Annotated in this window: 48 protein-coding genes and 1 pseudogene (2 of these 49 only partly in view); 16 read left to right on the forward strand and 33 right to left on the reverse strand. The window is 59.1% G+C overall.

Annotated features, from left to right (window positions below; genetic code table 11):
- Positions 1–200 carry the 5' portion of a DUF6376 family protein gene (locus GYN08_RS15260; RefSeq protein ID WP_166275763.1) on the reverse strand. It extends 247 nt beyond the left edge of the window, so only the first 200 of its 447 coding nucleotides appear in the window; it begins with the start codon at positions 198–200; its stop codon lies beyond the left edge, outside the window.
- Between the two features lie 158 nt (positions 201–358).
- Positions 359–1,354 carry an AraC family transcriptional regulator gene (locus GYN08_RS15265; RefSeq protein WP_166275765.1) on the reverse strand — a complete coding sequence of 332 codons (996 nt, stop codon included), beginning with the start codon at positions 1,352–1,354 and terminating at the stop codon, positions 359–361.
- Between the two features lie 823 nt (positions 1,355–2,177).
- On the opposite strand from GYN08_RS15265, the gene GYN08_RS15270 reads away from it, so the two are divergent.
- From GYN08_RS15270 to GYN08_RS15305, 8 genes and pseudogenes are all read left to right on the forward strand, one after another.
- Positions 2,178–3,155 (forward strand): GNAT family N-acetyltransferase, encoded by a 978-nt coding sequence (locus GYN08_RS15270; protein WP_166275767.1) that lies wholly within the window; start codon positions 2,178–2,180, stop codon positions 3,153–3,155.
- 33 nt (positions 3,156–3,188) lie between these two features.
- Positions 3,189–4,868, forward strand: coding sequence for a GNAT family N-acetyltransferase (locus GYN08_RS15275; RefSeq protein ID WP_166275769.1), 1,680 nt, complete (start codon positions 3,189–3,191; stop codon positions 4,866–4,868).
- A gap of 39 nt (positions 4,869–4,907) precedes the next feature.
- Entirely contained in the window at positions 4,908–5,741 is an 834-nt protein-coding gene (locus tag GYN08_RS15280) for a GNAT family N-acetyltransferase (RefSeq protein ID WP_166275771.1), read from the forward strand.
- Positions 5,742–5,748: 7 nt separating this feature from the next.
- Entirely contained in the window at positions 5,749–6,225 is a 477-nt protein-coding gene (locus tag GYN08_RS15285) for a GNAT family N-acetyltransferase (RefSeq protein WP_328802959.1), read from the forward strand.
- Between the two features lie 86 nt (positions 6,226–6,311).
- The gene (locus GYN08_RS15290) at positions 6,312–6,803 is read left to right on the forward strand and encodes a serine hydrolase domain-containing protein (RefSeq protein ID WP_166275773.1); all 492 of its coding nucleotides are present in this window, start codon (positions 6,312–6,314) and stop codon (positions 6,801–6,803) included.
- A gap of 6 nt (positions 6,804–6,809) precedes the next feature.
- Entirely contained in the window at positions 6,810–7,724 is a 915-nt protein-coding gene (locus GYN08_RS15295; protein ID WP_166275775.1) for a phosphotransferase, read from the forward strand.
- Positions 7,690–8,295, forward strand: a complete 606-nt coding sequence (locus GYN08_RS15300) for a GNAT family N-acetyltransferase (protein ID WP_166275777.1) — start codon at positions 7,690–7,692, stop codon at positions 8,293–8,295. The genes GYN08_RS15295 and GYN08_RS15300 overlap by 35 nt, the downstream gene beginning before the upstream one ends.
- Positions 8,296–8,318: 23 nt before the next feature.
- Positions 8,319–8,585, forward strand: a pseudogene (locus GYN08_RS15305) (phosphotransferase); the annotation flags it as partial.
- A gap of 60 nt (positions 8,586–8,645) precedes the next feature.
- Here the strand turns inward: GYN08_RS15305 and GYN08_RS15310 are convergent.
- On the reverse strand, positions 8,646–9,434 hold the full coding sequence (locus GYN08_RS15310) for a hypothetical protein (RefSeq protein ID WP_328802960.1): 789 nt from the start codon (positions 9,432–9,434) through the stop codon (positions 8,646–8,648).
- Positions 9,435–9,729: 295 nt separating this feature from the next.
- Here GYN08_RS15310 and GYN08_RS15315 point away from each other — a divergent pair, with 295 nt between their 5' ends.
- Positions 9,730–11,757, forward strand: a complete 2,028-nt coding sequence (locus tag GYN08_RS15315) for a S9 family peptidase (RefSeq protein ID WP_166275781.1) — start codon at positions 9,730–9,732, stop codon at positions 11,755–11,757.
- A 487-nt stretch (positions 11,758–12,244) separates the two neighbouring features.
- On the opposite strand, the gene GYN08_RS15320 is transcribed toward GYN08_RS15315, so the two are convergent.
- Positions 12,245–14,287 (reverse strand): Na+/H+ antiporter, encoded by a 2,043-nt coding sequence (locus tag GYN08_RS15320; protein WP_166275783.1) that lies wholly within the window; start codon positions 14,285–14,287, stop codon positions 12,245–12,247.
- A gap of 20 nt (positions 14,288–14,307) precedes the next feature.
- A complete protein-coding gene (locus tag GYN08_RS15325) occupies positions 14,308–15,675 on the reverse strand; it encodes an aminotransferase-like domain-containing protein (protein ID WP_166275785.1) in 1,368 nt (455 codons plus the stop codon).
- Positions 15,676–15,807: 132 nt separating this feature from the next.
- Between GYN08_RS15325 and GYN08_RS15330 the strand changes: the two genes are divergently transcribed.
- Positions 15,808–16,836, forward strand: coding sequence for a DMT family transporter (locus GYN08_RS15330; RefSeq protein WP_166275787.1), 1,029 nt, complete (start codon positions 15,808–15,810; stop codon positions 16,834–16,836).
- A gap of 189 nt (positions 16,837–17,025) precedes the next feature.
- Here GYN08_RS15330 and GYN08_RS15335 read toward each other — a convergent pair whose 3' ends face one another.
- Complete coding sequence (locus tag GYN08_RS15335) at positions 17,026–17,985, reverse strand: cation diffusion facilitator family transporter (RefSeq protein ID WP_166275789.1); 960 nt, start codon at positions 17,983–17,985, stop codon at positions 17,026–17,028.
- Between the two features lie 195 nt (positions 17,986–18,180).
- On the opposite strand from GYN08_RS15335, the gene GYN08_RS15340 reads away from it, so the two are divergent.
- From GYN08_RS15340 to GYN08_RS15350, 3 genes are all read left to right on the forward strand, one after another.
- Positions 18,181–18,789 carry a lipoprotein BA_5634 family protein gene (locus tag GYN08_RS15340; RefSeq protein ID WP_166275791.1) on the forward strand — a complete coding sequence of 203 codons (609 nt, stop codon included), beginning with the start codon at positions 18,181–18,183 and terminating at the stop codon, positions 18,787–18,789.
- A gap of 220 nt (positions 18,790–19,009) precedes the next feature.
- Positions 19,010–19,708, forward strand: a complete 699-nt coding sequence (locus GYN08_RS15345) for a FadR/GntR family transcriptional regulator (protein WP_166275793.1) — start codon at positions 19,010–19,012, stop codon at positions 19,706–19,708.
- A gap of 114 nt (positions 19,709–19,822) precedes the next feature.
- Entirely contained in the window at positions 19,823–21,034 is a 1,212-nt protein-coding gene (locus tag GYN08_RS15350) for a CynX/NimT family MFS transporter (RefSeq protein ID WP_166275795.1), read from the forward strand.
- An 85-nt stretch (positions 21,035–21,119) separates the two neighbouring features.
- On the opposite strand, the gene GYN08_RS15355 is transcribed toward GYN08_RS15350, so the two are convergent.
- Positions 21,120–21,536 carry a GNAT family N-acetyltransferase gene (locus tag GYN08_RS15355; protein ID WP_206023782.1) on the reverse strand — a complete coding sequence of 139 codons (417 nt, stop codon included), beginning with the start codon at positions 21,534–21,536 and terminating at the stop codon, positions 21,120–21,122.
- A gap of 399 nt (positions 21,537–21,935) precedes the next feature.
- Between GYN08_RS15355 and GYN08_RS15360 the strand changes: the two genes are divergently transcribed.
- Positions 21,936–22,367 (forward strand): Rrf2 family transcriptional regulator, encoded by a 432-nt coding sequence (locus GYN08_RS15360; protein WP_166275797.1) that lies wholly within the window; start codon positions 21,936–21,938, stop codon positions 22,365–22,367.
- A gap of 191 nt (positions 22,368–22,558) precedes the next feature.
- On the opposite strand, the gene GYN08_RS15365 is transcribed toward GYN08_RS15360, so the two are convergent.
- The 23 genes from GYN08_RS15365 to GYN08_RS15475 form a co-directional block, all read right to left on the reverse strand.
- Positions 22,559–24,427, reverse strand: a complete 1,869-nt coding sequence (locus tag GYN08_RS15365) for a GNAT family N-acetyltransferase (RefSeq protein ID WP_166275799.1) — start codon at positions 24,425–24,427, stop codon at positions 22,559–22,561.
- 187 nt (positions 24,428–24,614) lie between these two features.
- The gene (locus GYN08_RS15370) at positions 24,615–26,378 is read right to left on the reverse strand and encodes an amidase family protein (RefSeq protein ID WP_166275801.1); all 1,764 of its coding nucleotides are present in this window, start codon (positions 26,376–26,378) and stop codon (positions 24,615–24,617) included.
- Between the two features lie 286 nt (positions 26,379–26,664).
- Complete coding sequence (locus GYN08_RS15375; protein ID WP_166275803.1) at positions 26,665–29,067, reverse strand: helix-turn-helix domain-containing protein; 2,403 nt, start codon at positions 29,065–29,067, stop codon at positions 26,665–26,667.
- A 184-nt stretch (positions 29,068–29,251) separates the two neighbouring features.
- Positions 29,252–30,769 (reverse strand): extracellular solute-binding protein, encoded by a 1,518-nt coding sequence (locus tag GYN08_RS15380; protein ID WP_166275805.1) that lies wholly within the window; start codon positions 30,767–30,769, stop codon positions 29,252–29,254.
- Positions 30,770–30,814: 45 nt separating this feature from the next.
- Positions 30,815–31,693: a carbohydrate ABC transporter permease gene (locus tag GYN08_RS15385; protein WP_166275807.1), complete on the reverse strand. Its 879-nt coding sequence runs from the start codon at positions 31,691–31,693 to the stop codon at positions 30,815–30,817.
- Between the two features lie 38 nt (positions 31,694–31,731).
- Complete coding sequence (locus GYN08_RS15390) at positions 31,732–32,712, reverse strand: ABC transporter permease (RefSeq protein WP_166275809.1); 981 nt, start codon at positions 32,710–32,712, stop codon at positions 31,732–31,734.
- Between the two features lie 257 nt (positions 32,713–32,969).
- Positions 32,970–33,983, reverse strand: coding sequence for a hypothetical protein (locus GYN08_RS15395; protein WP_166275811.1), 1,014 nt, complete (start codon positions 33,981–33,983; stop codon positions 32,970–32,972).
- A 114-nt stretch (positions 33,984–34,097) separates the two neighbouring features.
- Positions 34,098–35,621 (reverse strand): erythromycin esterase family protein, encoded by a 1,524-nt coding sequence (locus tag GYN08_RS15400; RefSeq protein ID WP_166275813.1) that lies wholly within the window; start codon positions 35,619–35,621, stop codon positions 34,098–34,100.
- 96 nt (positions 35,622–35,717) lie between these two features.
- The gene (locus GYN08_RS15405) at positions 35,718–37,145 is read right to left on the reverse strand and encodes an erythromycin esterase family protein (protein WP_166275815.1); all 1,428 of its coding nucleotides are present in this window, start codon (positions 37,143–37,145) and stop codon (positions 35,718–35,720) included.
- Positions 37,146–37,267: 122 nt separating this feature from the next.
- The gene (locus GYN08_RS15410) at positions 37,268–39,208 is read right to left on the reverse strand and encodes an FtsX-like permease family protein (RefSeq protein ID WP_166275817.1); all 1,941 of its coding nucleotides are present in this window, start codon (positions 39,206–39,208) and stop codon (positions 37,268–37,270) included.
- Positions 39,183–39,953 carry an ABC transporter ATP-binding protein gene (locus GYN08_RS15415; protein ID WP_166275819.1) on the reverse strand — a complete coding sequence of 257 codons (771 nt, stop codon included), beginning with the start codon at positions 39,951–39,953 and terminating at the stop codon, positions 39,183–39,185. The genes GYN08_RS15410 and GYN08_RS15415 overlap by 26 nt, the downstream gene beginning before the upstream one ends.
- A 69-nt stretch (positions 39,954–40,022) precedes the next feature.
- The gene (locus GYN08_RS15420) at positions 40,023–41,060 is read right to left on the reverse strand and encodes a sensor histidine kinase (RefSeq protein WP_166275821.1); all 1,038 of its coding nucleotides are present in this window, start codon (positions 41,058–41,060) and stop codon (positions 40,023–40,025) included.
- Entirely contained in the window at positions 41,057–41,821 is a 765-nt protein-coding gene (locus GYN08_RS15425) for a response regulator transcription factor (protein WP_166275823.1), read from the reverse strand. The genes GYN08_RS15420 and GYN08_RS15425 overlap by 4 nt, the downstream gene beginning before the upstream one ends.
- Before the next feature lie 179 nt (positions 41,822–42,000).
- Entirely contained in the window at positions 42,001–43,521 is a 1,521-nt protein-coding gene (locus tag GYN08_RS15430; RefSeq protein ID WP_166275825.1) for a beta-N-acetylhexosaminidase, read from the reverse strand.
- A 151-nt stretch (positions 43,522–43,672) separates the two neighbouring features.
- On the reverse strand, positions 43,673–45,409 hold the full coding sequence (locus GYN08_RS15435; RefSeq protein WP_166275827.1) for a glycoside hydrolase family 13 protein: 1,737 nt from the start codon (positions 45,407–45,409) through the stop codon (positions 43,673–43,675).
- Between the two features lie 272 nt (positions 45,410–45,681).
- Positions 45,682–46,680, reverse strand: a complete 999-nt coding sequence (locus GYN08_RS15440) for an SMI1/KNR4 family protein (RefSeq protein ID WP_166275829.1) — start codon at positions 46,678–46,680, stop codon at positions 45,682–45,684.
- Between the two features lie 149 nt (positions 46,681–46,829).
- Complete coding sequence (locus GYN08_RS15445; RefSeq protein WP_166276158.1) at positions 46,830–48,563, reverse strand: SulP family inorganic anion transporter; 1,734 nt, start codon at positions 48,561–48,563, stop codon at positions 46,830–46,832.
- A 168-nt stretch (positions 48,564–48,731) separates the two neighbouring features.
- Positions 48,732–49,439, reverse strand: coding sequence for a Type 1 glutamine amidotransferase-like domain-containing protein (locus GYN08_RS15450; RefSeq protein WP_328802962.1), 708 nt, complete (start codon positions 49,437–49,439; stop codon positions 48,732–48,734).
- A complete protein-coding gene (locus GYN08_RS15455) occupies positions 49,436–50,407 on the reverse strand; it encodes an oxidoreductase (RefSeq protein ID WP_166275831.1) in 972 nt (323 codons plus the stop codon). Before GYN08_RS15455 ends, GYN08_RS15450 begins: the two co-directional genes overlap by 4 nt.
- 252 nt (positions 50,408–50,659) lie before the next feature.
- The gene (locus GYN08_RS15460; protein WP_166275833.1) at positions 50,660–50,866 is read right to left on the reverse strand and encodes a hypothetical protein; all 207 of its coding nucleotides are present in this window, start codon (positions 50,864–50,866) and stop codon (positions 50,660–50,662) included.
- A gap of 126 nt (positions 50,867–50,992) precedes the next feature.
- Entirely contained in the window at positions 50,993–51,286 is a 294-nt protein-coding gene (locus GYN08_RS15465; protein WP_166275835.1) for a hypothetical protein, read from the reverse strand.
- A 60-nt stretch (positions 51,287–51,346) separates the two neighbouring features.
- Positions 51,347–51,871 carry a hypothetical protein gene (locus tag GYN08_RS15470; protein ID WP_166275837.1) on the reverse strand — a complete coding sequence of 175 codons (525 nt, stop codon included), beginning with the start codon at positions 51,869–51,871 and terminating at the stop codon, positions 51,347–51,349.
- A 2-nt stretch (positions 51,872–51,873) separates the two neighbouring features.
- Complete coding sequence (locus GYN08_RS15475) at positions 51,874–52,146, reverse strand: hypothetical protein (protein ID WP_166275839.1); 273 nt, start codon at positions 52,144–52,146, stop codon at positions 51,874–51,876.
- 278 nt (positions 52,147–52,424) lie between these two features.
- Here GYN08_RS15475 and GYN08_RS15480 point away from each other — a divergent pair, with 278 nt between their 5' ends.
- A complete protein-coding gene (locus tag GYN08_RS15480) occupies positions 52,425–54,041 on the forward strand; it encodes a serine hydrolase domain-containing protein (RefSeq protein WP_166275841.1) in 1,617 nt (538 codons plus the stop codon).
- 462 nt (positions 54,042–54,503) lie between these two features.
- Positions 54,504–54,776, forward strand: coding sequence for a hypothetical protein (locus tag GYN08_RS15485; protein ID WP_166275843.1), 273 nt, complete (start codon positions 54,504–54,506; stop codon positions 54,774–54,776).
- A 423-nt stretch (positions 54,777–55,199) separates the two neighbouring features.
- On the opposite strand, the gene GYN08_RS15490 is transcribed toward GYN08_RS15485, so the two are convergent.
- From GYN08_RS15490 to GYN08_RS15500, 3 genes are all read right to left on the reverse strand, one after another.
- Positions 55,200–55,691 carry a copper amine oxidase N-terminal domain-containing protein gene (locus tag GYN08_RS15490; protein ID WP_166275845.1) on the reverse strand — a complete coding sequence of 164 codons (492 nt, stop codon included), beginning with the start codon at positions 55,689–55,691 and terminating at the stop codon, positions 55,200–55,202.
- Positions 55,692–55,824: 133 nt separating this feature from the next.
- Entirely contained in the window at positions 55,825–57,204 is a 1,380-nt protein-coding gene (locus GYN08_RS15495) for a hypothetical protein (RefSeq protein ID WP_166275847.1), read from the reverse strand.
- A 96-nt stretch (positions 57,205–57,300) separates the two neighbouring features.
- Positions 57,301–57,671: the 3' end of a LacI family DNA-binding transcriptional regulator gene (locus GYN08_RS15500; protein WP_166275849.1), read on the reverse strand. Its footprint extends 703 nt past the window's final position; the window shows 371 of its 1,074 coding nt (coding positions 704–1,074); its start codon lies off the right edge, out of view; the stop codon is at positions 57,301–57,303.

Consider the following 57,671-nt stretch of genomic DNA (forward strand, 5'->3'; position numbering starts at 1 on the left):
TCCAACTGCTCCTGCGCCTGCGGATCGTTCGCCGCGTTCTGCGCCATCTGCGGCAGATCCTGCGCCCACTGCGAAGCGTCGTTGATATAATCGACCGCGTCGCCGGTATAGCTCACCGAGCGGTTCACTTCCTCCACCGCCGAACATCCTGTCAGCGCGGCGGCGAACAAAACCAAGGCCAATACGAATTTTCTTTTCATCGATGCACTCTCCTCGCAGCGCGAGCCGATCCGCCGCATCTTTCGCGGACGATCGGCATCATGCGCCTGGTTATGCGTTACATACCCCGACCGGCACGTTATGGTTTCACAAATCCGCATTAGAAATCGATGAGAAAAATTCCGGTTCCCTCGGCGGCTCAAGCTTCCCGAATCGGCAGATACAGATCCGCTTCGCAGTAATCGTCCCGCGTGCTCGCGATGTCGATGTATTCGAAATGGTGCGGATGAGACTGCACGTAAGGCGACCGCGCCAACCATTCGTCCATGTAATTCCAGATCTCGTTCAGGTCGTGGATATTCAGATTTTCCGCATGGAAATTCCCGATGTATTTGAACACCGCGTATTTGCAGCCCGGAATGACGGCCGTATCCCACTCGCCTTCCAGCCCGTCCAACGACGAGACCTCGGCCGAAGTCAAGTAATCCGTCGCGTGCGGCAGATGTTCCGGCGTATAGAGCGTCAGCCCGATGTACACGCCGGGGTTCAGCTTGTTCGGAATGTTCGGATACTCCTCGTAGAAAAAAGAAGCTCCGTGCAGATTCGCCGTAAAGTTTTGCAAATTGTCCGCGACGTCGATCGTCGCCTTCCGTCCGGCGTACAAACTTTGCGGCTTCATGACGAACGTCGGCTCGAACACGACGCCGCGCCGAATCTCCTTGAGCGCCGACGTGTCGTAACGCTCCACCAGCATGATCTCCCGGCGGCCCCGGCGGAACTGCGCCGGCGTCACGCCGAACTGCCGCTTGAACGAGCGGATGTAAGACTGCTCGTGGTCGAAGCCGTAAGCCAGCGCGACATCCAGCACCGTGCCTCCGCTTCCCGCGCCCAGCAGATCCCTAGCGCTGGCCGACAGCCTGCGGGCACGGATGTACTCCATGAGCGGCAGTCCCGTCGCGGCCCGAATCAGGCGATGCAGATGGAACTTCGACAGATGCACATGCTCCGCCAATTCATCGAGCACGATTTTCTCCGTGATCCGCCGTTCCACCTCTTGAAGCACCCGCTCGATCGTTTCGATCGCCCCGTGTTCCCCGGAAAAATCCGCTCCCCGCCGCCTGTCCGGTTCCTTGTTCGTTTCTTTGCTCGTATTTTCGCTTGATTCCGTATGAATGCGCTGCGCTTTTTCGTTCATCCTTGTTCCCCCGCCCGGCTTCCCTGCGGTCCTTTCCCGTGTCCGAACTTTTCTCTTATCCTAACAAAAAAAGCCGGAAGCGTCAGCTTCGGCGTCAAAGTCGGCGTTTGGCCGAACCGCTTGAGCGGAAGAGGCGAACAGACACGGCGTACGACAGAACGAACCGAAAAAAAGAAAAACGGCGTCGGCGCAAAGAGGAGGGGATATCGCGCATCGCTTCGCGCCGTAAAATGAAAAGGAAGCGATCGACATCCATCCGCTAACGGATCGAGATGACGCTTAGCGGACGTTTTGCGGCAGTTGAAATTTCTAACGGAACCAAGCGACGCTTAGAGCCGAAATCGAGCGTTTTGAAGCGGAAAACAGCAAATATCAAGCTTCTAACGGACATACGATCCGTTAGTATCCAAAACCCGTCATATTCGTCTCTTTAACGGACATACGATCCGTTAGCCGATCGGCAGCGGCGCGCCGAACCGCGCCTCGATCTCGGCGGCGGTGCGGGCCATAAGCGCGTCTTCGCTTCTTCCTCCTTCTTCCCGGTTCCCCCGTCGAATCTCCAAGCCTACGGATTTGACGGTCTTCTTTTTCGCCGATTCCGCCCGTACGCTGAACGACGGCCGGGCTGCTATCCTTTCCTCTCCATCCGCTCCCCTCTATTTCAGCCCATCTGTTTCTATCCATCTCCGCAAGAACGGTTCATTTCTCCGCGCCGATCGGGGGCATACTGGAAGCAGGCGGGCTGCCCGCCGGAAAGGAGGATTCCATTTCCATGCAATCCCATTCTGCGAATTCCGATGTTCCTAAGGAGGACTTGATTTCCATGCAACCTGCGACTGCCGCTTATTCGATCCGACATTTCCGCGAAAGCGACTTCCCGGCACTCGGTGCCTTTTACAATCAAACGGCCGAAGGACGGCGCGTCACCTTCTGGTGGGTCGGCGAGCCGGAGAATTGGCCGAACGTCTACTGCGCGTTCGAAGGCGACAAGATGATCGCCAAAGGCCAAGTCGACGTGTTCAGCATCATGCCGGCCGCCGCTGATGCGTCGAATAAGCACCGCATTTTCTTCAATTTGAAAACGCTGCCCGAACGCGAAAACGATGCCGAGCTGATGAACGCGATGTACGAGACGCTGAAAGCTCGCGCGCTGGAAATCCGAAATAATCTGCCGGATACGCACGGCACGCTGCTCTGTTTCGGCAATTACGTCGAAGAAGCGGCCAATACCGACTACTTCGCCGCGCGTCCCGAGTTCTCGCCGCTGAAGCGGCAGTATCGGATGTGCCATGAATTCGCGGACAGACGCTCGCCGAACGCCGCCGAACCAGCCGAAGCAAACGGTTCTTCAAAAGCAGACGCTTTCCCCCTTCCCCAAGGCTACACCTGGCGAGAATTCGACGCCTTGAACAGCGAACAGGCAGACGAATATTTGGCGCTCGATATGGAGATCTGGCCGGTAACGCCGATCGGCGCGGAGCGTCTGGCCGAGATCGTATCGCGTCCCGCTTGGCGGATGCTTCAGATCTGTGACGGGGACGGCAGCCCGGCGGCAAGCCTGATGTATTGGGTCTCCGACGGCGAGACGGGCGAGATCGAAGAAGTGCTGACCCGCGCGGTTCATCGCAGACGCGGCCTGGCTTCGGCTCTGCTGAACCGGGCGCTGCACGAGATCCGGAATCTGGGCTGCGCCGACGCGGAACTCGACGTCGAAGTCCGCAACGAAGACGCTTTGAAGGTCTATCGCGCCGCCGGCTTCGAGGTCGTGACCGAAGAACATCGTTACGGTGCGGAATTGTAGTGTTGACTCCAGCCCGCGCGAAAGGACTTTAAGATGAACAACTCTTCGATTTACGGCTCGATTCCCGGCGAATCCGCGCCGTTTACGCTGGAAAGCCGGGACATCCTGCTGCGCGAATTCGTGCCGGAAGATCTGAACGATTTCTGCGCCGTGACTGCCGAGCCGCATATCCGCGAATTTCTGCCCGACTGGCATGTCGACAAGGAGACGCGGAGAGTATGGCTGCGCGACTACGAGATTCCCGGCAGTCGCGAATTCCTTGAGGCGGCGGCGCGGGGCGCTCAAGTCGAAGACCGGATGCTGCGGCTCGCGGTGATCGAACGTTCGAGCGGACGTTTCGTCGGCTGGTGCTGCACCGGCATCAAGGACGAGCTTCCCCGGCCTAACCGCGAGATCGTCTACGGCCTGTCCGCCGCCTGCCGCGGCCGAGGATATATGACGCAGGCCGTCACGCTGCTTGCCGATTGGCTGTTCGCGCATACGGACCTTCGCCTGATCAACGGTCTTGCCCGCCCGAATAACGTCGCTTCGAACCGCGTGCTGCAAAAGTGCGGGTTCGAACGTCTCGGCGAACTTATGCTGGAAGACGGCCTTTTTCTGCATTACGCGCTGGAACGTCCAACGGACGGAACCCATGATCGCAAACGGATGCCGGACGAAAGTACCCCTGCGAAAATCGCAAACGAAAGCAAATCCGCGCAGCTCTCCCTCGGGAAGGAGCTCTGCCTGCAAACGGCGGCCGCAGGCGACGCGGAAGATCTGCGCGCGCTGATGATCGAGATCGAAGCGGACGAAACGCGCAGATGGTACGAAGGCGGCGAGCGCCCTTATATTCCCGGATTCGATTCGCTGTCCATGCAGATCTATCAGATGCGGGATGGACTGTACGATAAAATCATGCTCGGAGACCGGCTTGTCGGCGTCGTGCTCGTCTCGACGACGGGACGCGAACACGGACGGATCGACCGGCTGTACCTCTCGCCTTTCGCGCAGAATGCCGGCATCGGTTCGCGGGTGCTGGACCTGATCGAACGCAAGCATGCTTCCGTTACGGAGTGGTCGCTCGACACGATCGTCCGCAGCCCGCGCAACCTGCATTTTTACGAAAAAAACGGCTATGTGCATACCGGCGAAGACGAGGAATACGCGTATTACGTCAAAAAGATCGGCGTATCCGGAGCTAACCGGGCAGCCGGGCCATCTTTTTCGCCGCACGGGACAGACGCCAACGAAACCGCCGATGCACCGGATGGGGAACATGACTCGGCGGCCCGCGACGATGCCCACATCGTCAGAACAGACGAAACAGGCACGTCCGCGTCCGCGGACGAAGCTTGTTTCCCTCCGGCTCCGCGCTTCGAAAACCGCTCGTTCGCCCGCGCCGATTTCCGGCACTGCGATCTGAGCGAGGCCGACTTCATGGGCGGCGATCTGTCGCGTTCGGCTTACTCCCATCTGAATATGGCGCAGGCTTCTTTCAACAACTGCAATCTTAGGGAGCTGCGGCTCGCCAACGCCAATCTCCGCGGCTCGCGGATCGGAGACTCCTCGATGGACGGTTCGGAGATTCTGCACGTCTCGCTGACGGGGACGTCGATCCGGAACTGCGATCTCTCGAACGTACGCCTTGCGGACTGCAGGTACGCCGGCATGACGATCGACGGCATTCCGGTCGACGATCTGCTGACGGCTTATCGGAGATCGGCCGAATGACCGGGTCGCCGCCAAACTTTCTTTTGAAGGAGATGCCTTATGATTACCGAATTGGATCGGCAGCATTTTCATAAAGTGTTCCTGCTGCTGGAATCCTGCCGAAATATCGAAGCCCGCGCTGTCGCCTGCGGAACGAATCCCGGCGCCGTTTATGCGGATCATCCGGAATCGCCGACCGCCGCTCTCGTCTGGATGCAGGGTCTGCAGGGATTTCAGCTGATCGGCGATCCGCGCAGCGCGTCTTTGTCGGCAGGCTTGGACGCCTGCATGCGCGCGCATATCGAACCCCGGCTCGCCGGGCAGCGGCTCGGCACTGTAGAGATCGGAGTCGACTCCGCCGTTTCGGATCAAGTTCTGTCCTCCCTTTTTCCCGTCCGCCGTGTGCAGGTCGATCGGCAGCATGTGTTTGCTTTGAAGCCGGATCACACCCCGGTTCCCGCGCAAGCATCCGAAGTTCGGACACTGCCGCCCCGGACCGCAATCCGCAGCATGGACCTGGCTCTGCTGAAGTCCCGGGAGTTTGCCGATTTTTCTTTTTTGAAACAAAAAATCTTGGCATGCTGGGATTCGTTCGACGCTTTTGCGGAGCATGGCTTCGGCTGTTTGGCGGAGCAGGACGGGCGGATCGTCAGTCTGTGCTTTTCCGCCTTCGTGCACGGCAGCACGCATGCTGTGGATATCGAGACCGCGGAAGAGTACCGCAACAGCGGATGCGGAACCGCGGTCGCCCGACATTACGTGCAGGAATGCATCCGGCGCGGACTGCGTCCTTACTGGGACTGCACGCCGGAGAACGCCGGATCGATCCGCATCGCGGAAAATACCGGGCTGTCGCCGGATTTCGATTACCGCGTTTTTTGGTACGAACTCTAATAATGAGGTGAACTTTATCCAACTTATCCAACCATCGATTACTCTTCGCCCGCTCACCCGGGAAAACTGGGAAGAATGCGCGGCGCTGAGCGTCAAGCCTAAGCAGCGGCATCTTATCGCGCCCAACGTCCACTCGATCGCCGAAGCGCAGTTTCTGCCGGGCTTTTCGAGTCTGGCGATCTACCGGGGAGATACGATGATCGGCTATACGCTGTTCGGACCGGACCCTGACGATCATGGCATGTACTGGATTCACCGGCTGATGATTGATGCCCGTTATCAGCAGGCCGGAGCCGGATTCCAAGCGGTTCTTCGCGTTATCGAAGAGATCGGGGAACGACCGGATCGGAGCGAGCTTGTACGTCTCGGCTATCATCCCGCCAACGAGGCGGCCCGCAAGTTGTATGCGAAAGTCGGCTTTGCCGAAGAAGGCGTCGCGCCCTGGGGCGAGATGATCGCGGCATATGCTTATTCACAGCGATAAAAATTATAAGCAGGTAAGGGAACGCCGAAGTCCGGGACGAATTCGAACGAGCGGTCAAAAAGGTCAAGATCAAAAGCTGTCTCGTCATGAAAGACGACCGTCTGGTGTTCGAATATTACAAGAACCGAAAAATCGAACGCGGTCCGCAAAAAATCAACTCGTGCACAAAAAGCATTTTGTCGATCCTGATCGGCAGCCTCGACGCCCCCCGCAAGCGGGACATCACGATCGAAGATCTGCTGACCATGTCGGCGGGATTCGACTGGCCGGAATTCGGCGAGTGGAACTTTTTCGCTCCGATGGTGTTCAGTCCGAACATCGTGAAATTCGTGTTCGATAGAGAGCTTAGGCATGACCCGGGCGAAAAAATGAATTACAATTCCGGCTGTTCGCAAGTATTGACGGCGATCCTTCAGAAAGCGACCGGCATGAAAGCCGTCGATTTTGCCAACCTTCATCTGTTCCAACCTCTTGGCATTATGAATGCGCGCTGGTACGAGGACACGCTGAAGCCGCTGAAGCTATTCGAAGAATTCGTTATTCGTTTTGCATATGAAAAACAGCGAGAAGGAGTTTGACCCGCGATGTTCGAACCTACCCTGCATAACGTGAACGACCTGTTCCGACGGCACGGCGTTCGCGAAGAAATCGTACGTATCGAGAAATTATCCGGCACGACCGCGGGGCTTGTGCTGAAGCTGGAATCCCGGCAGGAAAACGCCTATGTTTTAAAGTTCGATCATCCCGATTCCGTTCGTCCCGTCCGGCGGCTGCTCGAAGCCTACGCAAGTTCCCCGCTGCTTCCACAAGTGCTGCTGACGGCGGAAGACGACTCTTACTTTGCGTACGCGTTCATGGAAGGCACGACCCATTTCAACCGCGGGGCCAAAAAAGATTGGATGAAGGCGCTGACCGTCGGACTGCTCAACCGGTACGAGCCCTGCGAAGACGCCGATTATTGGGGCCGAACGGAATACCCGAGGGCAAGCTGGCGCGAGTTCAACGAGATCGGCATCGAAGAAGCCCGGATCAATCTTGGAAACGTGCTGACGGAAGACGATTACCGATACGTCAAACAAACGGCCGATAAATTGTTCGATTCCGAAGCGGAACAGGGGGCGAAATATGGGCTGCACGGCGACACGGGCGTTCATAATTTCGTTTACCGCGATTCGGCGCTGATCGGCGTCATCGACCCGTCGCCCATGGCGGGGCCTATCCTGTACGATTTTCTGTACGCGTTCTGCTCGTCTCCGGACGACCTGAACATCGAGACGCTGCTCGCCGCGCTCGACGATCTCGAACACGTCCAAATCCGACGCCCGAGGCTGATCGAAGAAACGCTGATTCAGCTGTACTGCCGAACCGGGCTCAGCGTCAAGCATCACCCGCACGATCTGCCCGGTTATCTTGAGGCCTGGAGCTATTGGACGGCATTGTGCCGACGACAAGAGGAGGATGACCATGCAAAATCCGCAGACGCAAAGTCCCCCTATTGAAATCCGGGAGCTGGCTCCCGAAGATGCGGCCGCTCTTGCGCAGATCGACCGCTCCGAACAGATCGAATCGATCTGCCGCATCGAGAACGGCCGCGAAGTCTGGACGGCAACCGGGCACGAATGCCCGTCCTGGAACGAAGAGCAGCTGGCCGAGCTTCAGAGCCGCTTCCGGCGCGAACTTGAAGCCGGCGGCGCCGCGTTCGGCGCTTACGACGGCGAACGGCTGGCCGGCTTCGGCGTGCTCGGGCATCGCTGGATCGGGCCGAGAGCCGACACGCTGCAGGTCGATCTGATGTACGTGAGCCGCCCTTACCGCAGAATCGGCATCGGTTCGCGGCTGATGGGCGTCCTGAGCGAAGAAGCGGCCGCGCGAGGCGCGGCGGCGCTCTACATCTCGTCGACCGAAACGAGTTCGGCCGTAGGCTTCTACCGCAGCTTCGGCAGCGTCAATACGGACCGGCCGGACCCCGAGCTGTTCGCGCTGGAACCGCTGGACATTCATATGGTGCGGCCGCTGAAACCGCACTCCCCTTTAAAGGGATCAGCAAGGAACGTTCGACATGAGCCTTAGAGAAAAAAACGACTTTGCCCGGCGAAGAAAACCACGGCCTGATCCACGGCGATCTGCATACGGGAAATTTCGTTTTCCGAGGCTACGATCCGTTTCCGATCGACTTCGGGCGATGCGGCTTCGATATGATCGCGATCATGATCGAAAATTATGCCCATCATTCTTCCGATCCGAACGAAACGGCGAATCTGCGGAGCGAACAGCCCTACGCCCTGGCTTATATCCGGGCTTACCTGGAAGAAAAACCGTTTCTGTTCGAACGGCTCGGAGCAGCGAAAAAAGGACGGTAACGCGGCTTTGCGCCGCGTCCCGTCCTTCTTTTTTTCCGCCGAACCGATGGCTTCCCTGCCTCACGCCATTCCTTCCTCCGCATACACATCCAGCGCGATCCGCACGACGCTCTCGTCGATGCCCGACCGCCTCGATATGCGTCCTGCCCATGTCTCTTCGCCGTTCGGCTCGCTCTCGCGGAACAATCCTCGATCGCTGCTGACCCGCGCTTGTCCGTTCTCGTATTCCCAGTGGACCGTCCGTCCGTCGGTACCGGTGCACAGCCGAATCCGCTTCTCCACCAGCGGCCGCGACAGCAGGCCCTGCGAATAAGCCGCGGCCTCCTTGAACTCCGCTTCGCTCGTCGGCTCGAGGTCGAACGAGGCTCGGCTCTCCTTGCCTCCGGGGCGCATATAGCGAATGTTCGCCGCTTGACCGTCGGAAGACACCGCGATGCGGGCGCCCGGGAAAAAGCCGGACAGCGGCGCCTCGGTATAACCCTCTCGATCCGGTTCCACCAGCACGGGCTGAATCCATTGGTCGCCCAGGTCGCACAAATACCGCTCCCCTTCGTGCCCGAGCGCGATGACCGCCGCATGCGCGTCGTCGGTTCCCAGATGCTCGCCGACCGGATAGCAGGCTATGCCTTCGTTTCGCAGCTCGTCGAGCAGCCACAGCGCCAGGTCGAAACAATTGCCGGACGTGCCGTATTTCCCCCGGTCTTCGCGCATCCGCTCCACGCTTCTCGGGCCGAACTTTTCGCCGTTCGCGTGCAGCCAGGCTTTGGTCAGGGTCTCCATCGGAAAATCGTCAAACCGCCGCCACACCCGCAAAATTTCTTCCGTCGCCTTCATTCCGCATTGATTCACCTTTCTTTTTCCGGCAAAACAGCCTGTGCGGCCGAGTTCCTCGAAATACAGCTTTCAGTGTCTTCAATCGCTTATTAAAATAAATTCTACGGTATTTTTACCCAATCGCCAATGAATCGCAGGTCGCATAATGCTTGCTTTCGGCAAAAACCGACAGCTTTTATTTTGCCTGCAGGCCGAACCGATCCCGTTTTTTCGCCGTTTCTTCCGCGTCATGTCCGGTTTGCCGATTTTTCCCACATCCCGTATCATGAAAGTTAGCGTAACTGCAGCATATACATAGGAGGCGTAAGCAATGAGCGAAAAGCGCGGATTGACCGCGGAAGATTTGTACCGCTTCGTCTGGGTGGGCGCGCCCGACGTATCGAAAGCGGACGGACGCATCGTCTACACGGAACGGACCGTCAACGAAAACCGGGACGGCTATCTCACCAAAATTCGCGTCATGGACGCGAACGGCGAAAGCGACTTTGCGTTTACTTCGGGAGAGCAGGATTCCTCCCCTTCCTGGTCGCCGGACGGCGGCAAGCTTGCCTTCATCCGCAAGCGGGACGACAAGCGGCAGATCTGGCTGATTCCCGCGAACGGCGGCGAAGCCCGCGTGCTGACCGACCTGCCGAACGGCGCGGGATCGTTCAAATGGTCGCCGGACGGGCTGCAGCTGCTCGTCTCTTCGGAAGTCGATGCGGCAGGCGAAGAAGCCGCGGGAGAACAACAAAGCGGGGACGGCAAGGAGAAAGAGCTTAGAGAAACGGTCATCGACCGCATCCGCTACAAAAGCGACGGCGGCGGCTTGTGGAACGGCAAGCGGAACCATCTGTTCGTCGTCGACGCTTCGACCGGCGAGGCGCAGGCCGTGACGTCGGGCGGCTACGACGCGGGAAGCTTCGCCTGGTCGCCGGACGGTTCGCGGTTTGCTTTCAGCGCCTATATTCCGGAAGAAGGCGAAGAGAACGATCCGGATTTCCTGCTTGTAAGCGACCTGTACGTCGCGGACGCGGACGGCGGCAATCTCCGCAAATTGACGGGCTCCGATTGGGGCATCGGCCAGATGGCCTGGTCGCCGGACGGCTCGAAAATCGCGTTCTTCGCGAGCGATCAGTCTTACCGCAACGCGACGCTGAGCCGTCTCTATCTGATTCCGGCCGAAGGCGGCGAAGCGCTCTGCTTGGTAGGCGATCGCGACCTGCTGGTCGGCAATTACGTCGTGGGCGACATGCGATCGGGACTCGGTTCGCCGGACCCGCTGTTCTCCGAAGACGGCAGCTCGGTGTACGCGCTGTTCACGAGCCGCGGCAGCGCCGGACTGGCCCGTTTTGCGGCGGACGGATCCGGGCACGAAGTGCTCATGGACGGCGACCGCGACGTGTATCAGCTGACGCCGGATCACGACGGCGGCTTCATTGTCGCAATCTCGGATGCGCTGAATCCCGGCGATTTGTACCGCTTCCTGCCGGGCACGAAGGAAGAAACGCGCCTGACCGATGCCAACGGCTCCTGGCTCGGCGAGCATGAATTGAGTGCGCCGGAAGCTTTTTGGGTCGACACGAAGGACGGCTGGAAGGTGCACGGTTGGATCATGAAGCCGGTCGGCTTCGATTCGGAAGACGCGGACGGCGGCGGTTCGGCGGGCAAAGTGCCGACGATTCTCGAAATCCACGGCGGCCCGCACATGATGTACGGGCATACGTTCATGCACGAGTTCCAACTGCTGGCGTCCAAAGGTTATGCGGTGATCTTCTCCAATCCGCGCGGCGGACACGGCTACGGCCAGGAATTCGTCAACGCCTGCCGGGGCGATTACGGCGGCGGGGATTATCGCGACCTGATGGAGACGGTGGACTACGCGCTGGCGCATTACGACTTTATCGACGAAAGCCGCCTCGGCGTGACGGGCGGCAGCTACGGCGGCTTCATGACGAATTGGATCGTCGGCCATACCGACCGCTTCAAAGCGGCGGTGACGCAGCGCTCGATCTCGAACTGGATCTCGTTCTACGGCGTCAGCGACATCGGCTTCTTCTTCACGGAAGACCAGATCGGCGGCGACGCCTGGCAGGACACCGAGCTGCTGTGGAAACATTCGCCGATCGCCTACGTGCAGCAGGTGCGCACGCCGCTGCTTATCCTGCACGGGGAGCAGGACCTGCGCTGTCCGATCGAACAGGCCGAGCAGCTGTTCACCGCCCTCAAGCGCCTCGGCCGCAAAACGCGGCTGGTCCGCTTCCCGGGCGCCAGCCATGATCTGTCGCGCGGCGGCCATCCGTCGCTTCGTGTGGCGCGGCTGTCGCATATCGCGGGTTGGATGGACGAGTATTTGTAAGCTTGCGATCGCGAACAAATCCGTTACCGAAGATTGAAGGCCTGCCGATTCGGCAGGCCTTTTCGCACACAGCTTGATAAGAAAGGCAGTCCGGAATAAAACGCGGCCGCAAATGCTGCAAATATCCATCATTTTCGTGCGGCGAGGAGCTTTTTTGAGCGAAATGTTGCAAGTGTCCATCATTTTCGATCTTTTCGCAGCTTATAAGAGGTTTTCGCACAAAAATGATGGATACCGGCAACATTTTTCTCCGATGTGTGTTCTGTCTCCGAAAATGATGGATTTCTGCAGCATTTATGCAGCATTTAGACCTTTCGAATACTGTCGCTCGAACAAATATCCTGACCATCCGACAGCGCTGACAATGAACGCTAATGATCGCGGCTCATCACCAAGTCTTCGGGTTTCTTCAAGAAAAACCCCGAACCTGCCAAGCTGCAGGTTCGGGGTTTTTGCGATGCGCATTTTTTGGCGTTTCCTTGCGGAATCAATGCCCGAAATTCTCCTCCTCCGGCACGTCCGTCTCCAGGTACCGGATAAACTGCCTCAGGCGGCCGGCCAGTTCGCGCGAGATCTCGCCTTTTTCGAACAAACGCTGCACGTGGTCGCGCTGCTCCTGAATGGCGGCGAGGCGCTCCTGCATGCGGTGCTCCCGCTCTACCCGTTCTTCTTCGGTCTCTTCGCCCAGCAGGCCGAAATTGACCTGGGCCAGACGGCCGATCAGCCGGTTGTAGCCGTCGATCAACCGCTGGGCTTCGATGCGGTTCTCGTCGGTCGTCCGCTTCTCGATCGCCTCGATCGCTGCCTGCGCCATGCGGGTCTTGGCGGTCTGCATCGAGCAGAACGCCTGTTTATCCGCCATGCCGCCGCGGCGGCCGCGGGCGAACAGCGCGGCGGCGAAGCGGCCGATGTCGGCGGCGGGAGCGGCCACGCGGGCTTCCAAGCGGCCCGGAATGCTCTCTTCGATCCGCGTCAGATGCTCGAAGATCGAAGTCGCTTCCTCCTGGCCGAGCTCGCCGTCCTGCACCATCCGGCTCAGTTCGCGGCGCTGGGCGCGGATGCCGGCGTACATCAGATCGGCTTCGCGGCGAGGCGCTTCCGGATCGGCCGCGTAGGACTGGGTCGCTTCCTCCATCCGCTGCAAATATTTCGTGAAGTCTTGAATCTCCGACGCCGCGACGGATCGGCCTTCGTCCAGGTCTTCCTGCCCCAGTCGCTGGGCGATCGCGCTCAAAATGCGGCGTTTAAGCGGCTGTTCGGTTTGCTGCCCCGCTTCCGCCTGCTCCCTGCCCGAGAGAAGCGGCAGCAGAATGCTGCCCGCCAGCAGCGTAAACAAGATGACTCCCGCCGCCAGGAAAAGGATCAGGTTCCGTTCGGGGAACGGCGTGCCTCCCGACAGCATCAGCGGAATCGAGAAAGCGCCGGCCAGCGTGACGGCGCCCCGAACGCCCGACAGCGCGGTCTGTGCCGCCGCTTTGAACAGCGCCATGCCGCTCCGTCCGGTTCCGCTGCGGCGGTTCGTAAACAGCCAATAGGCATAAATCCAAACAAAACGCAGCACGATCAGTCCCACCGAAATCCAGGCGACATGCCACAGCGCTCCGAGGCTGCTGACCTTCGGATCTTCGAAGATCGTGCCCAATACTTCCGGCAGCTGCAGGCCGAGCAGCACGAAGACGAGGCCGTTCAGCACGTACAGGAACACCGACCATGTACTGCTGGAAACGACCTGCAGCTTGACGCGGGTCGATTCGGCGCGGTCGCGTTCGATCGCGTGCACGACGCCCCCCGATACGGCGGCCAGGATGCCGGACAGTCCCAGGTGCTCGGCGACCAGATACAGCACGAACGGCGTGACCAGCTGGATCAGTACGTGCAGCGTCTCGTCCTCCATCCCGAAGCGGCGCAGGAAGACCCGAATCCGGATAATGACGAACGCCAGCACGGCGCCGATCAGCAGACCGCCGATCGCGATCAGCAGGAAGCTGAGCGAAGCCTGGTAAATCGAGAACGTGCCGGTGACGGCAGCCGCGACGGCAAACTTGAACGCGACGAGGCCCGAAGCGTCGTTCACCAGCGCCTCGCCTTCCAGCAGGCGCATGATGTCTTTCGGCAGCTTGATCCGCCCGGCCAGCGAGCCGACCGCGACGGCGTCGGTCGGCGACAGAATCGCGGCCAGCGCGAAAGCGGCGGCTAGCGGAATCGACGGAATGACCCAGTGGATCAAATAGCCGAAGATAACGACCGTCACGAAGACGAGTCCCAGCGCCAGCAGCAGAATCGGCGCCCTCAGATTCCACAGTTCGTTGCGGGGCGTCATCCGCCCGTCGTTGAACAGCAGCGGAGCGATGAACAGGACGAGGAACAATTCCGGCTCCAGCGGCACATGAATATGCGGAGGAAGCAGCTCCGCCGCGACGCCGAGCCCGATCTGAACGAGCGGAACAGGGATAAAGGGCAGAAAGCGGTTGACCACGTTCGAGATCCCGATGATCGCGAGCATGACCAGAATACTGATGAACAGCTCCATACGGTGTTCGCTCCTTTCGGTTAAATTCGGCTGGGCGGCCGCGTCCGGCGGACAGCCTGCGCCAGCTCCTCGGCAACCGCCGAGACGCCGACGGGAATGTCGTCTTCGCGCACGCCGGAGACGTTCAGCTTCAGCATGGCTTCGGTACGGAAGCCCCTCAAGTAATGACTGTTGGCGCTCTCCGCGACGATGCCCCGCCGGCGCAGCCGGTCGATCGCCGAGGAGAGCGCGGCCGGAGCCGCAGGAAGCAGATGGGTATGAATGCCGCCTTCGGCGGGCGGCGGTCCCGCAAAAGCTCCGGGATACGCGTGCAGCGCCTCCCGGATCGCTTCGCTCAGCAGCTCCGAGCGCCGGCCGTAACAGCGGCGGATTTTCTCGCGGTGCCGGTCGAACATGCCGCTTTTCAAATACAGTTCCAGCGCGGCCTGCGACAGCATCGAGCTGTCGATGTCCAGCAGCTGCTTATGGCGCCGGAACGATTCGGTCAGTTCGAGGGGCAGAACGGCGGCGGCGACGCGAAGTCCGGGGAACACGATTTTCGAATAGCTTTTCAGGTAAACGGTCCGGTCCGCGCGGTCGTACGCATAGATGGGATCGGACTTGGCATCGCGTTCGAGATCGGACATATAGTCGTCTTCGACCACATAGACCCCGTAACGGGCGGCCAGCTCGGCGATCGCTTCTTTGTGCCGGCGAGAATAGGAAGCGCCCAGCGGATTATGGAAGCGCGGAATCGTATAGAAAAATTTGATGCCGCCGCCTCGGAACAACGTTTCCAGCTCGTCCAGATCGACGCCGTCCGCGTCGCGCCGAATGCCGATCGCCGGAATGCGGTGTTCCTCCAGGTACGCCGCGCACAGCGGATAACCGGGCTGTTCGAGAAGAACCGTCCGCTTCCCGTCCGGAAACGGCATGCCGGCGAGCAGCGTCAGCGCCTGCTGTACGCCCGAGGTGATAAAAATCCGGTCGGGCTCCGCGAATACCTGATAGTCCGTCAAATGCCGCTGCATTTCCCGAATCAGCGAAGGCAGCCCCTGCGGCGTTCCGTATATGAACAGGTCGTTCCGGTACGTGTCGATCGCTTTGTTCAGACAATGCTGAAAATCGAGGTACGGAAAAATGCCGGGGTCCGGGGCGGAGCGGACAAAATCGATCGTTTCGCCCCGCGTCTCCCGCCGCTCCGTACCGCCGAGCACATAGTAACCGCTCTTCGCCGAAGCATAGATCAGATGCGTCCGTTCCAGCTCGGACAGGGCGCGGATTACGGTACTTTTGCTGCAGGAGTAGCGGTCGGACAGGACCCGGATCGAGGGCATCTTGTCGCCTTCCTTCAACGATCCGCCAATCATGCTTTCCAATTCGTTCAGCAGCTCCATGTATTTGTACACTCGCACGCCTCCTCCCTTCTGTACCGGTACAGATTGTCATTATGTAGATTGTAGCATGCTCCAGGCCTCTTTAGAATAAAAATACAGATGCGGCCGCATCGCTCAATCGCAAATTACGGAGGCTGAACGCTTATGTCCAACCGCTCGACAAGCCGCGCCTACGCGGCCGCCCTATCTACCGCGCTCATTATCGGCTTTTCTTTCTTGTTCGTCAAAGTTGCCCTGCAAACCGCCGACCCGCTCGATATTTTGGCTTACCGCTTCCTGTTCGCTTTCGCGGCCGCTTCCCTGTTCGCGTTCCCGGGCCGGCAGGGACTGCGAAACGTCCGGGCCGGCGCGTTCAAGATGCTTCCGGTCGCTCTTTTGTATCCGATCGCTTTTTTCGGTTTCCAGACGTTCGGCCTGGTGCATGCTTCTTCGGCGGAGGCCGGAATGATCCAGGGGGCGGTGCCGGTGTTCACGCTCATTCTGGCGATGCTGCTGATCGGCGAACGAACCGGCCGGGCGCAAAAAGCGTTCACGCTGCTGTCGGTCGTCGGCGTCGCCTGCCTGTTCGCGGGCCGCGAAGGCGCCGTCTTCTCCGCCAGCCTGATCGGCATTATGCTGGTTCTGTGCTCCGCTTTTTCGCAGGCCGGCTACAATGTGCTCGCGCGCAAGCTCAGCGGCACATACAGCCCGAAAGAACTGACCTACTATATGAACCTGATCGGCTTCGTCGGCTTCGGCCTGACCTCGGTCACCCGCCATACGGCGGACGGCACGCTGCCGCGGCTGCTAGGTCCGCTGGCCTCTCCGTCCTTCCTGCTCGCCATGCTCTACCTCGGCGTGCTGTCGTCGCTGGTCACCTCGTATCTATCGAATTACGCGCTGTCGCGCCTTGAAGCTTCCCGCGTCAGCATCTTCGGCAGCCTCTCCGCCGTCGTCGCGCTGGGTGCCGGAGCGCTGCTGCTCGGCGAACGGGTCCCTTCCGCCGCTTTGCTGGGCGCGGCCGCCATTTTGGCGGGCGTCATCGGCGTCGCGCTGTCCGGAAGGCGGCCGGACAGCGCGAAGGCGGCTCTTGTTCAACCTGCCTCCGCAGCCGCTCATGCCGCTTCCTTTGCCTCCGAAGGCACGCCAGACGCCCAACAGTCTTCCAGGAGAGACGGGCCGGGCAGGCGCTGAGCGCGATTTTTGCCGACGCCATGCCGCACTCCCTCTCCTTAGCCCCGGCTCTGCGCCAAATCAAAAAGCTGTACGACGCCGCGTATGCGGCAGATCGTACAGCTTTTTGACGGCTTTTTATTCGATTCGATCTTTCGTTCGATCAGCGCAGACCGTCTTCCGTGCAGCCTGCTTGCCCTCGCTTTCCGTCTAATCCGGCAGATCCGTTCCGCCGGAACCGCCGATGCTGACGGGCGTCTCGGTTCTGCCCGCCGCCGGAGCGCCGGGATACCAAGGATTCAAATGAATCATAACCTCGCTTACGTTCGGATGGGCGGACAGAATCGCCTTTTTGATCTTGCGGATAACGTCGTGCCCCTGCTGAATGGTCATCTGCGCGTCGACGCCGACCCGAAGGTCGATGATGATATACTGTCCGTGTTCCCGGGCGCGAATCCGGTCGATCCGCTTGACCTCTTCGACGCTCCGCACGATGCGTTCAAGCTGGGCCAGTTGTTCGCTGCCGATCGCTTTTTCCATCAGGATATCGATCGATTCGCGGGCCATATCGGCCGCCAGCTTGAGCACCAGCACGGCTACGATGATTCCCGCGACCGGATCGGCGTAAGCGAGCGCGGGCATGTCGATCAACTGTCCCAGCAGCCCCAGTCCGATGCCGAGCACCGCCGCGCCCGACGCGTACACGTCCGCCAGATGATCCTGCGCCGTCGCGATCAGTCCCTTGCTGTTCACGCGGCGCCCGATGCCGATCGTATATATATAAAGCACCAGCTTCCAGATCAGCGAGACGACGGCGGCGATCAGGGCGATCACGTGCGCTTCCGGAATCGGCTCGAACAAGGCGACGACAGAATGGTAGCCGACGTAAAAGGCCGCCAGCAGCAGGATGGTCGCTACGACGCTCGCGCCGATCACTTCCGCTTTTCCGTGTCCGTACGGATGGTCTTCGTCCGGCGGACGGCTCGAAATGCGCATCGAGCCGAGCGCCGCCGCCGAAGCGATCACGTCGCCCGCGTTATGCACGCCGTCGGCGATCAGAACCGGGCTGTTGAACAGCAGTCCGACCGCGATTTTGAGAATCGTGAGCAGCACGTTGCTGATCAGGCTGATCCAGGCCGCGAAAATGGACTGGTTCTTCTGTTGCTCCATCGCTTTTTCCCTCCCGGCCCCAAGACCTGCGAACTTTACCGAACATCCGTCGTTTGCGTCAAGGCTTTTGATTATACCTTACTCTTAACGAGAATGTAAGATTCTATTAAGATAGATCGATAGAGCCGGGCTCCCTCTCCTCGTACAATAAACCTATCCAAAGGCGATGCACGCCCTTACAGAGGAGAGATTTTGATGAAAAAAATGACAATCGCTGTTTTATCCGGCTTTTTCGCACTCGTCGTCATACCGGCCGCTTATTTTTTCGTGGTCGTTCCGGTAATCAATCAGCGGGCCAATGCGATCATGCTGACCGGCAGCGGAGAAGAGATCGAAGCCCAAGTCAAGCAAGCGAAAGCCAAGGAAGATCGGCGCATCAATTATCCGGTCAAGTGGGACGACAAAACGCTGATCGTCGGCGAAACGACCGCCCGCGCTCTGACCGGACACCGTTTGATGCTGCGCAAAAACCCCAAAAATCCGAGCAAGCGCGAAGCGCTGAACGAACTTCCGATCCGTCCGGCGAACGCGGAAGGGCTGCTGTTCGCCGCATCCGCAGACGAAGCGAAAGCGGCGGATTTCCCCTTGAACGACAGCCGCAAAAATCTCGATTACGGCGGCAATTACTTTTTGGGGAATCTGAGACTGACGGAATCCGCGATCGTGGTTCTGCCCGACGAAGGATACCGAGCCGTGACGCTGCCCGAACAGCAGCTGAGCCTGCTCAAATTCAGCGCGTTCGACGACGTCAGCGGAAAAATCGGCCGCTTCTCGCCGGGTGCCCGTCTCCTTACGATTAAATGAGCCGAAAAGCTCCTTCCTTGCGGCGTCGATAAAATGCCGCAGCCGTCATTAAACAGCCCTTTCCCACGCGGAAAGGGCTGTTCGCATGTTCGGATGCGCGCCGCCGCATTCCCGTACGGCGTATTCGCCACCTTTGCGCGCCCGCTTTACAACTTCACGCAAACCTCTTATACTGATTCGAGCGAAACAACCAATCATCCTACCTTTAAACGGAGGGGCCATGTTCGAGAAATTGGAGAAACAAACGCTGTCCGGACGGGTCTATGCCCAGCTCGAATCGCTGATTACCCGCGGAGAATGGGAAGTCGGGAGCCGGATTCCGCGCGAAGCCGATCTGATGGAGAAGCTCGGCGTCAGCCGGAACACGCTTCGCGAAGCGATTCGCGGGCTCGTTCAGGTCGGCCTGCTCGAGACGCGCCAAGGCGACGGCACGTTCGTGACGGCGAGCAGCGAGTTGAGCGCGATCCTGCATAGAAGAATCAGTCGTTCTTCCGTTCTGGAAGCGTTGGAAGTTCAGCACGCGCTGGATCGCGAAGCGGCTTCGCTCGCCTGCGAGCGGCGCACGGACGACGATCTGGAGCGGATGGAGCAGTATGCGGCGGCATGCCGGCAGGCGATGAGCGGAAGCGAAGATCATGAAGCGTTCAAGGACGCCGACTGGAACCTGCACCGCACCGTCGTCGCCGCTGCCCGCAACCGCCTGCTGACGGACCTGTATGAAAGTCTGTTCGAAAAGCTGCAAATTTCGATTCTCGTCAACCGCAGCATCCCCGGCAGCCGCTACGAGATCGGGCATCCGGCGCTGATCGCCGCTATCCGGGATCGCGACGCGGAGCGCGCCGTCCGTTCGGTCGACGATTACATCGCCCACTTCAAGGCGCCGCATGAGCGGCCGGACGGCCAGCTGTCGGATGCGTAGGTTCGGCCTCCCCAGCTATGAAGCGGGCCGGCCACGAGGCAATCGGACCGCGCGGCCTGTCACAAATTTATTCGACGCCGTTCGAACGGACGGCGGGAACGGAGCATGTTCATCATGAAAAGAACCGAACTTCCGCGCACGGAAGACGCCTCGAACGGCGTCTATTACCTGCTGCTCGCCGGCATCCTGCTGGTCGCGGCCAATCTGCGCACCCATATTACTTCGCTAAGCCCGATTATCGACACCATTCGAGGCGCGCTGTCGCTGTCGAATACGACGGCCGGCTTTCTGACGACGCTGCCGCTGCTGGCTTTCGCCCTGCTGTCGCCGTTCGTCGCGAAGTGGGCGCGCCGCTACGGCGCCGAGCGCCTCATCTTCGTCTCGCTGATCCTGATCGTGATCGGCAGCCTGTTCCGCCCGTTCGGCGGCATCGCGCCGCTGATGGCCGGGACCTTTCTGATCGGCCTGGCGGTCGCCGTGTTCAACGTGCTGCTGCCGAGCATCATCAAACGGGAGTTCCCGCAGAAGGTCGGCGTCATGACCGGTTTGTATTCGATCATGATGGGCATCTTCGCCTCGGCGGCGGCCGCCGTCAGCGTGCCGATCTCCAATACCGGCATGGGCTGGCGCGGCGCGCTGCTGATCTGGACCGTTCTGTCCGCGATCGGCCTGATCGTCTGGCTGCCGCAGCTGCGCCGCAACACCCGCGCCGCCAACGCGAGCGCGCCGGACGTGCCGAAGCGCAGCATTTGGCGTTCGCCGCTCGCCTGGATGATTACCGTCAATATGGGCATGCAGTCGTCGATTTACTACATCATGGTCGCCTGGCTGCCGAACATGATGCAGGCGCAGCATCTCGACCCGGTCGTCGCCGGTTACATGCTGTCGCTGTTCCAGATGCTCATGATTCCGATCAACTTCGTCGCTCCGATCATCGCGGCGAAGATGAAAGACCAGCGCTCGCTGATCCTGATGACCACGGTCAGCTACGTCATCGGCATTTTGGGCTTTCTGTACGCAAACGGCTCTCTGCCGATCATCGTGCTGGCGATCGTATTTTTCAGCCTGTCGGGCGGATTCTCGTTCAGTCTCATCATGATGTTCTTCTCGCTGCGCACGAAGAATGCTTCCGAAGCGGCAGACATCTCCGGCATGGCCCAATCTGTCGGCTACCTGCTCGCCGGCTGCGGCCCGCTGCTTTACGGCGCGCTGCACGACGCTACCGGAGGCTGGGAAACGCCTTATTACGTCATGTTCGGCATCGTCGCCGTATATCTGATCACCGGTCTCGGCGCGGGACGCGGCGGACGGTACGTGCACGAGTAACGGCGGACGAAGCGGCCGCCCCGGCAAAAAGGCTCTTCCCTATGAGGAAGAGCCTTTCTCGCGTCTAACCGTGCCGATTCGGCGATCACGGCATACCCGACTGATTCTTGTAATTCCTTAACATCATACCGCCCGCCGGTCTCAGGTTCAGCTTGGCGTAGAAGCTTTCGAGTTCCGCGTCGCACAGCAGATCGACCATATAGTGGCCGTCCAGCTTCTCCAATATGAGACGGACCAATTCCTGCCCGATCCCGTGCCCGCGGTACTCGGGAATTACCTCCAGCAGAGGAATATAAGCGCTCAGCACGCCGTCGGACAGCGCATTGACGAAGCCGACGATCTGCCCGGTATCCGCATTTTCGGCCAACACGACATAAGAGGAACCCTTAAGGAGACGCAGAAAACTCGAAGGACTCGGCGGATTCGGCCAATCTTCGAAAAAACCGCCGGCGAGGCGGTCTTCGGTAAGGGAGTCCAGGGTGTGCAGATAGCGGATGTTCATGATTTCCTCCTTCGGCCATCGGGATCTCTTCAAGTCGGTTTCTCCCGTTCCCGCATCGTCCGCCGTTCGGTAAACGGTAGACCGGCGCGAAATGATCGGGTGCTGCCGACAGGCAAATGTGCTGCAGGCGGTCCGCTTCTTGACTGAACCGCTTTTTCGGTCGTACACGGCATGAACGGCACGCTGTCGAAGCTCATCATTTCGTTCTTCCTTTTAATTCACCAGTTCCGGCCCGTTGTGTCAACAAAATAAAAGCAAAATTTTTGTGCCGGATCCGTTTTTCCCAGACCCGAAGAGCCCCGGACATTGACGCCGCCTTCAAGGCTTGCGACAATGAAAGGAATCCACAAACGGCACGGGCGGCTGCCCGGCGATCATTTCACATAAGGATGGTTAGCGATGAATTATTCCAAAGGCACGAACTACGCGCTGCACACGATGCTCGATCTGGCCGTGCGTACTCCCGGAGTCAAAGTCGGCGTACAGGAACTCGCGGCTGGGCAGCGCGTGTCTCCCACTTATTTGTCCAAAATCCTGACCAAGCTGGCCAAAGCCGGTCTGGTCGATTCCTACTCGGGCGCGCAGGGCGGCTACTGCCTTCGGCGCGACAAGTACGAGATCTCGTTTCTGGACATTATCCAGGCGATCGAAGGCAGCACCCCGCTGTTCAAAGGCTGCGAATCCAACGGACCGGGCTGCCTGGTCGAAGCGGTCATGCGCGAGTCCGAACGCAAAATGGACGAGCATCTGCGGTCGACGACGCTGGGACAAGTCGCCGACGAGATGGGCGCTCATCTGGCCCATCGTGCCGGCCGAACGGCCGAACATTGACGACGGAAGCGTTCCGCCGAGCGGAAACGCAGATCCGCGCCGGTGACCTTTCCGGTAAGCGGTTCAAAAAGATCCGGCTGCGCCGCACAGGCAGAGCCGGATCTTTTTCGTGTCGGAACGCCGGAAAACAATCGATAAAGCGTCCGCGGCGCTGCCGCCGGAAGCCTTTGCGAAAGCTTTTTCGAAAGTTTCTATCGGGCGGCCCTCCACGCTTCCAACAAGTCGCCGACCGATTCCCAGCGCGCTTCCCGATCGGGCGAGACGGCCCGGGCGGCCGCTTCGTACAGCGAGTCTCCGGCTTCCCACGCCTCGCGCGAACGGTCGGCGTCGCCGCCGAGCAGGCAGAAGGCCGCCGCGCCCATGGCGTATACGTTCGTTCGCGAATCGAGGGCCGCGCCCAGCTGATATTCTTCCGGCGACATAAAGCGGGACGAGCCCCACATCCGACCTCGCTCGTTCACGTACGGGGTCGGTCGGTACAGGTCGATATCGCAGATCGTGATCCGTCCGTTCCCGAAATCGTAAATCAGGCTGCCGTCGTAAAAGTCGATTGCCACATAACCGAGAGCTTCGGCATACGCGTGAAACTCGATAACGGATTCGACTGCCTCGATTCTCTCTTCGAGCGGCAGTCTGCGGAAACGGGAGATCGCCGTATCCGTATGGCCGCCGGTTCCGCCGGCATCCGGATCGGAACCGGGGCGCAGCAGCTCTCCTTCCGCCCATTCGAACAGGATGGCGTAGCCGTCCGGCGTCTCGAAATGATCCAGCATCCGCACAAGCGACGGGTGCTTCAGCGCCTCGTAAGCGGCCGCCGCTTCCCGAAGAGACCGAACCGCATCCGCCGGATGGCCGGCGTACTCGGCGGTCGCCGCGCCGGCATACTTGATCCATACTTTCTGACCTTCGATTTCCAGCCCGAAGGCCAGGTTGCCGGAATCCTGCCGATCCCAGACGCGGAACACCGTGCCGAACGGCGCCAGCCAATTGAAGTCGTGCGGACGGCGCAGGAGGAACGGCACGCCGTCGATCCGCTGCTCGATCAGGCCGCCGAGCGGATCGGGCTCGCCGGCACGCTGCACGCCGATCACGGTGCCGGCCACCTGCGCCGGTTCCGCCGCGATCGGCGCGGTTTCGGCGGGCGGCGGCAGAATCGGAGCAAACGGAACCGGACCTCCCGCTTCGCCGATCGGCAGGGTCACCTGCGGCACGTTGGGGTCCTCGGCGGCTTCGTACACGTCTCCGAAGCTTTCCGGCCCCGGCTCCACGGCAAGAGCGGCGCTTCCCGCAAGTTCCGTATCGAGTTCGGCCGCTTCCGTGAGCGCCTCCGACTCGGGCGTCGTCGCGCCGGTTGCTTCCGCCTGCGCGGCGTATTCGTCCCCTGCCCCGGCGGCATACGCTTCCTCGCGAAGGTCTGCTTCGCCTGCCGAAGGGACGGATTCTTCCAAGTCCGCCGCCCCGGCGGCGAAGAGCGCGGCCCCTTCCGCCTCATGCAGCTCCGTCAGACTTTCGAGCACTTTCCACTCGTCCCGAAGCATCGCATACACGCATTCGTCTTTCCATTCGCCGTCCAGCGTCGGCAGGCTCTGCCGGAAAAAGGCTTCCATGCGCATGCCCAGCTTCTCCAGCAGCGCGCGCAGAGCCAGATTTTCCGGCGGGCAGGCCGCGGTGATCCGGTGCAGGCCCATTTCCCCGAACGAGTGCCGCAGCAGCGCCCGGGCCGCTTCTCCCGCATAACCGTGCCTGCGGTAATCGGAACGGACTCCCAACCCGATCGTCCCGGTCATCGGCTGGGCGCCGGGACGGCAGGACGCGTGCCCGATGATTTCGTCGTCTTCGTCCGAAACCAGCGCATACAGATACGGGTCCGCGGTCATGTCCCGCAGTCTTCGTTCCGTGTAAGCCCCTTCCGGAAACCCGTCCGCGATGCCGTCGTCCTGCAGGTAAGCCATCAGGCGAATCCATTCGCTCTCCGCAAACCTGCGAATCCGCATACGCGGCGTGCGAATCAGCGTCTCCGGCTGCATTTCGTGCCCGGCGTTTTCTTTCTCTATCTCCATCTCCCTTTCCCTCCCCTGTGAAAAAGCGGTCCCGCTCCTTGACGGATTCTCCAATTCCCGGACGCTGCGCGTCCTTTCCGGCATCCTCTTCCCGCAAGTAAGCTTCGCCGCGCGGAGCCGGATTTCCTGCCCGGAAGCCGACCTGGCAGCCGCACATTTCCTTGCGCTTCCAATCGTGCCGGCTCCGTTATTCCGGCGCTTTCGGCGTCCGCCGCCGCTTTGTCGCCCTTTCGAAGCGATAAGCGATCTCGATCAGCAGCGGATCCGCCATTGCGGTGCCGGACAGCAGCAGACCGACCGGGCGGCCGGATTCCGTATAGCCGGCGGGTACGGATACCAGCGGATAGCCCGCGCGCGCCGCCAGATCCGAGCCTTCGTAATCCGTGAAGACGAGCGCCTGCACGCCGTGCTTCCCGAGCGCTTCGTCGATCCCTTCTTCGCCGGCGCGCCGCACTCCCCGCTCCTTGCTCGAGCGATATTTATCGTCTTCCAGGCTTCCCCCGTCGGCTTCCGATTCCTCCAGCAGATTCTGTCCGTAGCGCAGGCAGCGCTCGGCGTGCTTGTCGTTAAAATCGATCAGTTCCGCCAGATTCGCCGGCCCCTCGCCTTCCGGCTGAGCGGCGAAAAAGTCGTCGATCGCCGTTTTGAACTCCCTCCGCAGCACGGTGCCGTCCCATTCGTCCGCGTAAGACGGCAGGTCGAGCCCCCGTTTCACTTCGATGCCCGCCGCTTCCAGTCCGCGAAGCGCTTCTTCGAATACGGCCGACGTCTCCTCGTCGAGCCCGTCCTCGAACGCCTGCACCACGCCGACTTTCAGCCGGCCCGGCAGGTCGAAACGTCCCGGCAGGAACGAGACCGGACGCTGCGGAAGCAGCGTGCAGGCGTCCGCTTCGTCGCCGAAAGCCATCGCCTCCAGGATCAGGGCGGCGTCGAGCACCGTGCGCGCGATCGGACCGAGCGTATCCTGCGTCAGCGACAGCGGAATGACGCCGCTGCGGCTGATCAGCCCGACCGTCGGCTTGATGCCGACGACGGAATGCGCGGCCGCCGGACTGACGATGGAGCCCGACGTCTCCGAGCCGATCGCTCCCAGGGCAAAGTTGGCCGAGACGGCGGCCGCGCTGCCGGTACTGGAACCGCCGACGGGATAATCGCCGTACGGATTGTTCGTCTGCCCGCCGCGCGAGCTGTAGCCGGACGGCATAGGGTCCGACATGTAATTCGCCCATTCCGTCATGTTGACCTTGCCGAGCAGAATGGCGCCCGCCTCGCGCAGCTTGGCCGCCGCGAAGGCGTCGCGCTTCGCCCGCCGATCCTTGAGCGCCCAGGAGCCGGCGGACGTGGTCATTCGGTCGGCCGTATCGATATTGTCCTTGAGCAGAATCGGCACGCCGTACAGCGGCAGCGAACCGAGCTCGTCGAAGTTGTCGTCGAGCTGCTTCGCCAGCGCGGCGGCGTCCGGATTGATCTCCAGCACCGCGTTCAGCTTCCCGTCGAGCCGCTTGATCCGCTCGATGTAGGCTTCCGTCAGCTGCAGACATGTCCAGTTCCCGCTCTGCAGCTTGTCCTTGAAGCGTTCGATCGTCAGCTCGATCAAGTCCGCGTCGGTGATCTCTTCGCGGTCGTGCGCGGTATTGGAGCTGAGCTTGTCCCGATCCGCATTTTTCGAAGCGGCAGGAACCCCCTCGCCCTGACCGTGCTGCAGCGGCAGCTTCAACTTGAACTCCGAAGGCTTGGGCTTCGGCAGCGACGCCCCCGGCGGCGATGCCGTCCAGCCGCTGGCCGCCTCCAGAATGGCGGCGATATCCAGACCGCTCGGCTCTTCGGAACCGGACCGGGTCTCGATGACTTCGTTTTCTACCGGAATCCCTCTGGGATCAGGCTTTTTCTTTGCGTCCCCATCTCCATAGGGCAGCAGGCCGGGCTGCTGCGATTTTTTCGGTTTGGCCATTCGCCTCATCCCTTTCATGGAATTTCGATTCCAGATCTCGTCGGGCCGACTCCCTGCGTAACGAATCGGCCTTTGATAACTCTGTACCCCCGGATGCGCGGAATGATCCGCAGTCTCTTCCGTATCGTTCTCCTTTAAATGTTAACACGACGGGCGCGGGAATAGTTTGAATTTAAAAAAGCCGCTTCCGATATCGGAATTTCCGACGACGGAAGCGGCTTTCTTCGAATTTCCCCCGGGTTTAAAAGGCAACTTCGGGACGAACGCTTGGAGCACTCGGCGCCGATCAGCCGCTTTTCTCCGCCCGATATTGTCCGGGCGTCATTCCTTCCTGTTTGCGGAACAACCGAATAAAATACGACGGCTGATAACCGACCGCTTCCGCAATCTCGTTCACTTTAAGGTCGGTCGTGCGCAGCAGCTCCCGCGCCCGTTCCAGACGGAGATTCATGACGTAATCGACGAACGTCTGTCCATAGGCCTGCTTGAACGACCGGCTGAGCGCATAAGGGCTGACGCCGAAGCGCTCCGCGCAGCGTTCGAGCGAAAAGTCCGCGTTGTAGTCGCGTTCCAATTCCTCGCGAACCCGTTCCGCCAGACGATGGGTTTCCACGCCTTGGCGTTCTTCGAGCTCCCGTCCGTACGGTTCCAACACCCGCGAGCGCAGAAACTCTCCCACCGCTTCCGGCCTGCGCAGCTCGAGCAGTCGACCGTACAATCCGGCCCCTTCTGGCCGAGCCCCGTTTTCCAGCATGACGTGCAGCAGGCTGCCGAGCAGCTGCAGCGATCCTTCATGCAGCTCGGACTCGGAAGACGCGCGCTCCGCCAAGCGAATGACGAACTCGTCGATCAGTCGGCCGGCTTCGCCGATTCGGCCCAGCCGAACTTCCTGCAGCAGCTCCTTCTCCAAATCGAACGGATAAGTCGTGCCTCGGCCCGAACCGGGCAGCAGTTCGTCAACATGCAGCACGCGGCACGATTCCGCTGCGGGTACGCCGCGCAGCGCGCTTCGCAGCGACTGCAGCAGCTCCGATACGTTCAAAATGCTGTCGGTCTCACCGGTACACATGATCGTTCGCAGCCGCAGGACGGTTCGAACCGTTTCGGCCATTTTGACCGCCGTTTCTTTGATCGACGCTTGATTCCCGATCGGAACGAGCACGGCTATGCTGCCGTCGTGGAAGTTGACGATCTCCGCCCGCTTGCTGCGCTCGTCGATGAATTCGCGCGCTACATTCGCGGCGGCGAACGTCATAAGCAGCTCGTCTTCTTCGCGGAACTGCGATTCCGGCGGCGACAGCACGCCGACGCGCAGCAGGCCTATCGCCAGCCGCTCGCCTTGTTCGATCCGCCAGCCGAACCGTTCCAATCTCGACAGCAGCTCGCTTTCGCCGAGCGAACGGTAATGTCCCTGCATTAACTGCAGCAGAAATCCCGTCCGCAGCTCGGGATACGTCTGCTCCAATCTCCGTTCCGCTTCCCGTTTGGCATCGGCCAACCCTTTCCAACTGCTTTCGATGTAACGCAGCTCGTCGTAAGCCGATTCGTCGGCCGGTCCGATCCACCCCGGTCCGCTTCCAGGCTCCTCTTCGTCCGTTCGTCCGCTTCCGTCTCTGCGGGATTGACGGAAATCGCTCCCTCTGCCCAACGCCTCGGCTAATTGACGAATCGGCCGATGCAGCCTTCGCGAAGTAAACCAGGCCAAGATCAGCGCAAGGGCCATGCCGAACAAGCTGACGCCGAGCAGAGAACGCGATAACAGCACAACCGGACGGGTCAAGGCTTCCAACGGAGAGACTGTGGCGTATGTCCAGACCGTTCCCGCACGTTCCAACGTACTGTACGAAGCGGCGTAAGTTTTCCCCTGCCATTTGAACAGATAAGAATCGCTTTCGCCCGCCTTCTCATCGATGCGATCGGCCAACTGCTGACGCAGCGTCTGTTCGAACAATTGATTCTCCGGCATCCCTTCCGACACGCGAATCATCGACTGTCCGTTTTCGGCATACAGATAAGAAGCTCCTTTTTCTTCGAACGACGCCTCCCGCACGAATTCCTCCAATTTGGTGCGGTTCAGGCTGAGCAGCAGCGCGCCGTAAGGCGGCCCGTAGCCCGGAAGTTTGCGCACCAGCACAAGCGATCCGGCATCAGACGCGTTCCAGTGGAAGCCTTCCACCCAATACACATCGCGTTTGTCTTCGATCAAACCCTGAAACCGCTTACTATCTTCTCCGAACGGAATCTTCCTTACGCCGCCCGATTCCGACACCAGCAGCGGTTCACTGCGATTCAGCAGCAAACGCGCGTCTTCCAAACGGGGATACGTGGCCTTCATAAGGCCGAGAAAGCTGTACAGCTCGTTCGTTCGGTTGTACTCCAGGGTCAGGTTGGCCCTTTTCAAATCCGCGCCGAGTCTAGGATCCAACGACCACTGGCTGATCGACAGCTCCAACTGAGTAAACAAATCGTCCAGACGGGCCGCCGATCGTTCGACCAGCGTGCGATGGCTGTTCATCACCTCGCGTTCGATATGCGCCGTTCCGAGCGCATAAGACGAAAGCGCGATAACCGCCGTCGGGATGCTCGCCATGCAGAGCGCCAGAATAAGGCTGTAGCGGTAAAACCGTCCTCGTCTTTCCCGGCTTCGACCGCCCGGTAATTTTTTTGCCCAACCCCGGATGCTTGCCATCGTTTTCTCCCCTTTTCCGGTGTACCGGCTCTTGTCGGTTGTCGTCTACCATTTTAAGGGCAATCCTTCACAAACCGCAATCGCTTCCGGAGCGGCACTCAGCCGTCCCGGAAGCGATGCGGACATTAGGATTCATTTTCGATTTCGGCAGCGCCTGCCCATCCGCCGATGGACAATCTTCGTTTTACGACGCGGATTGACGCTGCTTATACGCTTCGTTCAATTCCTCCGTGATTTTTTGCAGATCCGGATTGGCTTTCAATTTCTCGACATAAGCGTCCCATGCGGATAGCGGCTGCTTGCCGAGAATGATCTTGGTTTTGATGTCCTGGATATCTTTAGACAACTCGGGTCCGGCCGATACCCCGGTTTCCGAATACAAGCCGATCGCTTTGTCCGGCACGCTGGATTCGGCACGTTCGTCGATGATTTTTTTGTTGCGTTCGAAAATTTCGTTCGGCATGCCGCTGCGATAAGCCCGCATATACTTGTCGTACGACATAAAGATCTGGCCAAGCGCCTGCGAAGCGACGATATCGGTTTTCGCTTTTTCGGTCGCCATTTTGATTCCGTTCTCTTCCGTATAATGCACGCCTTCCAGTCCGTAGCTCGCGAGCGTTCCGCCTTCTTCGGAAGCGCCGTAATCCATCAGTTCGAGCAGTTTTTTCATTTTTTCTTCGGAGACGGTTTTCGGAATCACGAACATCCCGAAGAATCCGCCGTCTCTGTTATTCCAGCCGTTCAGCGATACGAGCGGCAGGAAGTCCGCGTCCGGATTCGTTTTAAGCTGCGCTTCCGTCGGCTCCCACGCCGCTTCGACCGTGTTGACGGCAGCGCCGGCGCGGCCCGCGTTCAATTGGTCTTTGGTCTGGCTTTCTTTGAGAACGGCCAGGTCTTCCGAGATCAGTCCTTCGGTATAAGCTTTGTTGATCCATTCCAGAGCTTCGCGCATTTCAGGCAGCAGGTTGACGTTGACCAGTTTGCCGTCCACTTCTTTCCAGTCGCCCGTAGTCTGGGTAAACGCGCTCACGATCGCGCCGTATCCGCCCATGTTGTCCTGATTGACCAGACCGGTGAAGCCGATCGTATCGTCCTGCCCGTTGCCGTCCGGATCGTCTTTGGTAAACGCGCGAAACACTTCGTACAGCTCATCCGTCGTTTTAGGCACTTCAAGTTTCAGATTGTCCAGCCAGTCTTTGCGCAGGAACAGGAACGGCCCGCCTTCGACCGGACGCACCCGCGGAATGCCGTAATTTTTGCCGTCGGCCTGCTTGGTATTGATCCAGGATTCTTCCGGGAATTTCTTCAGATTCGGGTAGTCGTCGAGGTACGGCGTCAGATCCCAGAATGCGCCCTGCTGCACCATGGTGCGAACTTGGGCCGAGAACGGATCGTTCACCAGCATCAGATCGGGAATGTCGCCGGAAGCCAATGTAACGTTCACCTTGTCCCCGTAACTGTTGGGCGATACCCAGGTAATATTCAAATCGGTGTTCGTACGCTTCTCGATTTCCTGCACGACCACGTTATCCGCTCCCGGCGGCTCGGGCGTGAAATACATCGACATGATGCTGACCGGCATCGGTCCTCCGTCGTCCGGCACGCCCGACGCGGAGTTGCCGCCTCCGCATGCCGTCGTCAGCAGCGACAATGCCGCGACAGCGGCCAGTACCGTTTTTAACCCCGTTCTTCTTCTTTTCATGCTTCGATCTCCCCTTTTACGAATGATTGACGATCCGAAAACAGGTCATTCTTTCACCGAACCGACCATGGCGCCTTTGGCGAAGTGCTTCTGCAAAAACGGATAAATCATCAGGATCGGCGCCGTCGCGATCACGACCGCCGCCATTTTGAGCGTTTCCGAAGGAATCTGCTGCTCGGCGGTCATTTCGGCGGCGGCTGTTCCTCCCGATGCCGTGGACGAGTCGATCAGCATGTTTTGCAGCAGAACCTGAAGCGGCTGTTTGTTAAAATCGTTGATATACAGCAGCGCCGTGAAAAACGTATTCCAGTACGCCACCGCGTAGAACAGTCCGAACGCCGCGAGCGAAGGCAGCGACAGCGGCAGAATGATACGCCACCAGACGCCGATATCGTTGCAGCCGTCAATCCGCGCCGCTTCCTCCAGGCTCGGCGGAATGCTGTCGAAAAATCCTTTCATCAGCAGCACGTACCATCCGCTCGTCAGCGCCGGCAGAATCAGCGACCAGACGCTGTTGATCAGATGCAGATCGCGAATCAGCAGGTACGGCGGGATAATGCCCGGATTGAACAGCGTCGTCAGCAGAATCAGCAGCAGAATCAAGCGTCTTCCCTGAAGACGTCTGCGCGACAGCGCATAAGACAGGCAGGACGTGACCAGCAAACTGAGCGCCGTTCCGACCGTTGCGAGAAACGCGCTGTTGCCGATCGCCCGGATAAACGCGTCCGTCGACAGCAAATATTTGTACGAATCGAAGCTCCATTTTTGCGGAAACAGAGTCGCTTTGTTGCGGATGAATTCGGACGGTTCGGTAAACGATACGACCAACACGTAATACATGGGGAACAGCGTTACCAATCCGATCACGGTCAACAGCAGGATATTGACCACATTGAACGCGCGATCCCCTTTATGTTCGATCATTCTTTTTCTCCTCCTCTCGCTTCAAGCCCGGCACGCGATCAGTATACGCCGTCTTCGCCGAATTTTTTCGCCAGTTTGTTGGCTCCGATCACGAGGATCAGGCCTACGACGGATTTGAATACCCCGACCGCCGTACTGAAACTGAGCTGCCCCTGCTTGATGCCTAGACGGTAGACGTACGTATCGAACACGTCGGCCACTTCGGACACGGCGCCGTTCATCATCAGGAATACCTGCTCGAAGCCGACGTCCATAATATGCCCGATGCGCAGGATGAGCAGAATAATGACGACCGAGCGAATGCCCGGGAGCGTGATATGCCAGATCTGGCGGAAGCGCCCGGCCCCGTCGATCTTCGCCGCTTCGTTCAGCTGCGGATCGATGCTCGCCATCGCGGCGAGGAACAGCACCGTGCCCCAGCCGGCGTCTTTCCAGATCGACTGCACGGTCAGAAGTCCCCAGAAATAATTCGGATTGGTCAGAAAGTCGATCTTGTTCAACCCGGCGGCTGCCAGCAGTTGGTTAATGATCCCTTCGCCCGTCGACAGCAGCAGGAACGTGATGCCGACGATGATGACCCATGACAGGAAGTGAGGCAGATAGACGATCGATTGGATGGTCTTCTTGAACTTGGTGCCGCGCAGCTCGTTCATCATGACCGAGAGCAGAATGGGCAGCGGGAAAAAGAAAATCAGCGACAGCATATTGATCGCCATCGTGTTGCGGAACAGGATCAGGAAGTCGGGGTTCGAAAAGAATCGTATGTAATGCTCCAAGCCCACCCACTGACTGGCCCACATCCCCTGATAGGGCGAATAATTTTGGAACGAGATCAGGATGCCCCACATCGGCACGTACTTGAACAATAGGAAAAAGACGATGCCCGGCAGCGCCAACAGATACAAATAGCGGTCCCGCTTGATTCCGTTCCACACGCTGCGTCTGCGCTGCGCGGCCGGATTCTTTTTGTATGCGGTTTCAAGTGTGCTTCCGCGGGCCGTTCCGCTTCGGGATGCCATACTTCCCCCACCTCCGTCGTCTGGTTTTCCGCCCTGCGAGCGGTTAAGGACAGCATACGGATAATGGGAATTTCCGGCAATCGACGCTTTTTGCGGAAAGGGGCGGGCGTGGGACAGAAGGCGAAACATAGGGTGCCGATTATGGTTTCAATACGAAAAAAGCCCGGAAATCCGCACCGAGTTTCGCGAATTTCCGGGTATTGACTTTTTTTGCATCCGTTCGAAAACGTTATAACCGCGCGGGTTTTCCGCTTTTTTTACCGTTCGATCTTCTTCAGAGAAAACAGGTACAGTTCCGTTCCGTTCAGCATCAGCAGCTTGTCTCCGCGAGCATCGCGCAGCCCCGGCGGCAGAGGAAGGCCGGCTTGATCCGCGAACATAAGATCATATTCCGGCTCAAGCCCGCCTCCGCCGCTTCGCCGCAGCAGCTTATACGATTCGTGCTCGCCGTATCCGCCGTCCAGCAGAAAGAGTTCGCCGTCCGTCGCGAGGAGCGACGAGCCGGCCACTCCGGGATCGAAAAACGAAACTTCGGGGCGGTCGGCCGGGCCGGCGAGCCGGCACAGCTTAAAGTCCGTGTAGTAGTAGAACCAGACTTCTTCGTCCGAGACGGCGTTGAGCGCGTAACAGTCGGCGATATCCGCTTCGCTGTTGGTAAACACGCAAATCCCGTTCCCGTCCCAGGCAATCAGCCCGCTTTCGCCGATGGGACGTTTCCAACCGTAATTGCCGAATACCCCTTCGTCGAAAAAGCCGGTCCAGATCAAGCCGCCCGCCGTCGTCTGCACGTGCCCGATGCCGTCGCCGATGACGAAACGCCGTTTCGCCCGGCCTTCTCTGTCGAACACGGCGGCATTCAGATCGTACCGGTCGCGCGCGGCATAACGGCTGCGCGCGCCGACCAGCAGCAGCTCGCCGCCGAGCGGCTGCAGAAAGTGATAATTGAACGACTCGCCTTCGATCATGATTTCTTCGACGTCGGCCGCTTCGGACTCCCTGCCGGCCTGCGATTTCGCATCGTCATCCGGCAGGTCGACGATCAACGCTTTATAAATCGGCCGCCGTTCCAGCTCTGTCCGCACGAACATGCCCTGCTCGCGCTCCGGCTCGGCGTCGACCAGCAGGATATAAACCCGTCCGTCGTAACCGAAAGCGGCCGACACCGTCTGCCATCCCCGCATAAACGCCGCCAGGTCCGCTGCGGGGACAAGTTCGATCCGGCGAGCGGCCGAACCGTTTCCTTCTTTTTGAAAGGTCCGCTTCTTGTTCATTTCCGTTCCTCCGTTCGCGCATAAGCTCTCTCTATTGTGTACCCGCAAACGGAAGGAAAACAGGGCCGAAGTATGGCAACGCGCGAATTATCCTGCCGTTTCCCGCCGGCCCGCCTATTTGCCGAGACGAATCGGCGGAGCGACGGCGTCGGCGAAGATCAGGCCGTCGTACTGCTCGCGCGGCACGAAGCGCATGTTCATCGGCCAAATTCTGGCCGACGTCATGCCGTCTTCGCCCGCGTACACCGGCTCGTCGACCCAGGCCGCCAACGGCGATTCCGGTCTCGGCGCGTTCAGATCGAGGAAGAAGCGGCCGTACCCGCTCATGCTCAGCAGATGCTCCAGGCTGCCAGGAGGCATCGGTCCGAATTCGAACGGCTTGTCCGTGCCGATCGAAAGTCCCGTCCCCCGGTTCGCGTAAAAGCCGATCACATACAGGCTGTCGCCCAATTTTTCGTGCAGCCGCTCGCCCATGCCTTTGAATCCCGATATCCATTCGCCGCCTTCCAGCAGCGACATGGCCGAGCCTTTTTTGGCCAGATGATCGTTATGCGCCCAGAGAATGGTCTTCTTGCCCGGGTAGGCTTCGTCCATCAGCCACTGCGCGTTTTCGGCCATCAGCCGATCGCGGTACTCGTAGCTTTCTTTTACGTCCATCCGCATCATGCGCATGAAAGCGATCCGGTCGCTCAGCGTCCGCAGCGCGATGTCGTACAGCTCCGGCTGTCCCGGCACGGACGCCCGGACGGCGGCTTCGTGACGCTTCAGCAGCGCCGCGGCTTTGTTGTACTGCGGAGCGTACTTGTTCTCGACGGCCGCCAGCGCGGCCTTCGTCTTGGCGTCCGGAGCGCTTTCGCCGTCGCCCGCGGCCGCGTACAGGTCGGTCATCGCCTGCAGATCGTTCTGCACGAACGATTCGGCCGCTTTCGGATCGGCCGCTTTCAGCAGCTGAGCCGTCAGTTGGGACGAATATATCGACGAGAACTGCATGTCGTAGCCGGCCAGAATCAGCGGATGATCCGTTTTCGCCTGTTCGCGGATATAATCGAACAACTCCAGCGTCTCTTCCGAATGCCAGATCGGAAAAATCGATCCCTGCATCATCTGCTTAGCATCGAGCCCGTCCCGGAACGTCCAGGCCGCCGCCGCTTCGCCCATCCCGCTCTCGAACGCGATGACGTCGTAACCCAGCTCCTCGTGCAAATATTTGATCAGCTCGACCTTGATCCGGCTGTAATCGCCGATCTGGTGGAAATTTTCGCCCAGCGCGACCGCGTGCTTGTCGCCGAGGATCGGCTTCAGGGACTCGAATTCGCCCCGTGAGGGCGTCTTCGTCTTCCCGTCCGATTCCAGCGGATGCGAATGGTCCCGCAGCCATTCCGCCTGCCGAAGCTCAGCCTCGGCCCGGCTCTTCTGCGTGCCGTCCGCCTGCTTCAGCGCGTTCGCCGCCGCGGCCGCGTCGATCCCGTTCGCCTCCGCCGGTGCCGCGTAAGCCTGCGGGACGGCGGCGAGCAGCAGCGCGGCGGCGAGCGGCCAGGCTGCGCGGCGAGCGAAGCCTGCGCTTTTCGGCCTTCCGTTTGCTCGGTTCGCCCGCTTATTCCCTTTCCGCTTTTGTTCGCTTCCCGTTCCGTTCTTCATCCTGCATTCCTCCGTCGTCTTGAAATTCCCGTTCCGGTATCAAGCTTAGGAGAAGATTCTAAAGAAAGCATAAAGCCGGCGCGAATTCGCCGAAAGTTACGGCTTCAACCTCGTGGGAGGCGAGACCCGGTCGATAAAAATCAGGCCGTCGTACTGCTCTTTGGGCCTGAGCCGCATATTCGACGGTTCGATCTTCGAACGGGTCATTCCGTCTTCGCCCGCATATATCGGGTCCCACATCCAGGCGCTGCCCGGCTCCGGGCTTTCGAGCCGGCTCAGATCGAGGAAAGACTGCGCGTATCCGCCGCTCGCAAGCCGATGTTCGAGGCTGTTTGCCGGCATCGGGCCGAACGCGAACGGCTTGTCCGTCACCAATTCGGACGCGGTTCCTCGATTGGCATAGAGATCGACGATATACAGGTCGTCTCCCAGCTTCTCGTACAGCCGCTCGCCCAGGTCTTTGAATCCGCGCACCCATTTTCCGCCCTCGAGTACCGACATTCCCGAGCCGTTTTTGACCAGATGGTCGTTGTGCGCCCACAGGATCATTTTTTTGCCGGGATAGATCCGGGTCCGCAGCCAGTCCACATTTTCCGCCATCAGCCGGTCCCAGTATTCGTACATGTCCGTCGTGCCCAGCCGCAGCATATGTATGGAATCGATCCGGTTCTGCAGGCATCGGATCGCGATATCGTAAACTTCCTGCCGGTCGCCGAGCTTCTTCCGGATCTTTTTCTCGTTCTGCCGCAGCAGCCGGGAAGCCCGGCGGTATTCCGGCGCGTATTTCCGCTCGACCGCGGCGATGGCGGAGGCGCGCTCGGGCCGGCCCAGCTCCTCGATCCGGTCGCCGGCTGCCCGGTACAGTTCGTCGATCATTTTTTCGTCGGCCTGCGAGAACCGCTTCGCCGCCCCGGCATCGGCCGTTTCGAGCAGCTGCGCGATGAACAGCGTGGAATAGTAATGGGTAAACTGGATATCGTAGCCGGCCAGGATCAGCGGATGGTCCGTTTTCGCCTGTTCCCGCGCATACTCGAACAGCTCCAGCGTTTCTTTCGACTGCCAGACCGGCAGCATCGAGACCCGCATGGACTCCTCCGCCGCGAGACCACCCTGCATGGCGTCGACTACGGCTCCTTCCATCATGCCGGACTCGAACGCGATCACGTCGTAGCCGAGTTGTTCGTGCAAATATTTGATCATTCGGATTTTGATTTGCGAATATTCCGCGACTTGATGGAAATTCTCGCCCAGCCCGACTACTTTTTTGTCCGCAAGAAGAGGCCGCAAAAATTCCAAATCGTCGAAGGTGTCCGCAGCCGGCAAGCTCAGTTCATGCGTATGCCGCGCCATCCAGTTCCGCTGTTCGTCCGCGGGCTTCGCTTCCTGCTTCGACGCCCCATCTGATTGCGCGGCCGTTTGCGCCAGCCCCGCGGGCATCGCGGACAGCAGCAGCGCCGCTCCGAGCGCCGCCGCGGCTATCGATTTCGCCGGCACCCTGCGCCGTTTGCCCGTTCTGTCGTTCATGTATCGTTCCTCCTTCGAAGTTTCCGCTGCCGCGGCTTTGTGGCTCAAAAATTCGGGCGCGCGGATGAACCCGCGCGCCCGAATAGGCAAAATTCCGTACATTCGCTTCGATCTTCGGCCGGTCAGACCATGACTCTCTTCAAGCGGTTGATATACCGTCCGCGCACAAGGAAGAAGTAGCAGAGCTGCGCGATCAGGAACGCCGCCGTAGTCATCAGGACGGGCACGGTAATGTCTCGAATTTTCATCACGGCGAGAATCGGTTCCAGCACGACGAAAGTCTGGATCGCGGACACCGCGATCGGAATGAAGAACAGCAGCGCGATCTGAAGCGTGGCGGATTTCTTCATTTCTCCTACGCTCAACCCCGTTTTCGAGAGCGATCGGTACATCTGCGCATCCCTCGACAGTTCGGCATGCAGTTTGAAATACAGGAAACTGGCCGACGAGAGGGAGAACATCAAACCTACGAAGACCCCGATAAAGCTGAGCGTGGACATAAACTGCCTATAAACCAGGTAGGTTCCGGAGCGCACGTTCAAATGTCCGGCAAGCTCCGACTTTCCCTGCGTTCTCGGGCTGAGCTTTTCAAGTTCCGCTCCGACCCGCGCTTCCTCGCTGTCGTATCTGGGTGCCGCGTCGCCCCAGGCGGGAACGGTGTAATACGCGATCGATTCCCGGAATCCGCTGTCTTGGGTCATATGATCGACGGCGTCCTGATAAACGGCATCCGGCACGATGAAGACCGTTCCGAAGCTCATGGCGTCGAAAGTGCCGCTGCCCGCGACTTCGCGTACGGTCAAGGGAGGGCTGTCCGCGCCTACGTTCAGCTTTTCTCCGGCATTCAGAAGCGGCGCCTGCCCTCTATTGTCGGAATGCAGCAGCAGCGCTTCCGGCTGCGTGCCCGGCGCAAACGCCGGCGTTTTCCAGGTCTTCGCGACGCCTTCGTAATCGGAAGCCGGAATAAGGTACGTACGGGCGCCGGCTTGCTCTCCGCCGATTTCGACGAACGCGGTTCTGATCTCGCTGGCTTGATAATCGATGCCTTCCCGTTCCAGCACCGCGTCGACTTTGACCCGATCCTGCGCCAGTTCTTCGTCGCTGCCCGACATCAGCGAAAGGGCGTAAGGATCGTCGGTATACAGCGACTTCGTCTCCCGGTCGATCGACAGCACGAACCCGGCGCTCATCGAGGCCACCGAAGTCACGACCGTGATCAGGAACAGCACTCGGGCGTTGTCTTTGATCTTGTACGCCATCTCGGAAATCCAAAGCAGATTGGTCTTTTTCCAGACGAACGAACGATTACGCTTCAGCAGCCGCATGAACAGGACGGACAGCTGCGAGTAGAAAAAGTACGTGCCCGCGATGCCTGTGCCTGCCGCTAGAAACAGCATGGGGGCGCTCAATGCCGCGAAACGCAGCGACATAAAGCCTATCGTCAGCAGGGCGATGCCGAGCAGGACGAGCCAGATCGAAGCCTTCGGTTCCGTCTTCGGCCTGGCGCTGCCCTGCAGCAGTTCCAGCACGTTGCGCTTGCGGACGAACAGCAGCGTCATCGCGGAGATGACAACGAACAGCAGCGCAAACGCCGCAGCCGTCAGCAGCATCGCCCGCAGCGGCCAGTAGAACGGCAGCTCGGGCGTTTCCGTAATGCGCGAAGCCAGCATCAGGAACAGCTTGGACAGCAGCATTCCCGATGCTATTCCGCTTACGATAGCGGCCGTTCCGATCAACAGGTTTTCCAGGAAAACCAACCGGTTAAGATGCGCAGGCTTGGCGCCCAGCATCAGCAGAAGGCCGAATTCCTTGTTCCTCGATTTGAGAAAGACGCTGATCGAGTACAGCACGAAGAAAAACGCGAACGCGAAGATGACGTATTCCGCCGCGGCCATGCCCGTCTTGGTCATCTTGTGCATATCCGACTCGACAATCCGGGGATGATAGATGAATACCGCGAACGAGAAAAAGATCATGACCATGAACGCGCTGCTCAGAAAGTAGGCGAAATAGGCCCGCGCGTTGCGTTTGACGTTGTTATACGCGAATCGAGGAAAGTTCATGCGCGTTCCCTCCCCAGAAAGATAAGGTATCGATGATCTTTTGGAAAAAGGCCTGCCGGCTCTCCCCGCGATGGATCTCGGCGGCCAGTTTGCCATCCTTGATAAACACGATGCGGTGACAGTAGCTGGCCGCCTGCGGATCGTGCGTGACCAGCATGATCGTCGTTCGCTCGTACTCGTTCAGACTTTCCAGCGATTCCATGACGATCCGCGACGAGTTGGAATCCAGCGCGCCGGTCGGTTCGTCCGCGAGCAGGATCGACGGATTCGTAATGACCGCGCGGGCGATCGCCGTCCGCTGCCGCTGGCCGCCCGAAATTTCGTACGTCCGGCTTTTCAGAATTTGCGTAATGCCGAGACGGTCCGCGATGCGGTGCAGCCTCTCGTCCATTTCTTTCAGCTTTACGCCGTCCAGCGTCAGCGGCAGCACGATATTTTCCGCCACCGTCAGCGTGTCCAGCAGGTTAAAGTCTTGAAACACGAACCCCAGCTCCCGGCGTCGGAACTTGGCCAGGTCGTTTTTGCTCATCGTATACGGGTCCTGTCCGCCGATTTTCACCGTACCCGAGCTTGGCGTATCGATTGTGGACACCATGTTGAGCAGCGTCGTTTTCCCGCTCCCGGACGGGCCCATGATGCCGACGAATTCCCCCTGCGCGATCGTTAAATGAATATCGGTCAGCGCCTGGGTGGACACTTTCCCCGGATAGACTTTGTTCAGGTTGCGGGCTTCCAAAATGTTCATTGTGTTCTCTCCTCTCCCTCTTCGTTTTCCAGTCTAAGACAAACGCAAAAAGGCGGCTATGGATTCTCCTTAACGCCGCCTTACATTTGAATTAAGATTGTGTTCGGTCCCGGCATTCCGGGGGACTTCCCGGAATACGAGACGGATCGTCGTGCCGACTCCGGGCTCGGATTCCAGCTCGACGTCATGATCGAGGTGCCGGCAGATCTCGCTTACCAGATAGAGCCCCATGCCGGTCGACTCCTTATACTGTCTGCCCCGCTGTCCCGTAAAATACGGATTGAACACCCGATTCCTGTCTTCCCGGGCGATACCGATGCCTTCGTCGCGAATATCGAGCGCCCAATAAGGACCCCGACGGTAAGCGCGGATGAACACCCGCTTCCCCGGCCCTTCCGTATAATGCACGGCATTGGTCAGAATCTGTCCCAGAATGAACCGCAACCATTTGGCATCCGTATAGACTTCCGCGTCCTCGGCGATTTCGATCACCGGCGAGATCCGCCGCTTGATGAACAGCCGGCGCTGTTCCGCCAGCGCTTCGCGTACCGGCAGCGCCAGCGGCAGGCGTTCGACGGAGAAATCCTGTTCGAACCGCTCCAATCTCGACGTATAGATGACCATCTCCAATCCCTGCCGAAGCCGGTCCAGCTCTTCGGCGATGCTGTCCGCCAAGTCCTCGTCTTCGATGTCGCGCGCGGACAGCTGCAGAACGGACAGCGGAGTCTTCATCTGATGTACCCAACGCCCGATGAACGTGATGTGGCGATCCATCGCGCTGCGGTGCACCGCAAGCTCTTCCTCGTATTCGCGATCGTACAGGCGGATAAGCCCCGAGACCGCTTCGGCGAGCGGGGCGTCGCCCAGCGCCTCCAACCGTTCGCTGCGCGGCACGGACGGATGTTCCAAACGCCGGTACATCCGCCGCAAAGACACGTACCGGTACGCCAGATAGCCGGCCAGCACGGCCGCGCTCAGCAGCATGCCGTACAGCACGACGGAAGGAGGACGCGCTTCGCCGCTGAGCCAATACAGCAGCGGAATGAGCAGCGCCTGCAGGAAGAAGAACAGGATCAGCGGCAGCTGATCCCGCCAGAACAGCTTCACGGACGGCCTCCCGCCGTTCTGTCGTTCAAGCTTCTCTGCGGAACTCCGCCCGCGCCGCCCGCTTCTTCGTCCCCTTCAGGCAGGCTGAGCAGATAACCGGCTCCGCGCACGACTTCGATGCCGGCTTCCGCGCCGAGCTCCTTCAGCTTCTTGCGCATCCGCGTAATATAGACGTTCAGCGTGTTGTCGTCGATAAAATGATGATCTTCCCACATCAATCCTAACAGGCGGTCCCGGCTGACGACCCGGCCTTCCCGCAGCATCAGCGCTTCGATCAGCAGCGATTCTTTGCGGCTGAGCTCGGCGGAACGTTCTCCGCAGGACAGCAGGAAGCGTTCCGGATACAGCGTCAAGCCGCCGGCTTCGACTTTCTTCTCGTCGGGTCCGGCCGCGTATTCCCCGTAAGCGCGGCGCAAATGGCTGCGGATCTTGGCCAGCACGATCTCGTAATGGAACGGTTTCGTGATATAGTCGTCCGCGCCGCTCTCCAGCGCCCGAACCTGGTCCATCTGCCCGTCGCGGGCCGAGATGAACAGAATCGGGCAGACGGATTCCGCCCGAATTTGGCGGCACCAGTAGAATCCGTCGTACTTGGGCAGATTGACGTCGAGCAGCACAAGGTGCGCGCCCGATTCCCGGAACTGTTCCGCAATCCGGTCGAAGTCCTGCACGACTCGGGCTTCGTAGCCGTATTTTTCGATGTCGCCGCGGAGCAGCTCCGCGATCTTGGGATCGTCTTCCACGATCAAAATGGTATACATATCCGGCTTCCTTTCCTGTCTGTCCGTTATTTCGCGGGAATTCCCGCGCCTCTCCGGCAATAGACGCCGGAAAGCGCCGGAACCCATGCAGAAGAACGGCAAATCCGTTCCTTCTCCGGAATATTCGCCGTTCTTGTCCCGATGTCCGCCGCAGCCGCAGTCCCGCTTCCGCTTCTGCTTCAGCCTTTCAAGCCGGCCGCTTCGCATGCCTGAACGAACGCCGCGTAATCCGCATATCTGCGCTCTCCCGTCCAGGCTTTTTCCGCCATCGCGCGCAGCGGTCCTTTCAAGCCGGCCGCCACTTCTTCGACATTCTGCGCCTGCGGCTTGTCGCACCAGACGGAAAACGAGCAGCCGAGCAGCTCTTCCGGATACGGCACCTGCCATTCCTGCGGTTCTTCTTCGGAGATTCGCGGCAGCAGCCCGGGATGCCAGTCGTCGTGAATTTTTTCGCCGGTCGGATATTTGTAGCCCGCATGTTCGCCCAGCACATAGTAGAAGTAAGCGTCGTTGAAATTGATCAGCTTATGCCCTTTGTCCAGAAAAGTTTGCGCCGGCGCCATCTTCCGGTCCCATTTGGTCCAGTAGGCGATCTGCACGGACGTCTTGAGTTCGACTTTCTGCTCCGGCCCTTCGCGGTACAGCCCGTCGTTCCATGCCCGCACCGTAAATCCTCGGCCTTCCAGCGCTTCCGCCACCGCGTTCAAGTAAGCGACGTAAGCGTCGACTTCCGTTCCTCCCTCGATACCGAGCGTTTCGCGCGCGTACGCGCCGAGCTGGGGGTAAGCGGCGAACTGTCCGAAGTCGATAAATTCGTCGCCGCCGATATGGAAATACGGGCTGCCCTCGAACAGCTCCGCATACTCGTCGATCAGGTCCAGCACGAACGCGACGGCTTCCGGATTCGTGATGTCCAGCGCGCCCGCGGCCGGCTCTCCGTTCGCGCCGCGCAGCAGCCAGTCCGGCCGGCCGCGCAGCGCCCAGCCCAGATGCCCCGGCGAATCGAGCGAAGGAATCAGCGTAATCCGGTGCCGCCGCGCTTCTTCGATAATTTCCCGGATTTGGGCTTTCGTCAGATATTGTTCCGACATGACGCCGGGATGCCGCTCGCTCTCGAAAGTAAAGCCTTCGTTCTCGGAAAAGTGCAGCTGCAGCGTGTTCAGCTTCAATTCCGACATCTCCCGAATCCGCGCCAAAATCCATTCCTGCGGATAAAACTTGCGGCCGATATCGAGGTGCAGGGCGCGCTCGCCGACCACCGGTTCGTCTTCGATCACGCCGTGCGCGAGCTCTCCCCCGCCCGAAGACAGCAGCTGCAGGATCGTCCGCAGTCCGTGCAGCGCCGCCCGGGCGTCCGCCGCGATCAGACGAACATAATCGCCGACTTCGATCCGGTACGCTTCGGGATGGCTCATGTTCGGCACGCTTCCCAATTCGATCAGCAGATCGCCGGCCGCCGCTTCGCGGGCTACGCCGAGCCGTGCGGGAGCTGCGAACGCGCCCCGTTCCGCAAACGCCTCCTGAACGGTTCCCGCCGCTTCCAGCGTATCGAGCAGCCGCGAAGCTCCGTCCGCTTCGTCGGGCTCCCGCAGCGCGACGAGCAGCGAGGAAGAAGCATCCGGCCGCCAGCCGCCTTCTTCCGTTTTCAAGTATCTCCTCATTCCCGGTACCGTTCCGCTTGCATGAATTTGCGTGTCCATCTTTTCACCTCGTTCGCTGGGATGGGTGGGGCTTTAACGCTCTTTTCCGTTAGTATAGCGGGTACGCGGGAAAATGCAAAAAACGCTTTCCGCCGCGGGGCGAAAAGCGTTCAAACTGCCCGAATGGCGCCGAAACTTCGATCCGGCGGAATCAGGCCAGGCGGAATACGAAATACGCATACGGATCGAGCTCCGTCATGCCGCGCTCCAGGGCTTCCGCCCGCTCGCCGTCCGAACAGACGGCGCACTCCGCGCGAGCCAATTCGCCGCGCAGATCATCCGGCAGCAGAACTTCGGTCGGCGTTTTGGAGAAGTTCAGCACGATCAGCCAGCGTTCGCCTTCCCCCTCGCGCAGGTAGGCGTAAATATGCTTGTGCTCTTCCAATACCGGCTCGTACGTGCCCAGCGACAGCGAGGGATGGTCGCGGCGCAGCCGGATGATCTCGCGGTACAGATTCAGCACCGAATTCGGGTCGTCCTCCTGCTGGCGCGCGTTGATCTCGTCTTTGTTCGGATTGATTCGCTGCCACGGCGTTCCCGTCGTGAATCCGGCGCCCGGATCGGCGTTCCACTGCATCGGCGTGCGGCTGTGATCCCGGTTTTTTTGCAGCACGCGGCGCAGAATCGTCTCCGGATCTTCGCCACGCTTTTCGACCATCAGCTTGTAATAGGCCAGCGCCTGCTGCTCCTTGATGTCGTCGATGCTGTTAAAAAAGTGCGCGTTCGTCATGCCCAATTCTTCGCCCTGCAGCAGGTTCGGCGTGCCGCGCAGCGTCATCAGGAACACGGCCAGCATCTTCGCCGACTCTTCCCGGTGCTCCAGGTCGTCGCCCAGATAAGACACCATCCGCACGTGGTCGTGGTTGCTGAGGTACATGCCGATCCAGGCGTCGGGATGCAGATCCTTCAGCCATTTGCGCATGATCGCCTTCAGATGGCTCAGCTCCCACGGGTCCGATTTCCACATGTCGTCCGGTTCGTCGCAGATCTTGGACGCTTCGATCATCAGGATCAGGTCCAGCTCTCCGCGCTCGGGCAGGGTATAGTCCTCCACGTCTTCGGTCTCGACCTGGGACGACTCGCCCATCGTAAAGATCGGATAGCGGGAAAAGACTTTCTCGCGCATTTCGCGCAGGTATTCGTGAATATGCGGGCCGTTCTTGTAATACTTCTCGCCGCTGCCCTGAATGCGTTCCGTCTCGTCGGTATCGGGGAAACTCATGTCTTTGGACAATACGTTCGCCGTGTCGATCCGGAAGCCGTCCACGCCTTTTTGCAGCCAGAAGTCCATCGCGTCGATGATCTCCTGCCGAACTTTCGGATTTTCCCAGTTGAGATCCGGTTGATGCCAGGCATAAGTATGCAAATAGTATTCGCCCGTCTCTTCGTGATACTTCCAGGAGGAATCGCCGAGGAAAGAGGTCCAATTGTTCGGCGGGCCTCCGTCTTCCCCCGCGGGTCTCCAGATATAGTAATCGCGGTACGGGTTGTCCTTGCCTTTCAGCGCCTCGCGGAACCACGGATGGTCGCTCGACGTATGGTTCGGCACGATCTCCATGACCAGCCGGACGCCCCGTTCATGCAGCGCTTCCAGCAGCTCGTCGAAATCGTCCATGCTTCCGTATTCGGGATCGATCCCTTTATAATCGCTGACGTCGTAGCCGTAATCCCGGTTCGGCGAAGCGAAAATGGGAGACAGCCACACCGCCGTCACGCCCAGGTCTTGGATATAATCGAGCTTTTCGATAATGCCGCGCAGATCGCCGACGCCGTCGCCGTTGCTGTCGTTAAAGCTGCGCACATAAATTTCGTACACGATATTTTCTCTCCAATGCATATTGGACTGGAGCTGTTTGGGAGCGGAAACCGCGTCTAATTGTTTGGACATATTATGCCTCCTTATAAAAAAACCGCTTCGCCTCCAACTTCCTGTCCGCCGAAACGGTTGCGTACGATCTATTACCCAAAAAATCGTAAGCAGCTATAAATAAAACCGAATCTCTTCGAAAAATAACGGGCGGCGTACGAAAAAAAGCCTCTTTCCCGAAGGAAAGAGGCTCAGGCTGTCGAGAAAGTCACATAGGCGGGAGAATCGAGAAGGCTCCGAGAGAAATTCAGCGAAGTACGGGCTTTCGCAGAAAGCCGCTTCGGAAGTCCGGCTTAAGAACGATAAGCGCCCGCTTCCTCGGCTATTTTGCGTTTATGCTCTTCCGAGCAAGAAAGCTTGCCCCCGGCTTCGACGATCGCTTCTTCGCGAATCCGCGCGTCGAGCCAGGCGGAGACGAACCCCGGCGCGTAACCGCCGATATTCAGCGTTCCGTCCGGCCCGAAGGTCATAATCCCCTCGTACGCGGCCAGATAAGCCGTTCGATCCGACGGACCTTCCGCGTTGACGTAGAGCAGAAACTGCAGATCGTACATCAGGTACGACAGCGGGTCGGCGTGCAGGGCGAAATATCCTTTCTCTTCGACGATCGTCTCGGACAGCTTCCGCACGATTCCTTCGGCCCCCGGCAGCACCGCTCCGGCCTCGTCGCACAGTCTGCGCAGCAGCGGCGTCAAAGGCGCGCTCCGCGCCATTTTGAGGTCGGAGATCTTGTCTTCCGCGGACGTGTCGTAGACGCTCTCGTGCACCAGCCCGCGAACGAATTCGCCGAAGCTGTCCGCCACCGGCGTGATCCACGGCTCTTCTTCCGTCTCTACCTCGACATGGATCACTTTCGGTTCTCCCTGCGGCCCGCATTCCCGGTAATCCAGCATGATCGCATCGTGGCCTCCCGAAGGACATTCCCCGAACACGACGCCGATGTCGGGGTATCCCCACTCCTCGATCATGAAGCGGCTGCCGAAGTCTTCGGAATCCAGCCCCCAGGTCCCCCCGACGCCGCAGATGCCGTCGATCGCGATATGGTTCTCCGACCATGCCGTCGCAACGTCCATCGGAAAACGCGTATTAACCGGAGTCCCGCCGTTGCGGAGACGCAGCAGCGCGATATAATCGGCGGGAAGCTTATAGCCGAGCAGCGCCTCCACTTCCGCGATCCGTTCGTCGGTCGCTTCGCCCGGGCTCGTAAAGTAATCTTCGTTTTCGTTCCAAAACTTTGCCGGATCGAAAAAACGGCCGTGCAGCACATTATTTTCGTTCGTTTCGTTCGTCAAAATGTTCTTCCTCCGTTCGAGGGAACCCGCTGGTCCCCGATATGTAAAAAAAAGCCTGTCCTACGTCACTTTTAGTGTACACAAGACAGGCTTGGCGCGCAAAAGGATCGAAGCACGGGCTCTTTGTCCCTCTTCGGTGTATCCGCACGCTAGGAAGCGTTCCCGGCTTCCGCCGCCCGGCACAACCCCTCGCACTCGCGGAAAGCTCCCATTCGGCAGCCGGCGCATGCCGGCGCTTCGATATGCTCCGCCAGCGCCGCGTCGATCGCTGCGCCGGTACGGGCGAAGCAGCGTTCCTCGCCCAATTCGGCGAGAAAGCCCGTCTTCTCCAGCATCCGCCGCGGCTGGGGCTGCAGGCCGGACAGCAGCAGCGTGCCGCCCGAAGCGCGAACCCGCTTCAGCAGTCCCTGCAGCGTCGCCTCGCCGGAAGCGTCGATCAGCGGCACGCCGCCCATGCGCAGCAGCAGCGCGCCCGAGAGATCGTGCGCCGCCAGAAAATCCGGCGTCTCGAACGGATTGCGGGCGCCGAAGAACAGCGCGCCGCGCACGCTGAAGATGCCGAGCTGCGGACAATCCCGGTCCGCCGCGACGACATCGGCCGCCACCTTGCCGCGGCGGCTTTCCCGGTCGGGCAGCACCTTGTCGAGCCGCTGCTCGCCGGCCATGCGCTTGACGAACAGCAGCACGGCCAGCGCGAGTCCCGCTTCGACGGCGGTCGTCAGCGTCGTGAACACGGTCAGGACGAACGTGACGACAAGAACGAGCGAGTCGGAACCGCGCAGCTTGAGCAGCTTGGCGAATGCCCGGCGTTCGCTCATGTTCCAGGCTACGAGCATGAGGATCGGGGCCATCGCCGCGAGCGGGATCGCCGAAGCGTAAGGCGCGAGCAGCACCAGAATCAGCAGAACGGCGAGGCCGTGCACGATTCCGGACAGCGGCGAAACCGCTCCGTTCTTGATATTGGTCGCGGTACGGGCGATCGCGCCGGTTGCCGGAATGCCGCCGAACAGCGGCGCGGCCATATTGGCGATGCCCTGCCCGATCAATTCGCGGTTGCTGTTGTGCCGCGAACCGCTCATTCCGTCGGCCACGACGGCGGACAGCAGCGATTCGATGCCGCCGAGCAGCGCGATGATCAGCGCCGGGCGAGTCATCAGGACGATGTTGTCCCAAGACAAATCCGGCAGCCGGAACGAAGGCAGCGACGCCGGAATGCTGCCGTAAGCCGATCCGATCGTGGCCACTTCGCCGTCGAAGAACGATACGGCGGCCAGCGTCGACAGCAGCAGGCCGACCAGGGACGGCGGAATCTTCGGCAGTACGCGCGGCACCAGCAGCAGCGAAGCCAGGCAGATGCCCGCCACGGCGACCGCGTACGGATTCAGCGTACCGATGTGGACGGCCAGCTCCTTCATGTTGAGCAGAAAGCTCTCATGCCTTTTCAAGCCGGATAGTCCGAGAAAGCTCCCGATTTGTCCGGCGAAGATCGTGACCGCGATCCCCGCCGTGAACCCGACCGTAACCGGCTTCGGAATGAATTTGATCAGCGCGCCAAGCTTCAGCGCGCCCATCAAAACAAGAAAAATTCCCGCCAGAAATCCGGCGACCAGCAGCTTGTCATACCCGTATTGAAGCACGATCGCGAGCAGAATCGGAATGAATGCGCCGGTCGGTCCCCCGATCTGGAATTTCGACCCGCCCAGCAGCGAGATCAGAATCCCGGCCACGATCGTCGTGTAGATCCCCGTCTCCGGCTTGACCCCCGACGCGATCGCGAACGCCATCCCCAGCGGAATCGCGATGATCCCGACGATACAGCCGGCGATCAGATCCCGCTTCAAGTCCCCTTTCCCGTACCCTTCGAGTCTTCCCCAACCCTTGATCATTGTGCAAACCTTCTTTGCTTTTTCTGAAAATCACCGCTTTCTAACGTAACACAGCATCCGGGCGGGGAATGTGAAAAAGATCAACGGGCATGCAAAAAAGCGGCTTTCCTCCTCTTTAAGGAAGAAAAGCCGCTCAAAAGGAACGGATTCGCGCCTGCCGCCCCGTTAGCGCAGCAGCTCGACCGGAAGTTCGTGCTCGTCGCCTTCGCCGCCCAGCCGATACGCCCGGGCTTCCGGCCGCGAACCGACGATCCGCAGCAGCGCGACCGGTTCTTCGGAGCCGTCTTCTGCCGCGTAATGCGCCGCCGCTCCGTCGGTCAGCGCGAGTCCCGCGCCCAATCCGCCGGACGCGATCATGCGCCGGTATCCCTCCTGCCAGCCGCAGCCGTTGTAATGAGGGCAGTGGCTGCCGGGAATCAATCCGAGTCCCTCGACCCGGTCGAATACGCCTTCTTCAAGGTCCGTTATGCCTTCCTCGAACCAGCAGATCGAGCCCGCGCTTAAGCCGGCCAGCACGATGCCCGCCTCCCAGGCCCGACGCAAAATGCCGTCGATCCCGGCTTCCCGCCAACCGCGCATCAGCCGATGCGTGTCTCCCCCGCCGACGTAGATGACGTCCTGCGACAGCAGGAAAGCTTCCGCTCCTTCGGCGGGCAGGCTCGCGAGTCTCAGGCACGAAGGCCTGCAGTCCAAGCGGCCGAACGCGTCCAGAAAGCCGCGAATATAGCCTTCGTCGTCTCCGCTCGCGCCGGCGAGAAAGCAGACTTTGGGCCGGGGGCGGCCCGACTGCTCCAGAATATACCGGTCCATGACCGGATTGTCCGGCTCCATCGAGAAGCCTCCGCCGCCCATCCCGATGATCTGCCGTCTCACAGCTTCACTCCGTACAGGATGCCTTTTCTCTCCGCCGCTTCGCTGGCGGCGCTGAAGTCGTAGTTCACGCCCGTCAGCTCTTCGGATACGCGCCACAGCTTCGCCATCGTCTCTTCGTTCATCTTATGCTCGGCAGAGAGGTCGAAGCCCGGATAGCCTTTGCGGCCGCCCTTGCCCGTCGGGCCGATGTATTCGCCGCCTTGAAGCCCCGGCTCCGCCGCCGCGTACAGCGTCGGCAGCGCGCCCATCGCCGCAGATTGGCTCATAAGACCCCACAGCAGAGCTACCGCTTTGCCGGCCTGCTTGCCCGAGCCGCGGGAGATCAAGTTGGTGTTGGAGACGCCGGGATGGCAGGCGACGCTTATCGTGTCCGCTCCCGCGACGGTCAGGCGCTTTTGCAGTTCCCGCGCGAACAGCAGGTTGGCGAGCTTGCTCTGCCCGTAGAACTTCAGCGCGCTGTAGCCGATCCGGCCGTCCAGATTATTGAAGTAAATGTAGCCGCTCTTCGCGGCGATGCTGCTCAGCGTCACGATCCGCGAGCCCGGCGTTTTCAGCAGCAGCGGCAGCAGCCGCCCCGTCAGCGCGAAATGGCCCAGATGATTGCTGCCGAACTGCAGCTCGAAGCCGTCCTTCGTTTTCCGGTAAGGCGGAATCATGACCCCCGCGTTGTTGACCAGCACATGCAGTTCGTTATACTTGCCGATCACGCCGGCGGCGAACGCCTCGATGCTGGACAGGTCGGCCAGATCCATCCGCATGACCTCCACGCTTGCCTGCGGGAACTTTTTCATCAGCCCTTCGGCCGCCTGATAGCCTTTTTCCATGTTGCGCACGGCCATGATCACTTTGGCGCCTTTTTGCGCGAATCCGTAAGCCGTCTCCAGCCCGAGCCCGCCGCTGCCGCCCGTAATGATAACCCGCTTGCCCGTCATGTCGGGCATCGAATCGATGGTCCATTGTCCGTTCATCGCATATCCTCCTCGACTGTTGCGCCGTCTCCGACCGGTACGGCGGCTGCCGTACCTATTCCTGATCCTTCCGGGACCGCGCACGGTTTGGTTCTTCCGCGTTTCTTCTTTACAGTGTGACGCAAACATCTTCGATTTTCAAATATTGACTTCGTGCTCACCGCGGCCGCCCCAAAAAGGCTTTTCCGTCCGGAAAAGCCTTTTTGAAGCGGCCGCCTTCAAACCGCGAACCGGCAGCCGATTTTTATGGAATCATCCGCCGCTCAGCATCATCATGACGCCCAGCGACAGCGAAACGAACAGCAGCAGAAAGCCCAGCGCCCGAAAAGCCTCCGACTGAAACCTTACCGGTTCGGCCGCGTCCTCGCCCGCCGGATCGCGCAGCGGGTGAACAAGCCGGTCGGGGCGGGCAATGACGAGCGGACAGAGCAGCAAAAAGACTCCGATCAGCAGAAACATGAGCCCATCCTCCTCGAAATTCCGGATTCGGACGGCTGCCTGCCATCCGTTTACCTTCTATGTACCCGGAACGGCCGCCGAATTATCAGATCGGACGGATCGGCTTTTGCAGAGGCGCCGACCGACTCACTTTTCTTCTTCCTCGACAGGCAGCTCCGCACGCCTGTGCTCCTCGTCCACGGAATCCTTCAGCCGCTTAAGATCGGCTTCCTGTTTGCGCAGCAGGCCGTTCAGCTCCTGCAGCTGACGGTCCAGCACCTGAAACCGGTCGTTCTGCTTACGGTCCAGATGATCGATCTGCGGACGGATAAGACGCTCGATCCGGCTTTCGACAACGGATGCCACGATCGCGTAAACGATTCCGCATCCAGCCGCCAGTACGAGCAAACTCAGCAGAATGCTCCAAAACCATTCGTCCATGCCGTTCCTCCTCCCGTTTACTTGTCGGATCCTCCGTATTCAATAAGGCTCTTTCGATTTTCAGGACTCTTGTTCCCTTTCGGTCCGGGTAAACGGCGCATCCGGAAAAGCTTCCGTCAGAAGCCGGCGGCTGTACGCGAAATAAGCGGCAAAGCTGGACGGATCGTAACCGGGCGGCTCTTCCTCCATCCACCGTTCCTCGTCCGCTTCTTCATCGTCGTCTTCCGGCCACAGAAGCTCTTCTTCGCTAAGCAGCGTCATCGGATCGGAGGGATAATCCGGCAGCGGTTCGCCGCTCTGATCCATGAGCAGAACGGCTTCCCATACCGCGGCATACAGCCGGCGTTCCTCCTCCGGCAGCTCTTCCGGACGCCGCCCCGCCGATTCCCGCAGCAAAAACAGCAGCGTCCACGGCGTCGCCTGCCAGAGCGTGCCCTGATGCTCGATCAAGTTGGCGATCTCGCGGAAGCGGCGCCGCCGAATCAATTCCGGCATTTCCGTCGCCCGGCCGTAAGCGGTCGTGAGACGGCTCCACGGAACGTCCTCGATTTGCAAAAAGTCCAGCGACCGCATAAGTTCGCCCATGCTTAATCCGCTCCTTTTATGTTCCCCAACCGTTCGTTCTGCTCGCGCAGCAGCGCGTTCTGTTCCTGCTGTAGAGCCTCCTGCCGTTCGAAGCGTTCGGCCTGCCGGCGCTCCAACTCGTTCAGGTCTTGGCGCAGCGCGTAAACTTCTTCCTTGGCATCGGAATGGTTAATGGCGAGCCGAATGATCCAATATACGACAAACAGCAGGATCGCGAGCAGCACGACCGTGATCAGCAGACCGAAGAATCCCAGAGCTTGAACTTCAACATTCATTTCCGCACGCCTCCTTAACTGAGTGATCGGCTCCGAATCGAATATCCGACAAGCGGAGCCGCTTTCCTTATATTAAACGCTTGCGGACCGAAATAAGTTTTCATTTTGAACAGTGTTCGGGCCGCGCGCCGTTTTTGGAACCTCTCCTTAAGTCCAGGTTTTTCGGCGTCCGGGGACCGAGCGCAAGTTCGTGCCGTCGGCCGATTTGGTCGCGTTGACGATCCGATAGAATGAGAACAGAGCAAGAAGAGAACGCCGAAACGGAAGGAAGTTGAATCATGAATATCTCCAACAGAATAAAAAGATCGTTGGCCGGCCTGCTTCTGGTCTCGGCCGTCGCCGTTCCGGCCGCCTATGCCGGAGCCGCGCCCGGAGCGTTAAACGGATCAAGCCCGGCGAGCGCAGTCCCTGCTTCGCCTTCGACTTCGTCGGTTATCGCCGCCTGGACGCCCGAGCAGGTCGACGCCTATGCGGAAGCCGCCATGAAGCGGCTGCATGTTCCCGGCCTGGCCGTCGGCATCGTTCATGAAGGCGAGATCGCCTATATGCAGGGCTACGGCACTGCCGGCCCGGGCGCCGGACCGATGACGCCGCAGACGCCGCTGGCGATCGGCTCGACGACCAAGTCGTTCACGGCGCTGGCCGTCATGCAGCTTGTCGAAGCGGGAAAAATCGATCCGGACGCGCCGGTCACCGATTATTTGCCCGACTTCCGTTTGGCCGATGCCGACGCTTCCGCCCGCATTACCGCAGCCGACCTGCTGCATCAGACAAGCGGCCTGTCGACCTATGACGGCATCGCCTTTCTGGCCAAAGGAGACGGTACGCTCTCGGGACATATCCGCAGCCTGCAGAGCGTCTCGCAAAAGCATGCCGCCGGAGCCGTCTACGAATATTCCAATCTGAATTACAATATTCTCGGCGCGATCGTCGAACGCGTATCGGGCGAATCTTACGGCGATTATGTCGAAGAGAAAATCCTGCGGCCGCTCGGCATGAACGAAAGCTTCGCCTCTCCCGAACGGGCGGCCGCCGCTCTCGCCGAACGTTCCGACCGGCGGCCTCCTTCCGGCCATCAGCTGCTGTTCGGCCTGACCGTACCCACCCGCCTGATGGAACATTCCGGCACGGTGCCTTCCGGTTATCTCGTTTCCACCGCGGAGGACATGTCGAAATATTTGATCATGCAGATGGAAGGCGATTCCCCCGCAAGCTCTTCCGGCGGCGGCCGCCTGCTGTCCCCGGAAGGATTCAAGCGCATGCACGAACCGGCCGCGGATATGCGGGACGGGTCCTTTTACGGCATGGGTTGGGTGAACAGCGGCTCCTACATCTGGCATAACGGCACGACGGAAAACACTTACTCGGAAATGCGCATCCATGACGGGTACGGCCTGTTTATTCTCGCCAACTCGTCCGATCCGCTGATCGTCAGCTACGCCGGCATCCTGCCGGGGCTCGACGACATCGTTAACGGGCGCACGCCTTCGCTGAACAGCCTGCCGGACTTCGCCAAGCTGTATATGATCGCGGACGGCATCGTGCTTGCCATCGTGCTGCTGTTTCTCTGGTCGGTGCGCAGCCTGTTCCGCTGGAAAAAAGCGTTCCGGCCCGCGGCATGGAAATTCGTGCTGAACCTCGTGCTGCTGCTGGCCTGCAACGTCGCGTTTCCGCTGCTGATCCTGCATTTCGTCTCGGGGCTTGCCCCTTGGGAGGTCGTCGTAACCTGGGCTCCGGGAATCGGCTGGGGACTGATCGCGCTGCCTTGGCTGCTGCTTGCGACCGGCGGACTGAAGCTGCTGCTGATGCTCCTTGCTCTCGCGGGCAAAAATCGGACACCGAAGCCGTCTCTTCCGGCGAATCCGCCGCTCGAAAAAGCGGAAATCGGAGCCTGAACAGGATCCGCCGCGTTCCGGTCGGCATTCGCCGTCCGAGTTCGTCGAAATTCCCGGCACCGAACGGCCCAGCCTGCCGACCGGAACGGTCAAAGCCCTGGCCGAGGCGGACGCCGGCGCCGGACTTGCGCACGATCAAGCCCCCGATTTTCTTTCCGCCGAGGCCGGGAAGAAAATCGGGGGCTTTTTTTGTGCCGCGATCCGGGAGCTTTTCCTGCCCGAGCGCGTCTATTTTTCTAAGGCGTCTGAGCGCCCCTCAAAAGCCGAAAGGAGCGAATCCTCATAAAGCCGGACACAGAAGCAAAGGCCCTTCGCCAAAACCAAATCGCCGACTCCGATCGAACCGCCCTCAAAAGAATACTGCTGGCGGCCGTTTCTTACCTGTGCGGCGCGGCCGTCTTTCGGCTGTCGTTCGCCGGCCTTCCGCCGGAAGAATCCGCTTTCGCTTGGATCGGCGGGCTGATGCCGTTCGGCCTGATGGCTCTGCCGCTGTATAACGGCGTCTGGGCCGCCTGCCTCCGGATTCCGCGCCTTGCCGCGCGGATCGCGTCGATTGCTTTCGCCTGCGCCGTTATCGGCGTTCTTCCCGCGTGGGCTTCGTTCGTCATCTGGGAAGGACCGATCGACGGCCGGTTCTTCTCTTCCGAATTGGGCAGAGCCTACCTCGTCCAATTCACGGTATCCGGGCTTGTGTTCGGCTTGGGCACGCATTTCAAACGGCGAGTTCAAAAATAAATGCTTAAAAGCAGCTATTTGGCCTTTTTCGTCGTTGAACGCTGAAATAGCTGCGAAAAAGCAGTTATTTCCTCAAATCCGGCCTGACGATTCCTCTTTTTCCGAAAATAGCTGCTTCTATGCATCTATTCAGCAAAATCGCGTCAACTTCTGCAAAATAGCTGCTCTTATGCACTTATTTTCGCTTCGTTCGCGTTCCGCGCTGCTTATGCCTACAGCCGGCGCCCTGCCGCTCGCCGCCAGCGCACCCGACCCTCCGCTCCAGCTCCGGCCCTTCCTCCCGCCTCGGCCGGACAAACCGAAAAAGACCGTTCCGTCCTGCCGGTAAGGCAGGATGCGGAAACGGTCTTTTTTGAATGTCGGCGGGCCCGCTCGCGCGAAGCCCGACCGCGCTCGGGCGGCCGGACGCCGCGCCGGGCCGCTTTACTTGATCGAATCGCCGACCCACAGCGTTTCGGTCGCTTTGTCCCACTTGATCGACTCGCCTACGCCTCTGACGATGATGCCGACCGGCACCCGAAGCACGCCGCGCTTGAACGTTGCCGAGCCCTGCAGCTTCACTTCTTTGCCGTCTACCCAGGCAACATTGCTGTCGGCCATGATCTTCACTGTATGATCGCCGCGCGTATACGTATAAGTTTTCGTTTTGGCGTCCCAGGAGATGTTGAGACCTTCGATCCCCAGCTGCTTGATGACGTCGGACGTCGCGTACAGCGTGCTCTTGATGAAGAACGGATATGCGCTAGGCTTCACCAGTCCGTCGTTGCCGTAAATTTTGGCGGCAGGCTCGGAAGATGTCGTCGTCGCGGGAGCGGACGCGGAGGCTGGAGCTGCCGTCGGGGCAGGCGCGGCCTGCGCGGCGCCTGCGCCCAGTACGGCGGTGCCCAGCAGCGATGCGATCAGGATTTTTTTCATTGGAAAGTCCTCCTCTAGGATACGGTTATAAGATGCGTTTAAAAACACCCTACCCTTATATATAAACCTTCCGAGAGCGGATTTAGTTGCAGTTCTGATACATTTAAGGAAAATCCGCTTAATCAAATAACTATTACAAAAAACCTATTTTAAAATCACGGAAATTATTTTCTGGGGTGCGCGCATCACTAGGTGACTTAGCGATCGAGTGAGAATAGCGATTGTCGCCTTTGATTTTGATTTTATGATGAGTTTTCGTGTAATCTATTAGCTCAAAACCCATTGTCGCTAGTTCACGTTTACTACGAGAAGTAATACCATCTTGTGAAACAAGTATTCTTTTCATATTATCTAAAAATCTTTGTTTATTATTATCATTTTTATTAGCTTTTAAAATTGAATTCAAAATATTTTTCACCCGAATCGAACAACTATCTTGATTCATTTTTTCTTCAACTAAACTAAGTACTAGCTCACTTTGCTCATTCAGAAATAACTCGTACTCTGTTCCCTTGAAAATCAGAGGTGTTTGACCGTTAAAAGCATTGGAGTTTAAAACTTCATTCATATGATTTAAATAAAGGTTTTCCAACTCCATGTTATCTAACTGTTCTTTAAGCTTTTCGTTTTCTTCTAAAGCATAAGCTAACATATCTTTATTTTCTTCTTCTCCAGTTTTAAAACCTTCTATAGTCTTTTGGTATTTTAAATTTTGAACAAAAGACCATCTGTACTCATTTGGTGTCTTACGAGTATTTAATATTTTTTTCACAAAATTAAGTATATTATTCACATGATCTGTTGCATCAATCCTATAATAGTAATTTCTGTCCCCTCCAGGCCAATAAATTCCTATTTGCCCGTTATAAGCAACTTTTCCATCTGTATTTTTTTGTAACATAAAAGTAATTGATTCCTCGGTCTCTACAAAAACGTGAGCTAAACCGGATAATTTTAAAGCTAACTTGTTTGGATCAACTAAAAATTCACCTGATTTATTTTTGCTGAGATAAACAACTGGAAATGAATTTGATTGTTCCCCATTCAAAAGACAAGAGATATATTCAAGATTATCTGAAGTTATTTCTTTAAACTTTTTTTCTATTTTAATTCCATCATCTTCTTCAAGTTCTAAATTTTCAAGCAATAAAGACACAATAAAAGGTTTTAAAGGAAGCCTTGTATAATTTGCTACGTTAAATGTGGCTCTAGAAGTTACAACCGCGACCTTGAAATTACTCTCTGTTTTATAACCGATTACATCAGTACGCCACTCACTATCTTCGTCCTTTTTTATATGACGTACCCCACAATGTGTTCCATTTTTCCCCTCGACATTAACAAATTCTAATGATTCAGAATCACTTTGATATTTAAATCCATCAGTAAGAGTCTCGTCCTTGATTATTAAGCTAGTATGAGGACTATTCTTTTGCCAAGTTCTACACAATTCTAGAAACTGTTCTTCACTAACTGTGTTACTTAAAGGCAACACCGTATTAAAGCCGATCATTTGCTCACCATACTTTCTTTAATTTATAAATTTGTAAATCTAACTACTTACTAGGTAAATATTATTCTAAGAAAGCGAGCATTTCAATAAAAGAATTTACATGTTTACTAAGATACCTTCCGCCGCCCATCTTACCGCCTCCCGTCTGCCTCCGTACCCGCCCAGCAGCAGCTCTACGGCCGCTTCGCACATCCGGCGCTTATCCGCTTTTACCGTGACCGATAATCCCGAATCCGGCTTCAAAGCCTGTTCCAATCCGTCGAAACCGGCAACTTCCACCCGCTGCGGCACCGATACGCCGATCGCCCGCAGGCGGCGAATCAACAGCAGCGCGATCCGGTCGTTGCCGCAGAAAAAAGCGGTAGGCAGCGCGTCTTCCGCACTCTGTCCGACATTCGGACTCCCCGCTTTCGCCGCGACGATCCGCTCCAGAAATTCGCCGATCTCCCGTTCGTTTTTCGCTTCGT

It is taken from the genome of Saccharibacillus alkalitolerans, from assembly GCF_011090185.1.
Lineage (GTDB): Bacteria > Bacillota > Bacilli > Paenibacillales > Paenibacillaceae > Saccharibacillus > Saccharibacillus alkalitolerans.

Excerpts from the sequence above, each read along its gene's own strand:
- GYN08_RS15435 (WP_166275827.1), bottom strand. The coding sequence starts at position 45,409 with ATGTCCAAACAATTAGACGCGGTTTCCGCTCCCAAACAGCTCCAGTCC.
- GYN08_RS15460 (WP_166275833.1), bottom strand. The coding sequence starts at position 50,866 with ATGTTTCTGCTGATCGGAGTCTTTTTGCTGCTCTGTCCGCTCGTCATT.
- GYN08_RS15405 (WP_166275815.1), bottom strand. The coding sequence starts at position 37,145 with ATGAACGACAGAACGGGCAAACGGCGCAGGGTGCCGGCGAAATCGATA.
- GYN08_RS15480 (WP_166275841.1), top strand. The coding sequence starts at position 52,425 with ATGAATATCTCCAACAGAATAAAAAGATCGTTGGCCGGCCTGCTTCTG.
- GYN08_RS15320 (WP_166275783.1), bottom strand. The coding sequence starts at position 14,287 with ATGGAGCTGTTCATCAGTATTCTGGTCATGCTCGCGATCATCGGGATC.
- GYN08_RS15400 (WP_166275813.1), bottom strand. The coding sequence starts at position 35,621 with ATGAAGAACGGAACGGGAAGCGAACAAAAGCGGAAAGGGAATAAGCGG.
- GYN08_RS15290 (WP_166275773.1), top strand. The coding sequence starts at position 6,312 with ATGAAAGACGACCGTCTGGTGTTCGAATATTACAAGAACCGAAAAATC.
- GYN08_RS15330 (WP_166275787.1), top strand. The coding sequence starts at position 15,808 with ATGTCCAACCGCTCGACAAGCCGCGCCTACGCGGCCGCCCTATCTACC.
- GYN08_RS15390 (WP_166275809.1), bottom strand. The coding sequence starts at position 32,712 with ATGGCATCCCGAAGCGGAACGGCCCGCGGAAGCACACTTGAAACCGCA.
- GYN08_RS15490 (WP_166275845.1), bottom strand. The coding sequence starts at position 55,691 with ATGAAAAAAATCCTGATCGCATCGCTGCTGGGCACCGCCGTACTGGGC.
- GYN08_RS15370 (WP_166275801.1), bottom strand. The coding sequence starts at position 26,378 with ATGGCCAAACCGAAAAAATCGCAGCAGCCCGGCCTGCTGCCCTATGGA.
- GYN08_RS15270 (WP_166275767.1), top strand. The coding sequence starts at position 2,178 with ATGCAACCTGCGACTGCCGCTTATTCGATCCGACATTTCCGCGAAAGC.
- GYN08_RS15425 (WP_166275823.1), bottom strand. The coding sequence starts at position 41,821 with ATGTATACCATTTTGATCGTGGAAGACGATCCCAAGATCGCGGAGCTG.
- GYN08_RS15495 (WP_166275847.1), bottom strand. The coding sequence starts at position 57,204 with ATGATCGGCTTTAATACGGTGTTGCCTTTAAGTAACACAGTTAGTGAA.
- GYN08_RS15350 (WP_166275795.1), top strand. The coding sequence starts at position 19,823 with ATGAAAAGAACCGAACTTCCGCGCACGGAAGACGCCTCGAACGGCGTC.
- GYN08_RS15430 (WP_166275825.1), bottom strand. The coding sequence starts at position 43,521 with ATGGACACGCAAATTCATGCAAGCGGAACGGTACCGGGAATGAGGAGA.
- GYN08_RS15475 (WP_166275839.1), bottom strand. The coding sequence starts at position 52,146 with ATGAATGTTGAAGTTCAAGCTCTGGGATTCTTCGGTCTGCTGATCACG.
- GYN08_RS15410 (WP_166275817.1), bottom strand. The coding sequence starts at position 39,208 with ATGAACTTTCCTCGATTCGCGTATAACAACGTCAAACGCAACGCGCGG.
- GYN08_RS15465 (WP_166275835.1), bottom strand. The coding sequence starts at position 51,286 with ATGGACGAATGGTTTTGGAGCATTCTGCTGAGTTTGCTCGTACTGGCG.
- GYN08_RS15455 (WP_166275831.1), bottom strand. The coding sequence starts at position 50,407 with ATGAACGGACAATGGACCATCGATTCGATGCCCGACATGACGGGCAAG.
- GYN08_RS15345 (WP_166275793.1), top strand. The coding sequence starts at position 19,010 with ATGTTCGAGAAATTGGAGAAACAAACGCTGTCCGGACGGGTCTATGCC.
- GYN08_RS15365 (WP_166275799.1), bottom strand. The coding sequence starts at position 24,427 with ATGGAGATAGAGAAAGAAAACGCCGGGCACGAAATGCAGCCGGAGACG.
- GYN08_RS15415 (WP_166275819.1), bottom strand. The coding sequence starts at position 39,953 with ATGAACATTTTGGAAGCCCGCAACCTGAACAAAGTCTATCCGGGGAAA.
- GYN08_RS15280 (WP_166275771.1), top strand. The coding sequence starts at position 4,908 with ATGATTACCGAATTGGATCGGCAGCATTTTCATAAAGTGTTCCTGCTG.
- GYN08_RS15300 (WP_166275777.1), top strand. The coding sequence starts at position 7,690 with ATGCAAAATCCGCAGACGCAAAGTCCCCCTATTGAAATCCGGGAGCTG.
- GYN08_RS15360 (WP_166275797.1), top strand. The coding sequence starts at position 21,936 with ATGAATTATTCCAAAGGCACGAACTACGCGCTGCACACGATGCTCGAT.
- GYN08_RS15375 (WP_166275803.1), bottom strand. The coding sequence starts at position 29,067 with ATGGCAAGCATCCGGGGTTGGGCAAAAAAATTACCGGGCGGTCGAAGC.
- GYN08_RS15385 (WP_166275807.1), bottom strand. The coding sequence starts at position 31,693 with ATGATCGAACATAAAGGGGATCGCGCGTTCAATGTGGTCAATATCCTG.
- GYN08_RS15265 (WP_166275765.1), bottom strand. The coding sequence starts at position 1,354 with ATGAACGAAAAAGCGCAGCGCATTCATACGGAATCAAGCGAAAATACG.
- GYN08_RS15340 (WP_166275791.1), top strand. The coding sequence starts at position 18,181 with ATGAAAAAAATGACAATCGCTGTTTTATCCGGCTTTTTCGCACTCGTC.
- GYN08_RS15355 (WP_206023782.1), bottom strand. The coding sequence starts at position 21,536 with ATGAACATCCGCTATCTGCACACCCTGGACTCCCTTACCGAAGACCGC.
- GYN08_RS15485 (WP_166275843.1), top strand. The coding sequence starts at position 54,504 with ATGCCGTTCGGCCTGATGGCTCTGCCGCTGTATAACGGCGTCTGGGCC.
- GYN08_RS15380 (WP_166275805.1), bottom strand. The coding sequence starts at position 30,769 with ATGAAAAGAAGAAGAACGGGGTTAAAAACGGTACTGGCCGCTGTCGCG.
- GYN08_RS15295 (WP_166275775.1), top strand. The coding sequence starts at position 6,810 with ATGTTCGAACCTACCCTGCATAACGTGAACGACCTGTTCCGACGGCAC.
- GYN08_RS15335 (WP_166275789.1), bottom strand. The coding sequence starts at position 17,985 with ATGGAGCAACAGAAGAACCAGTCCATTTTCGCGGCCTGGATCAGCCTG.
- GYN08_RS15395 (WP_166275811.1), bottom strand. The coding sequence starts at position 33,983 with ATGAACAAGAAGCGGACCTTTCAAAAAGAAGGAAACGGTTCGGCCGCT.
- GYN08_RS15275 (WP_166275769.1), top strand. The coding sequence starts at position 3,189 with ATGAACAACTCTTCGATTTACGGCTCGATTCCCGGCGAATCCGCGCCG.
- GYN08_RS15470 (WP_166275837.1), bottom strand. The coding sequence starts at position 51,871 with ATGGGCGAACTTATGCGGTCGCTGGACTTTTTGCAAATCGAGGACGTT.
- GYN08_RS15315 (WP_166275781.1), top strand. The coding sequence starts at position 9,730 with ATGAGCGAAAAGCGCGGATTGACCGCGGAAGATTTGTACCGCTTCGTC.